The following is a 56,118-nucleotide window of genomic DNA, read 5'->3' on the forward strand; positions in this document are numbered from 1 at the left end:
GTCCGCCGCTGTCGAGGTCGTAGAGGCGGTCGTAGAAACCGCCGTCCGCATACGACGAGAAGTCCTCGAACGCGTATTCCTCGCCGTCGACCGGCTCGCCGTCGATCGGGCCCTCGTCGATGAGCCCGAAGGCCAGCAGTCCGAAGGCCCCGACCAGCCCGCCGAACAGGCACCCGAGCAGGGACAGCACCACCGGCGCGCCGAGGCCGACCCAGGTCAGGATGCGGGCGACGTTGCTGCCCCGGCGCAGCCACACCACGGTCAGCCCCAGCCACAGGACGAGCACCAGCGCCGGCAGCCCGGAGATGAGCGTCCAGCCGAGGTTGGTGTCGCGCTCGGACGCCACCTCGGACGGGTCTACGCCCGCGCCCCGGGCGGCCTGATCGATCAGCCCGTCGTAGTGGACCGCGTCGGCGATCGACACCCCGATGACGAGCAGCAGCAGCCCGACCAGAGCCACCTGGAACCACACGGCGACCGAGACCACGGAGGGGGCTTTGGCGGGGGCCGCCGATGTCACGGACGCACCGTACGGTCCCGTCCCCGTCCGCGGCAGCCCCGATCGGCCACATTTTGATCAAGCCTCAGCTGCTCCGCGATTCCATCTGCTCGACCGCGGCGACCACGGTGCCGGCCGGGATGGCGAAGCCGACGCCGATGCTGCCCGTCTCGGATTGGCCGGCGGTGGCGATCGCCACGTTGATGCCGACCACGTGGCCCGAGAGGTCGACCAGTGCGCCCCCGGAGTTGCCCTGGTTGATCGGGGCGTCGGTCTGCAGGAGGCCGGTCAGCTGCTCGCTGCCGCCGCCGGTGGCCGACTCGGTGGCGGTGCTGATGCTGCGGTCCAGGGCCGAGACGATGCCCGAGGTCACTGTGTTCTCCAGGCCGAGCGGCGCGCCGAAGGCCAGCACGGTGTCGCCCACGGCGACGCTGTCGTCGGTGCCGAACGTGACCGGGGTCAGGCCGGACAGCCCGGACGCCTGCACGAGGGCCAGGTCGTGGCTGGTGTCGGTGGCGACCACCCGGGCCGGCACAGTCCGGCCGGTGGACAGGCGGACGCTGACCGTGCCGCCGCCCTCGATCACGTGGTTGTTGGTCAGGATGAGCCCGTCGGCGCGGATCACCACGCCGGAGCCGAGCGACGACGACTGGGTGGTGTCGACCATCACTGTGACGACGCTGGGCTGCACCTGCTTGACGATCGTGGCCAGGTCGGCGTCCTCGGTGATGCCGGCGGCGCTGCTCACCGGGGTGGCGGTCGTCGCGGTGCCCGGGTGGTCGATCAGGTAGCGCTCGGCGACCACACCGCCCGCCGTGCCGCCGGCGCCGATCAACGCGAGCACGGCGGCCCCACCGGCCAGGCGGCGCGGCCAGCGGCGGTTGCCGGGTGCGGGGGACGACGGTACGAACGGGGGCGCGGGCGGAGGCGGCGGCGTCACGTCGTCGTGGTCGGAGTGGGTGGGCCGGGTCATCAGGTCGGTCATGGCGACGCCTCGCTTCGTTTGGCTGATGAGCCAACAGTGACCCTGGACCTTGTCGGAAACCGGTGAGGCGTCTGTGGGTTCCCTGTATGCCCTGGGTCACCCGGTGGGCGGGGTTGATCGCGCTGGCCAGAACCCCGCTCACCGGTCCTGGGGCGGTGTGGGCATCAGCCGAAAGTCGCACGGGTTCACGGCGTTCCCAGACGCCGGCCCGATGTCACGCACAGGCTGCCGCCGGATGCTGGAGTCAGTCCCACAAGCGGCAGGAGGCACGAGATGTCAGCACGAGGAATGCTCACGCTGGTCGGTTCCGCGGTCGGCGGCATGATCGGCTGGAACGCTCCCCCGCCCCCGGACCCGGCCTGCGTGCGCGAGTTGCTGGCGGGGATCGGCCGGCCCGCCGGCGAGTCCGACGACGAGCTCACCGCGGCGGTGCGGGCCTTCCAGTCCGACACCGGCCTGCAGACCGACGGCGTGGCCGGGCCCCGCACGGTCCATCTGCTGAGCCGGTACGGGATGGACCGGCGCGCGTGGCGCCACGACCTCGCGGCCTGACTGTCCGTCGGGCCGTGCCGGGCCGTGCCTAGAGTTCAAGCATGACGTCGGGTGACCTGATCACGTACTACGACGATGCCACCGGTGAGCGGTTCGGGCTGACCTCGGGCGAGCTCGGCAGCTGGACGGCGGCTACGGCCGCGCTGCTCACCGAGGGGTGCGGGCTCGGCCCGGGGAGCACTGCCGCGGTGCTGCTGCGGCCGCACTGGCAGACGGCGGCCGTGCTGCTCGGTGCCTGGTCGACCGGGCTCGAGCTGTCGATCCGGAGCTGGGCCACGGCCGGTCTGTCACCCGCGGGTGATCCGCTGGACGTCACCTTTGTGGAACACCGCCGCGTCGGCCACTGGCTCGACGAGGTTCCGGTCGGCCGCCATCAGTTCGTGCTCGGTCTGGCCCCGCACGGCGCCGCGACCGGTGACGTGCCCGAGGGCTATCACGACTACACGTCGGCGCTGCGTCCCTACCTCGGCACCCATCCGCCGCACCACAGGGTCGACGAGCTTCGCCCGGCGGTTGTCGACGGCACGACCTATCAGGAGTACGCCCGGACGGCGGCCGGGGTCGCCGAGCAGCGCGGCATCGGGCCCGGCGACCGCGTGCTGGTCGACGCCGCCCAGCAGGAACAGCCCCTGATCTGGCTGCTGGCTCCGCTCTCGGTCGGCGCCTCCATCGTTCTCTGCGCCAACCTGGACGAGCGGCGCCTGGACGAGCGCATCGCCGAGGAGCACGTCACCGCGGTGCTCCGCTGACACAGTGCCGGTTCCGACGGCCCTGGCCGTTGAGCTCGTCCACTGGGGACGATCGCCTCATGGAGATCGATGCATTCTCCGGTAACCTGCGGCGCATGGAGGTCTTCGATCAACTCGCCGAGCAGTACCAGGGCGAACACAGTCATAATCCCTTTCAGGCCGCGCTGATCGAAGAGATCGCCGCGCTGCTTCCGTCCGGCACCTCGGTGCTCGACCTGGGGTGCGGGACGGGAGTGCCGACCGCCCAGGTGCTGACCGAATCGGATCACCGGGTGGTGGGCGTCGACATCTCCGAGGGGATGCTGCGCCTGGCCCGGGAACAGGTGCCGGCGGCCGAGTTCGTGCACGCCGACTTCAAGGAGCTGGCCGACGACTTCGGCTCGTTCGAGGCGGTGACCGCGTTCTTCTCGCTGCTGATGCTGAGCAAGGCCGAGATCGAGCGCACTCTCGACAAGGCCTTCGGGTGGTTGAAGCCGGACGGCTACCTCGCCCTCGGCATGGTCAACTTCGACGGCGACAGTCTGCCGTTCGACTTCATGGGCGTGCCGGTGACCGTGTCCGGCTATCTCGAGTCCGACCTGGCCGCCGTCCTCAAGGCGCACGGCTTCACCGTCGTCAGCATCGAGACGGTCGCCTTCACCCCGGCCGACGGCCCCGAGGAGAGCCAGATCTTCGCCCTGGCCCGCAAGCCCGCCTGACAGTCCTCCGGCTGCCGCTGCCCAAGCGGCGGCCGGAGGCTCTGGTCAGTCGTCGAAAGTGACCGTCACCTTGGGCGAGACCGGGGTTGCCTGGCAGGTCAGGACAAAACCGGCGTCCACCTCGGCCGTTTCCAGGGCGAAGTTGCGCCGCATCGTCACCTCGCCCTCGACCACCCGGGCCCGGCACGTGCCACAGACTCCGCCCTTGCAGGCGAACGGCAGATCGGGCCGTGAGCGCTGGGCACCGTCGAGCACGGTGTCACCCTCGGCGACAGTCACGGTTGTCGACCGGCCGTCCAGCAGCACGGTCACCTCGCTGCCCTCGAGGAAAAGACCGGTTTCCCGTACGGGTTCCGGCGGCACCTCGTCGACCCAGAACAGCTCGCGGTGGATCCGCCCCGGCTCGACCCCGGCCTCCCCCAGCACCTCGGTGGCGTCGACGACCATCCCGTACGGCCCGCACAGCCACCAGTGATCGACCGCCGGCACGTCGAGCAGCCGCGGCAGCAGCGCGCGCAGCTTGTCGCCGTCGAGCCGCCCGCTGAGCAGGTCGACCTCGCGGGCCTCGCGCGACAGCAGGTGCACCAGCTCCAACCGGGACGGGTGCCGGTCCTTGAGATCGGCCAGTTCCTCGGCGAACATCACCGTGTCGGCTCGCCGGTTGCCATAGAGGACGGCGACCTGAGCCTTCGGGTTGCGCAGCAGCGACGTCGCGATCGACAGCACCGGCGTGATGCCCGACCCCGCCGCGATCATCACGTGCCGCCCGCCCGCTTCGAGGTCGGGCGTGAACGTCCCGGACGGCGGTGCGACCTCGACCGCGTCACCCACCCGCAGCTCGCGCACCAGCCAGCCGGAGACCACCCCACCCGGCACCTCGCGCACCCCGATCCGCGGCCGCGCCCCGACCGGGGCGCAGATCGAATACGACCGGCGCTCGTCCCGCTCGTCGCCCGGGCGGCGCACGGTCAGCGACTGCCCGGGGCGGAAGGCGTACGACTCGGCCAGGTCGTCGGGGACCTCGAAGGTCACCGCGACCGCGTCGGGACAGAGCCGCTCGACGTCGGCCACCCGCAGGGCGTGGAAATCCCGCACGTCAGATCTCCTTCACGTGCTCGAAGGGCTCCCGGCAGGCCGGGCACCGCCGCAGCTCGCGGCAGGCGGTCGCGCCGAACGCAGCCAGCCGCTCGGTCGACTCCGCACCGCACCGGGGACAGGCGACGTGCTCCTCGCGCACGCCGAGCACCAGCGGGACCGGCCCGGCGGCCCGCGCGGGGGCCGGCCCGGGCGGTGCTATGCCGGCCGCGGCCAGCTTGGCCCGGCCGGAGGCGGAGATCCAGTCGGTGGTCCAGGCCGGGGCGAGCGACGTCCGCACCCGGGCCCGCCCGTAGCCGGCGTCGTGCAGCGCCCGCACCAGGTCGGCGCTGATCGCCTCCATGGCCGGGCAGCCCGAGTAGGTCGGCGTGATCGTCACCTCGACGCCGTCGTCGGTCTCCCGCACCTCGCGAAGGATGCCCAGCTCGGCCAGCGTGAGCATCGGCAGCTCGGGGTCGGTGACCGTCGCCGCGACGTCGGCCGCGCTCACCACACACCGCCGGGCGTCGCGCGGGCCAGCTCCTGCATCTCGGCCAAGATGGCGGCCAGCTCGTCGCCGTGCTCGCCGTCGCGGCCGGTGCGGCCGACGGTCACCGGTGCCGGCTGGTCGAGTGTCGCCACGTGCAGCACCTCGGTCAGGACGGCGTCGAACTCGGATCGCAATGACGCCGGCTCGACGGCCACCCCGGCGGTGGCCAAGCGCAGCTCGACGTCGTGCGGTGCGAAGAACTCGCCGGTCAGCGGCCACACCGCGTCGATCGCGTCCTGCATGCGCCGGTGCGACAGATCGGTGCCGTCGCCCAGGCGGACCGTCCAGCCCGCCGCGTACTCCCGGTGGTAGGTGACCTCCTTGACGCCCTTGGCCCCGATCGCCGCCAGGACGGGGTCACGACTGGTGGCCAGCCGGTCGAGCAGGGCCAGCCGCCAGGTCGAGAAGACGAGCAGCCGGGCGATCAGATGACCGAAGTCCGGGTCCTCGCGCTCGACCAGCCGCACGTGCCGGAAGTCGGGGGCGTCGCGCAGGTAGGCCAGGTCGTCCTCGCCGCGGCCGGCCCCCTCCGCCTCGCCGGCCCGGGTCAGCAGCAGCCGGGCCTGGCCGAGCAGGTCGAGGCCGATGTTGGCGATCGCCATCTCGTCCTCGAGCTCGGGCGCGCGGGTCACCCACTGCTGCAGGCGGTGCGACAGGATCAGCGCGTCGTCGCCGAGCATCAGGCAGTAGGCCGCCAGGTCGGCGCCGTCCACGCCGTCGGGCAGTGCGGTGGGCACCCCGGCCAGCGGGTCGGCGAAACCCGTCCCGTACGCCCAGCGGGCATCGTCGTCGTGATCGGTGAGGGCCTGGTAGGCGTCGTCGAAGGACATCGCGGCCTCAGATGTGCGGAACCGAGTCGGGAATGGCGTAGTGGGTCGGGTGCCGGTAGACCTTGTCGCCGCTGGGCGCGAAGAAGGCGTCCTTGTCGTCCGGGCCCGAGGCCACCACGTCGTCGGAGCGCACCACCCAGATGCTGACCCCCTCGTTGCGCCGCGTGTAGAGGTCACGCGCGTGGTGCAGCGCCATCTCGTGGTCGGCCGCCCGCAGGGACCCGACGTGCACGTGGTTGAGGCCGCGCTTGGCCCGCACGAACACCTCGAACAGCGGCCACTCGTGCTTGACCTCGCCGCTCATGCCGGCACCTCCTGTCGCTCGCGGGCGGTCGCCTCGCGTCGTTTGGCCGCGTGGGCCGCCGCGGCCTCGCGGACCCAGGCGCCGTCCTCGTCGGCCCGGCGCCGGTTCGCGAGGCGCTCCGCGTTCATCGGCCCGTCGCCGGAGATCACCCGCTTGAGCTCGGACCAGTCGATCTCGCCGAAGTCGTGGTGCTCCCGCTCGGCGTTCCAGCGCAGGTCGGGGTCGGGCAGGGTGACGCCCAGCGCCTCGGCCTGGGGCACGCTCATGTCGACGAAGCGCTGCCGGAGCTCGTCGTTGGTGTGGCGCTTGATCTTCCAGGCCATCGACTGCGCCGTGTTGGGCGACTCGGCGTCGGGCGGGCCGAACATCATCAGCGACGGCCACCACCAGCGGTCGACCGCGTCCTGCACCATCGCGCGCTGCGCCTCGGTGCCGCGCATCATCGTCATCAGCAGCTCGTAGCCCTGCCGCTGATGGAACGACTCCTCCTTGCAGATGCGGATCATCGCCCTCGCGTACGGCCCGAACGAGCTGCGGCACAGCGGCACCTGATTGCAGATCGCGGCGCCGTCGACGAGCCAGCCGATGACGCCGACGTCGGCGAAGGTCAGCGTCGGGTAATTGAAGATCGAGGAGTATTTCTGACGGCCCTCGATCAACCGGCGGGTCAGGTCGCCCCGGTCGGCGCCGAGCGTCTCGGCCGCGGAGTAGAGGTAAAGGCCGTGGCCGGCCTCGTCCTGCACCTTGGCCAGCAGGATCGCCTTGCGCCGCAGCGACGGGGCCCGGGTGATCCAGGCGCCCTCGGGCTGCATGCCGATGATCTCGGAGTGCGCGTGCTGGGCGATCTGCCGGATCATCGTCTTGCGATAGCCGTCGGGCATCCAGTCCCGCGGCTCGATGCGCTGATCTTTGTCGATCGTCGCGGTGAACGCCTGCTCGTTCATGACGCCTCCCAGCTGAAGAAGCCCTGTCCGGTCTTGCGGCCCAGCTCGCCACGGGCCACCTTGTCGCGCAGCAGCCGGGGCGGGGCGAACCGCTCCCCCAGCTCACGGTGCAGGTGCTCGGCGATCGCGAGCCGCACGTCGAGCCCGACCAGGTCGGTCGAGCGCAGCGGGCCCATCGGATGCCGATAGCCCAGCTCCATGGCCCGGTCGATGGCCGCCGCGTCGGTGACACCCTCCTCGAGCATGCGGATCGCCTCGAGGCCGAGCAGCACGCCGAGCCGGCTGGTGGCGAACCCGGGCGAATCGCGGACGACGACCTCGCTCTTGCCCAGCCCGGCCACCCAGGCCCGGGCCGATTCCCGGGCCGCGTCGGTGGTCTGCGGGCCGGTCACGATCTCGACCAGTCTGCTGGCCGGCACCGGGTTGAAGAAGTGCAGGCCGACGAACCGCTCCGGCCGCCGGAGCCCGTCGGCCATCCCGGTGATCGACAGCGAGCTGGTGTTGCTGGCCAGCACGGCGTTGTCGCCGACGGCCCGCTCGGCCGCGGCCAGCACCTGGATCTTGAGGGCCGCGTCCTCGGGCACGGCCTCGACGACCAGATCGGTGTCGGCGCCCAGCCCGGCCGCGTCGTCGACGAGCACGAGCCGTTCGAGCACCAGATCGGCCGACTCGGCGAGCACACCCTTCTCGGTGGCGCGGAGCAGCCCCATGGCCACCCGGTCGCGGGCGGCCGCGGCGGCCGCCGGGTCACGCTCGACGAGACAGACGACCGAGCCGGCCACCGCGAAGACCTGAGCGATGCCGGCCCCCATCCGCCCGCCACCGATGACGGCGACCAGCTTGGGCACGGCCGGAGCAGGCGCGGTCATGACCGGCTCCCGCCGAGGAAGGCGTCCATCCGCACGCGTTTCTCCTCGGACTCGAAGAGGATCGCCTGGGCCAGGTCGTCGGTGAGCGGGTGTCCGTGGCCATCGGCGACCAGCTTGGTCAGACGCAGGGCGAGGGCGCCCGACCGGGTCATCCGGTCGAGCAGCGAGTGCGCCCGCTGGAGAAGATCCTCGGCCGGCACGACCTCGGCGACCAGGCCGAACCGCAGCGCGTCGCCGGCGTCGAGCCGGCGCCCGGCCAGCAGCACCTGCTTGGCCACCGAGGCGCCGACCAGCTCGCGCAGGCGCCAGCAGGCACCGGCCGCGGCCAGGATGCCGAGGCCGGGCTCCGGGTTGCCGAACACGGCCGCCGGGGAGGCGAGGCGCACGTCGCACGCATAGGCCAGCTCGGCGCCGCCACCCAGCGCGTAACCGTCGACGGCGGCCACCGTGGGCAGTGGCAGCCGGGCCAGACGGTCGAACAACCGGCTGTTGATGCCCTGCAACGCCTGCTCGCGTCCCCGTTCGCGCAGTTCCCCGATGTCGGCTCCGGCGGCGAACGTGCCGCCGTCGCCGGTGATCAGCAGCAGCCGCGGCTCGCGCTCCACGGCCGCGCACACGTCGTGCAGCTCCCCGACCATGGCGGCGTTGATCGCGTTGCGGGCCTCCGGCCGCCGCAACGTCACCACCACCCGGTCGTCGAGCTCCTCGACGTGCAGAGTGCTCATGGGCGCTCCACCAGCATCGCGACGCCCTGGCCGACGCCGACGCACAGGGTGGCGAGGCCACGGCGGGCGTTCTCGCGTTCCATGCGACCGAGCAGGGTGACGGTGAGGCGCGCGCCGGAGCAGCCCAGCGGGTGGCCCAGCGCGATCGCCCCGCCGTCGGCGTTGACGCGCTGCTCGTCGAGCTTGAGCCGGCGGATCACGGCCAGCGACTGCACCGCGAACGCCTCGTTGAGCTCGATCGCGTCGAGGTCACCGGCGTTCCAGCCGGCCCGGGCCAGTGCCTTCTCGGTGGCGGGCACCGGGCCCAGGCCCATGATCTGGGGCGGGACACCGGCGCTGGCCGCCGTGACGATCCGGGCGCGCGGTGTCAGTCCGTAGCGCTCGACCGCCTCCTTGCTGGCCACGACCAGCGCGGCCGCACCGTCGCTGAGCGGCGACGAGGAGCCGGCCGTGACCACGCCGCCCGACCGGAAGACGGTCTTGAGCTGGCCCAGCTTCTCCATCGTGGACCCGCGGCGCGGGATCTCGTCGGTGCTCACGTCGCCGACCGGCACGATCTCACCCTGGAAGCGGCCCGCGTCGATCGCCGCGATCGCCCGCTCGTGGCTGCGCAACGCGAACGCGTCGCTCTCGGCGCGGGTGATGCCGTCGAGCGCCGCCACCTCCTCGGCCGTCTCACCCATGCTGAGCGTGACGCGTCGATCGTCGGGGCCGGTGCCGGCCGTCTTGTCGTGCGCCTTGAACTGGGGGTTGGTGAAACGCCAGCCCAGCGACGTGTCGACGACCTCGCCGGGCCGGGCCCACGGGGTGCCGGGTTTCTGCATCACCCAGGGCGCCCGGGTCATCGACTCGACACCGCCGGCCACGATCAGGTCGGCCTCACCGGCGCGGATCTGGTTGGCCGCCGAGACGACCGCCGTGAGACCGCTGGCGCACAGCCGGTTGACCGTGTAGCCCGGGACGGTGTCGGGCAGGCCGGCGAGCAGCACGGCCATGCGGGCGACGTTGCGGTTGTCCTCGCCGGCCTGGTTGGCCGCGCCGAGGATCACCTCGTCGATCGCCTCGCCGGGCACGCCGGCCCGGCCGACCGCCTCGCGGACGACGAGCCCGGCGAGGTCGTCGGGACGGATGCCGGCGAGCGCGCCGCCGTATTTGCCCTGCGGGGTGCGGACGCCGCCGACGAGGTAGGCCTCGGCCATGGTGATGCTCCTCCGGTGCTCAGACGTGGTGACGGGACTGGAGGGTGAAGAACCGGCCGGTGACGAAGTAGTCGTCGGTCAGCGAGGCCGTGGCGGCCGGGTTGGCCCCGGAGCCGTGCAGGTCGCTGAACGCGGCGGTCTGGTTGACGAACACCCCACCGGTCAGATTTTCGGCAAGATGCACGCCCGCGTCGAGCGCGGCCTCCCGCGCAGCGGAAAGGACGTCGGGATTTGTGGAGTGGACCAGCGCGGTCAGCGCCCCGTGGGCCCGGACCGTCTCGACCAGGATGCGCAGGCTGTGCTCGGTCGACTCGGTGGCGATGACGAACGAGACCGGGCCGAACCACTCGCGGGTGTATGCCTTCTCGTCGGCGGCGTCGAGCCGGACGACGACCGGGGTGCGGATCGTGGCCCCCGGGTTGTGCTCGTCGGTGACCTCAGCCGTCGGGTGGATGACGCTCGCCGCGTTGTCGGCCTCGGTCAGCCGGGCCAGGACGCTGTCGTTGGCGATCGCGCCGAGCGTGCCCGCGGCGCGGGCCGGGTCACCCAGCAGCTTGTCGAGTGCGGCGGCGAGGTCGGCGCCGAACTCGTCGGCGGACCGGTGGCCGGCGTCGGTCTCGATGCCGTCCCGCGGGATCAGCAGGTTTTGCGGCGTGGTGCACATCTGGCCGCTGTAGAGCGAGAGCGAGAAGGACAGGTTGCGCAGCAGGCCCTTGTAGTCGTCGGTGGAGTCGATGACGACCGTGTTGAGCCCGGCCTTCTCGGTGTAGACGACGGCCTGACGCGCGTTCGCCTCCAGCCAGTTGCCGAACTCGCTGGAACCGGTGAAGTCGACGATCCGGACGTCGGGGTGCGTGGCCAGGGTGGCGGCGATGCCGTCGCCCGGCTCCTCGACGGCCAGCGTCACCAGGTCGGGGCTCTGGCCGGCCTCGGCGAGCACCTCGCGGCAGATCTGCACGGTGATGGCCAGCGGCAGCACGGCGCCCGGGTGCGGCTTGACGATCACCGGGTTGCCGGTGACCAGGCTGGCGAAGAGGCCGGGATAGCTGTTCCACGTGGGGAAGGTGTTGCAGCCGATCACGAGGCCGACCCCGCGGCCGACAACCGTGCTCGTCTTGGCCAGGCGCAGCGGGTCACCGCCGCGCTGGGGCTTGCTCCACTCGGTGGTGGCCGGGATGCGGGTGGTGGCGGCCAGCGCGTAGGCCACGGCCTCGAGCGCCCGATCCTGCGCGTGCGGGCCGCCGGCCTGGAACGCCATGACGAAGGCCTGGCCGGTGGTGTGCTGCACGGCGTGGGCCAGCTCGAAGGAGCGGGCGTTGATGCGCTTGATGATCTCGACGGCGACACCGGCCCGGCCCTGCGGACCGACGGCGCGCCAGGCCGGGGTGGCGGCCCGGGCGGCGGCGACCAGGGCCAGCGGGTCGGCCCGGGGATAGCTGACGCCCAGCTCGAGGCCCCAGGGCGAGCGCTCGGTGGAGACGGTGGCCTGGGCGCCGGGCACCTCGATCGGGAACGGCCGGCCGAGCAGGGCCCGGAACGCGCGCTCACCGTCGAGGGCGGCCTGCTCGCCATAGACCGACTTGCTCGGTGACTCGGGGAAGGCCGACCAGTAGTCACGGGCGGTCGTCGCCCGGACAGCCTGGTCGAGCAGCTCGGCATGCGTCTCGTAGAACCCGGCGGGGGTCGTCATCCTGCGCTCCCTTGCGCTCGCGTGCCATCATTATCTACCGTCCGGTCGGTCGGTAATCAAGCCCGGGAGAGAGAAATGGCACCGACACCCGCGAAGGAACCTCGTCGGCGTGGACGTCCCGGTCACGACCAGGATGCCGTGCTCGCCGCCGCCGTGCGCCTGTTCAACGAGCGCGGCTACGACTACACCAGCATGTTCGACATCGCCGTCTCCCTGGGCATCACGAAATCCAGCGTCTATCACCACATCAGCGGCAAGGAGCAGCTTTTGCAGATGGCGATGGACCGCGCACTCGACGGCCTGTTCGAGGCGGCCGACGAGGTCCGGGCCCTGGACGTCCCGGCCCTGGAGAGGCTGGAGCAGTTGATCCGGCGCAGCGTGATCGTGCTGTCCGACCGGTTCGAGTACGTGACCGTCCTGCTCCGCGTGCGCGGCAACACCGAGGTCGAGCAGCACGCGCTCGATCGGCGGCGCGAGTTCGACCTGGTGGTCACTGAGCTGGTCAAACAGGCCCAGGCCGAGGGCGGCGTACGCCCCGACATCGACCCGCCGACAGCCGCCCGCCTGCTGCTCGGCATGGTCAACTCACTCACCGAGTGGTATCGCCCGCGCCCCGGCGGCGCGGAGTCGATCGCCGACGCGGTCACCACCCTGGCCTTCGAGGGCTTGCGGGCCTGACCCCCGCCTTCACCGGATCTCCGCACCACCGACACGACCGGGGCACACGAGGTTGCGGGTGAGCACCGATTGGTTAGCGTGATCGCCGATGAAGCGAAGCCTGGCCGCCGGCGCGGTCGCCCTCCTCCTGGCCGGCTCGGTGAGTGCGTGCACCACCGACGAGACACCGGAGGCAGCTCCCGCATCGCCGTCCGGGGCGTCCGCTCCGACCGTGACGGTGCCATCGGCCGTACCGTCCTCGGTGCCACCCTCGTCGGCTCCTCCGCCCGACTGCGTCACCGCCGCTCTCGACGACCTCGACCTGCCGGAACGCGTGGGCCAGCTGCTCATGATCGGCGCCGCGGTGAACGCGCCCAGCGGCCTCGGCGACACCGTGCGCCGCTACCGGCTGGGCGGGGTCTTCCTGCGTGGCCGCAGCACCCACCGCGCCGCCGAGCTGAAATCGGACATCGCCGCGCTGCAGAAGAGCGCCGCCGTGCCGATGCTGGTCGCCGTCGATCAGGAGGGCGGCAGCGTGCAGACCCTCAAGGGTCCCGACTTCCCGCGGCTCCCGTCGGCCTTCCGGCTGGGGGCCGGGCCGGCCACGACGCTGCGCGCCACCACCCGCGACAGCGCCCGGCGCCTGACCGGCATCGGCGTGAACCTCAACCTCGCCCCGGTGGCCGACACCGTGCCCACCAGCATCGGCACGGCCAACCCGCCGATCGGTGCCTTCCGCCGCGAGTTCGGCAGCGATCCCGTACGCGTCGCCGCCGCCATCCGGACCGTCGTGCCCACCTCGCAGGACGCCGGCGTCCTGACCACCCTGAAGCACTTCCCCGGCCTGGGCCGCGTCCGCGTCAACACCGACGTCTCGACCGGCGCCACCGACAATGTCGCCACGGTCAACGACCCGTATCTGACCCCGTTCAAAGCCGGCATCGAGGCGGGCTCGGCCGCCGTGATGATCTCGTCCGCCCGCTACCCCAGAATCGACCCCGACGCGGTCGCCGCCTTCTCGAAGCCGATCATCACCGGCCTGCTCCGCGAGCGGATCGGCTTCGACGGCCTGGTGATCTCCGACGACCTGGGCGCCGCCCGGGCGGTCACCGCCGTCTCCCCCGCACAGAGAGCCGTACGTTTCGTCGCGGCCGGCGGCGACATGGTCCTCACCATCGTCGCCTCGGACGCCGCCCCCATGGCCACCGCCCTCATCGACAAGGCCGAAAGCGATCAGTCCTTCCGTGCCCGGGTCGACGACGCCACCCGCCACGTCCTGCAGGCCAAGCAGAAGGCGGGAATCCTCCGCTGCCGCTGACCCGCAGGTCGGCCGGGCGACGACGACTGCGAGGGCTGTCGTCGCTCCGGCCGGCGCTGTGGTCACTGCGCCTTGCGCAGGCGGAAGGTCAGGCCGATCGACTCGTCGGTGAACTCGCGGGCGCCGGGCCAGGTCGCCGCGCCGGGCTCGTAGGTCGTGGCCAGCACCTCGTCGGCGACCAAGGTGGCGTGCTCGGTCATCGCCTGAGCCGTCTCGCCCTCGGCCGACCAGTGCAGCTCGATGCGATCGGAGACCTCCAGACCGCTGGCCTTACGGGCCTCCTGGATCTGGCGGACGGCGTCGCGGGCCACGCCGGCCCGGCGCAGCTCGGGGGTGAGCGTCAGGTCGAGCGCCACCGTCGCGCCCGAGTCGGAGGCCACCGCCCAGCCCGCACGCGGGGTCTCGGTGATGACGACCTCGTCGGGGGTCAGGGTGATCGGCTCGCCGTCGACCTCGACCGTCGCCGTGCCCGAGGAGCGCAACGAGTCCTTGAGCACGGCGGCGTCGGTGGCGGCGATCGCCTGGGCCACGGCCTGCACCTTCTTGCCGAAGCGCCGGCCCAGCGTGCGGAAATTGGCCTTCGCCGTGGTGTCGACGAAGGAGCCGGCGACCGGGGTGACCTCGCCGACGTTGAGCTCGGCGGCGATCTCGGCGAGCAGGTCGGCCGGCAGGTCGTCGAAGCCGGCCGCCGAGGCCAGGGCGCGGGACAGCGGCTGGCGCACCTTCTGACCGGACTCGGCGCGCGCCGCCCGGCCCAGCTCGACCAGCCGGCGGACCAGCGCCATCTGCTTCGACAGAGCCGGGTCGATCAGCGCCGGGTCCGGCTCGGGGAACGCCGCCAGGTGCACCGACTCGGCCGCGCGCGGGTCGACCGCGGCCACCAGGTCGCTCCAGACGCGCTCGGTCACGAACGGCGTGAGCGGGGCCATCAGCAGCGTCACCGTGCGCAGGGCCTCGTGCAGGGTGGCGAGGGCGGCCGGGTCACCCCGCCAGAAGCGGCGGCGGCTGCGACGCACATACCAGTTGGAGAGGTCGTCGACGAACGCGGCGAGCAGCCGGCCCGCCTCCTGCGTGTCGAACTCCGCGTAGGCCGCGTCGACCTGGCCGACCAGGGCGTTCACCTCGGAGAGCACCCAGCGGTCGAGCAGCGGGCGATCGGCCGGCGCCGGGTCGGCGGCCGACGGCGTCCACCCGGCGGCGCGACCGTAGAGGGCCTGGAAGGCGACCGTGTTCCAGTAGGTCAGCAAGGTCTTGCGCACGACCTCCTGCAAGGTGGTGGGGCCGACCCGGCGCGCCGACCACGGCGAGCCGACACAGGCCATGAACCAGCGGACCGCGTCGGCGCCGTGCGTGTCCATCAGCGGGATCGGCTCGAGGATGTTGCCGAGGTGCTTGGACATCTTGCGGCCGTCCTCGGCCAGGATGTGGCCGAGGCAGACGACGGCCTCGTAGGACGAGCGGTCGAACACCAGCGTACTGATCGCCATCAGCGTGTAGAACCAGCCGCGGGTCTGGTCGATCGCCTCGGAGATGAACTGCGCGGGGAACCGCTTCTCGAAGAGCTCCTTGTTCTTGTACGGGTAGCCGAACTGCGCGAACGGCATGGAACCCGAGTCGTACCAGGCGTCGATGACCTCGGGGACCCGGGTCGCCGGCTGGGCGCACTGCGGGCAGTCGAAGGTCACCTCGTCGATGTAGGGCCGGTGCGGGTCGAGCCCGGACAGGTCGCGCCCCGTCCGGTCGCTGAGCTCGGCCAGCGAGCCGATGCAGGTCAGGTGGCCCTCGGCGCAGCGCCAGATGGGCAGCGGCGTGCCCCAGTAACGGTTGCGGGAGAGCGCCCAGTCGACGTTGTTGGTCAGCCAGTCGCCGTATCGGCCGTGCTTGACCGTCTCGGGCTGCCACATCGTCTTCTCGTTCTCCTGCAACATCCTTTCCCGGACGGCGGTGGTCCGCACATACCAGGACGGCTGCGCGTAGTAGATCAGCGCGGTGTGACAGCGCCAGCAGTGCGGGTACTGGTGCTCGTAGGGGTCGAGGCGGAACAGCAGGCCGGTGCGCCGCAGCTCCTCGACGAGCGGCTCGTTCGCCGTACGGAAGAAGAGGCCACCCACCAGGGCGAGCTCGGACTCGAAGGTGCCGTCGCGGCGGACCGGGTTGACCATCGGCAGGCCGTAGGCGCGGCAGCTGGCGAGGTCGTCGGCACCGAACGCGGGTGACTGGTGCACCAGACCGGTGCCGCTCTCGGTCGTGACGTAGCCGGCCAGGATCACGAAGTGCGCGCCGGGCACCTCGACCAGCTCGAACGGCGGCCGGTAGGTCCAGCGCTCCATCTGCTTGCCGGTGAACGACTCGCCGGTCGGGTGCCACTCGTCGCCGAGGACCTGCGTCATCAGCGGCTCGGCCAGCACCAGCCGCTCCTGACCGTCGGTGGCCACCACGTAGGTCACGTCGGGGTTGACCGCGACAGCCGTGTTGGAGACGAGAGTCCACGGCGTGGTCGTCCAGACCAGCAGCGAAGCCTGACCGGCGAGCGGGCCCGAGGTGAGCGGGAAGCGGACGTAGACCGCCGGGTCGACATCGGTCTCGTAGCCCTGGGCGAGCTCGTGGTCGGAGAGCGTGGTCTGGTCGCGCGGGCACCACGGGGCGACCCGGAAGTCCTCGACCAGCAGACCCTTGTCGAAGATCTGCTGGAGCGACCACCAGACCGACTCGATGTAGTCGGGATCCATCGTGCGGTAGGCGTCGGCCGTGTCGACCCAGTAGCCCATGCGCTCGGTGAGCTCGGCGAACGCGTCGGTGTGCCGGGTGACCGAGGCGCGGCAGCGATCGTTGAAGGCGGCCACCCCGTACGCCTCGATGTCCTGCTTGCCGCTGAAGCCGAGCTCCTTCTCGACGGCGAGCTCGACCGGCAGTCCGTGGCAGTCCCAGCCGGCCTTGCGGGCGACGTGGAAGCCCTTCATGGTGCGGTAGCGCGGGAAGACGTCCTTGAAGACGCGGGCCTCGATGTGGTGGGCACCGGGCATGCCGTTGGCCGTGGGCGGGCCCTCGTAGAAGACCCACTCGGGGCGGCCGGCGGACTGCTCGAGGCTGCGCGCGAAGATGTGCTTCTCCTGCCAGAACCGCAGGACGTCGTGGTCGAGCGCGGGCAGGTCGACCTGCGCGGGCACCTGGCTGTACACCGTTGTTCCTCCGTCGGACGTGTCCGTCATCAACAGAGGGACGAGGTCGTGACAACCCCGCGGTACCACCCTCTTTGGCCGCTATCTCCACGACCCACTCGAAGGGTGCAGCCGGTTCTACTCAGCCCGGGATGCGGGCCTTTCCTCCGACAGCTCCGGGGTGATCTTCTGGTCGCGCACGCCCCCGGGCTTCCACCGTCCCCGGGTCTCTCGTGGCTGCGTGCGACCGTACTCGTCCCCATCAGCGCCTCGCGCTGACGATGCTACCGGCCCCCGGCCGGCGGCAGCCATCAGGTTTCGGGTCTCATCGGCGGTGTCCTCCTTTCGCGTCGTTCCTCACCGCGAACTCTGCTCGGGGGGGTACGACATTTTCCGGCGGCGCCGTGCTGCCCCGGACGACCAGCCGGGGGACGAGCACGATCTCGCTCGTGACCGTGCGGCCGCCGTCGAGGCGGGAGACGGCGGCCTGCACGGCCTCGCGCGCCTGGGCCGGCGCGTCCTGGTTGACCGAGGTCAGGTCGATGTGGGCCAGATGGGCCAGCGTGCTGTCGTCATAGCCGACCACGGAGACCTGGCCGGGGACGTCGACCCCGGCTCGGACGAAGGCGTCCATCAGGCCCACGGCGAGGCGGTCGTTCGAGGTCACGACCGCGGTGGGCCGGTCGCGCCCGGCGGCCAGCCGGCGACCCACCCGCACGCCGCCCTCCTCCGTGTGGTCGCCGGCGAGCACGTGCGCGACCAGCCCGGCCCGGCGCATCGCCCGTCGATAGCCGCGGCGCCGGGCGGCCGCCACCACACCCTGCCCGCCGTCGATGAAAGCGATCCGCGTATGTCCGAGACCGATCAGATGGTCGAGCGCGGCGTCGACACCGACGTCGTCGGCCGGGCGCACCACGTCGACACCGACGCCGCGCGCCATGCGGCCGACCACCACGCAGGGCACCTGGGCCGCCAACCGGCCGAGCTCGCCGTCGGACGCGTCGGGACCGAGCAGGATCAGGGCCTCGCACCGGAAGTCGAGCAGGGTCTCGATGGCGCGCGGCTCGTCGCGGTGACGCGTGAGAGTGGAGAGCACCACCTCGTAACCCGCCTGGTCGGCCTCGACGTGGATCTCCTCGGCCAGCTCGGCGTGGAACGGGTTGCGCACGTCGAGCAGGACGCCGAGCAGATGACGGCGGCGGCGGGCCAGCAGGCTGGCCGCACGGTCGGCGCGATAGCCCAGCTCGGCCGCGGCGGCCAGCACGCGCTCCCGGGTCTCGGCGCTGGGGCCGGGCGCTCCGCGCAGCACGAGCGAGACCGAGGCCGGCGAGACGCCGACCCGGGCGGCCACATCGGACAGTCGCGGTCGCTGATCCACTCATTCACTCCCCGTGCACACCTTGACACCCAGCGAGATCAACATCGATAGTACAGGAGTTCTTAAAGCGCTTTAAAGGAGGCCGCACATGCCCGCTGCAGCACCCGTCGGAGTGGCAGTGATCGGCGCCGGCATGGTCGGCCGCGCGCACGCCAACGCCTACCGCCAGGCCGCCACCGTCTTCGGCCTCGACCAGCCCGCTCCCCGCCTGGTCGCCATCGCCGATCTGCACGAGCCGTTCGCCGCCGATGCCGCCGCGCGCTACGGCTACGCCCGGGCCGAGACCGATTGGCGCGCGGTCGTCGAGGCGCCCGACGTCGACGCGGTCAGCGTGGCCGTCGCCAACAGCCTGCACCGCGAGGTGGTCGAGGCCGCCCTGGCCGCCGGCAAGCACGTGCTGTGCGAGAAACCGCTCGCGCCGAGCGTCGCCGACGGCGAGGCGATGGCGGCGGCCGCCGCCGCGCCGGGCCAGGTCGGCGCGGTCGGCTTCACCTTCCGTCGCTCCCCCGCGCTCAATGCCATCCGCGAGCAGGTCGAGGGCGCTCTCGGCCCGGTGCGTCATTTCGTCGGCAACTACTGGTGCGACTACGGTTTCGACCCCCGGCGCCCGATGAGCTGGCGCTACCAGGGCGGGCCCGGCTCCGGCGTGCTGGCCGACATCGGCAGCCACCTGACCGACCTGGCCGAGTTCTTCTGCGGCCCGACCAGCGGTGTCCAGGGCACGACGATGGCCACGCTGGTGGCCGAGCGACCCCGGCCCCTGGGCATCGCGGTCGGCCACGCCGGTGGCGTGCGGGTCAGCGACGAGCTCGTCCCGGTCGAGAACGAGGACGTCTGCACGTTCACGACCAGCTACGCGACCGGCGCCGTGGGCACGTTCTCGCTGTCCCGGGTCGCCTTCGGGCACGCCAACACGCTGCGCGTCGACCTGTTCTGCGAGCGCGGCACCGCGTCGTTCGACATGACCCGGCCGGCCGAGTTCAGCATCATCGACGGCGGTCCCGAGGTGCCCGTCAACGGTGCTCGCACCGTCTTCATCGGACCGTGGCACCCGTATGTCGCTCGTGGCCTGCCGATGGACTTCCCCACGGTCGGCCACGGGCAGAACGACTTCTTCGTCTACCAGGCTCGCGCGTTCCTCGACCAGATCGCCGGCGTCAAGGGCCTCCCGCCGTGTCCCGACCTGGCCCACGGCCTGCACAACCTGCACGTCCTCGAGGCGGTCGTGGCCGCCACCGGCAAACCCATCACCCTCTGAGGAGACTCCTGCCATGCGCCTCGGTGCCTACACGGCCTGCCTGCACGACCGCTCCCTCGACGAAACCCTCAAGATCCTCGGTGAGCTGGGCCTGACCAGTGCCGAGATCAACACCGGTGGCTTCATCGCCGCGCCGCACATCCCCATCGACGACCTGCTCGCGAGCGCCGGCGCCCGCGAGGAATACCTGGGCCGCTTCGCCCAGGCCGGCATCACACTGACCGGCCTCAACTGCAACGGCAACCCGCTCAACCCCGACCCGCTGGTCGGGCCGCGACACGCCGACGACCTGCGGCGCAGCATCGAGCTGGCCGCGCTGCTCGGCGTCCGCCGGGTGGTCACCATGTCGGGGCTGCCCGGCAGCCACGCCGGCTCCTCGGTGGCCAACTGGGTGGTGAACCCGTGGGACAGCCAGTTCCTCGACGTCCTCGACTACCAGTGGCAGGAGGTGGCCGTCCCGTTCTGGCGTGACATCCAGGCCCGCGCGGCCGACGCCGACGTCAAGGTGTGCATCGAGATGCACCCGCAGAACCTGGTGTTCAACCCGCCCACGCTGCTGCGCCTCATCGAGCAGACCAACGCCACCCACGTCGGCGCCGAGATGGACCCGAGCCACCTGTTCTGGCAGGGCATCGACCCGGTGGCCGCCATCCGCTACCTGGGCGACCGGGTCTTTCACGCCGCCGCCAAGGACACCCGCATCAACGACGAGAACAATCGCCTCTTCGGCGTCCTCGACGACCGCTTCGCCCGCACCCCCGCCAACCGGAACCCGCTCAACCTCGGTGGCAACAACACGCTCAACCAGTGGCCCGACAAGCCGTCCTGGCAGTTCGTAGCCGTGGGCCGCGGCCACGGCGACGACTTCTGGATGCCGTTCCTGCAGGCGCTCCACGAGATCGACCCCGACATGGCCGTCAACATCGAGCACGAGGACACCGAGCTCGACCAGATCGAGGGCCTGCGCCTGGCCGCCGACAACCTGATCGCCGCGGCCCGCAAAGCAGGTGTCTGACGGACATGCCTCACCCGTCGAGGGCGGCGTCAGCAGGGCGAGAGCGTGGTCGATCTGTTCCGGGGTCATCGCCGGCGGCCGGCCGAGGCGCCGGCCGCGGGCCTTGGCCGCGGCGACGCCGTCGCGGGCGTTCTCGATGACCAGCTCGCGGATGAACTCGGCCAGCGTGGCGAAGACGTGGAAGACGAGCCGGCCGCCCGGGGTGGTGGTGTCAAGGGCTTCGGGCAAGCTCTTGAAGCCGATGCCGCGCCGGCGTAGCTCGACGGTCAGGGTGATCAGGTCTTGCAGGGGAGCGGGCGAGCCGGTCGAGGCTCGCATTCGATTCCCGGACAAGATCAAGGATCGCCGTTACCTGTGTTCTGGGTCTGCGCTCGTTGAGCGCAACGCGGCATCTACCGCGGTTTGCAGGGAGGGCACCACCGGTACGCCGATATCAGTGAAGTGCTCGCGGGCGTGCAGTGCGTCCTCGCCGGCGTGATAGATGACGCATCGCACCCCGCATGTGCGGGCCGCGTGGGCGTCGTCCACGCTGTCTCCGACCAGAAGCACCTGCTGCGTTTCCAGGTCCAGGTGCCGAAGATGGCGTGCCAGGTGCGGTGCTTTGTGTGCCAGATCGGCCCCCATGCTGCCGTCAATGCGCGTGAAGTACGTCGCTATGCCGGCGGCGGTCACCAGCGGCACCAGTTCCGAGTGCGGATACATCGACAGAAGCGACTGTGTTGCGCCTGTGGCCGCCCATCGCCGCAACGCCGCGGAGGCATCGGCCGTGAGGCTCACTGCCTGCTGATGCCGGGCGTATGCCTCACGGAAGCACCCGTCGAGGCGCTGCTGCTCCTGGAGGCCGAGGGCCCGGCCGACGAGCCGTTCGTAGAACAACGGGATCGGTTGGCAGTGATGCCGCTGATAGTCGGCGCGGGTGATGGGCGGGAACCCACAGGCATGCAGCGCGTCAATGGTCGCTGCGATGAGAGCACCACTGTCATCCAGGATCGTGCCGTTCCAGTCCCACACGATGTGCTGCATCTGTCGGCCCACGACACGGATGGCACCGGCTTCAGCGGTGGTCATCGGGACTCTCCCACGATCTGGCTGGCCGCCGCGGCCGCGCGGCACGTGAACACCTCGAGATAGTTGTCGATCTCGGCCAGCACGGCGGCCTTGCCCGGATCGTCGAGGAATGAGTACCGCACGGCCTGGCGTGCCAGCTCGGCGACACCGTGCTCCTTCAGATCGAGCAGGTCTGCGGCCACCTGGTACTCCCGATTCAGGGTGGTGGAGAACATGGGCGGGTCGTCGGAGTTGATGGTGACCGGCACACCCGCGGCCACCAACTGCGGCAGTGGATGCTCGGCCAGTGACGGTACCGAGCGGGTGCAGGCGTTGGATGTCGGGCACACCTCCAAGACGATGTCGTTCTCGCGGAGGTGCGCCATCAACTCGGGATCGCGGGCGGCGGCGATGCCGTGGCCGATGCGTTCCGCGCCGAGGTGGCGTACGGCGTCCCAGACGGTCTGCGGGCCGGTTGACTCACCGGCGTGCGGGACGCTGTGCAACCCGGCCGCACGGGCGGCGGCGAAGTGGCCGGCGTACCGGGTGCGGGGAATTCCCGCCTCCGGGCCGCCCAACCCGAAGCTGACCAGCCCGTCCGGGCGCTGCTTGAGCGCCACCTCCAGGGTGACGTCGGCGCCGGTCATCGTGGGCTCGCCCGGGATGTCGAAGCACCAGCGCAGCTGGATACCGTGGTCGCGCGCGGCCCGCCGCCGGGCATCCTCCACCGCCTCGCAGTACGCCTCTGCCGGAATGCCCCGCACGATCGACGAGTACGGGGTCAGCGTCACCTCGGCGTACCGCACCGACTGGGCGGCAAGGACAGCGCCGATGTCGTAGGTGAGCGCGGACACGTCCTCGGCGTCACGGATCAGATCCACCACCGACAGGTACACCTCGACGAAGTGCGCGAAGTCAGTGAACGTGAAGTACTCGGCCAGCAACGCCGGATCGGGCGGCACGGACGTGGTCCCGGCATGCCGCTCGGCCAGGCGAGCCACGGTCTGCGGCGTTGCCGACCCGACGTGGTGGACGTGCAGTTCCACCTTGGGTAGCCCGGTAATGAAGTCAGTCAGGTCCATTGCCATGTGCACGACCCCCAGCGCGAGTTGTCCGCTGGGAAGGCGACCTCCCCAGAGGGGAGGCGCCCTTGGACCGTGGAACGGACCGAGCGTGGCGGATGATCATCCGTCGCAGCGCCTCTCGACCCGCATCGGCACGCTAACAAGCCCGAACGGCGGTCGACAACCCCATGCGAGACAGGTCGGCACGTCCCGGGGAGCGCCGGGCGAAAGGGTTGACGGCCGGCTCGGTAAGTCGTAGCTTACGGTTCGTGGCCACTTACCAAGAGCCTGACGGGTGGGAGATCCTGGGGGACCCGAGCCGGCGCGCGATCGTGGAATGCCTGGCGGTCGGGCCGCGCGCGGTGGGCGAGCTGGCCGACGAGTTGCCGATCAGCCGGCCGGCGGTGTCCCAGCACCTGCGGCTGCTCAAGGACGCGGGGCTGGTCGAGGACGAGGCGGCGGGCACCCGGCGGGTCTATCGGCTCAATCCGGCGGGCGTGGCCGCGCTTCGGGATCAGCTCGACATGTTCTGGCGGCGGACCCTGCAGGGCTTTCAAGAGATCGTCGGGGAAGAGGACGAGGAGAAGTCATGACGGAGGCAACGGACCAGGTGGTGCTGCGGCAGATCGTCGTGCCGGCGGCGCAGGCCAAGGCGTTCGAGGTGTTCACCGGGCGCTTCAACGAGATCAAACCACGCGACCACACCCTGCTGAGCTCGCCGATCGCCGAGACGGTGTTCGAGCGCCGGGTGGGCGGGCGCATCTACGACCGCGGGGAGGACGGTTCGGAGTTCTCGTGGGCGCGGGTGCTGGTCTACGAGCCGCCGGAGCGGGTGGTCTTCACCTGGGACATCGGCGTCCAGTGGACACTCGAGCAGGACCTGGCGAATGCGAGCGAGGTCGAGGTCCGCTTCATCGCCGAGACCCCCGACCGCACCCGGGTCGAGCTCGAACACCGCCACCTCGACCGGCACGGGCCGGGCTGGGAGTCGCTGAACGACGCTCTGGGCAACGACCAGGGCTGGCCGTTGTACCTGAGCCGCTTCGCCGCCCTGTTCCCGGCCGCAGGTTGAGGAAAGGCAACCGCACGGCGGCAGGATCACTGCGTGGCTGAGCGCATCATTCTGATCAACGGGTTGCCCGGGTCGGGCAAGACGACTCTGGCGACCGCGCTGGCGGCCGAGCTGGCGGTGCCGCTCATCGCGAAGGACGCGCTCAAGGAGGCGCTGGCGGCGGCCGTGCCGCAGGTTCCGGCCGCCGCCCTCGGACCTACGGCGTCCGAGCTCATGTGGACGTTGGCGGCCGCCGTCCCGGGCGGCGTCGTTCTGGAGTCGTGGTGGTTCCGGCCGCGCGATCTGGCCTACGTCCGGGACGGTCTGAGCCGGGCCGGCGCCCGCCAGATCGTCGAGGTGTGGTGCGACGTGCCGGGCGAGGTCGCGCGCGAACGGTTCGCCCGGCGCACGAGGCCGGCCTGGTATGAGGACGACCGGCACCTGATCGAGTCGTGGCCGCGCTGGCTCGCCGAGGCCGCGCCGCTCGGTGTCGGCCGGGAGATTCGGGTCCGCACCGACGCCGCCGTCGACATCCGCGGCCTGGCGGGGACGATGACCCGGCCGCACGAGCCAGGGCGCACGGCAGCGGACGCGCCGGACAAGACGTAATGCGGCGGCCCGGACGAACCGACGAGAGGGGCGGCCGGCGAGAGGCCCCCGGCGCAAGTTCGCCGGGGGCCTCGTCGCTACCGGCCGGAGTGCTTCTCGACGTACTGGTTGATCTGGCTCAGGTTGAAGCGCGCGCTCTCCTCGGCCCGCTCCTCCCAGGCGAAGACGCAGACCGTGGCGATGCCGTCGAAACCGACCTCGGTCAGCGTCGCGAAGAAGAGGTCCCAGTCGACCTCGCCCTGGCCCATGTCGAGATGTTGGTGGACGCGGGCCGTGCTGCCCGGTGGGTTGACGATGTAGCGCAGGCCCGATGACGCCCGGAAGTCGAACGAGTCGGCTATGTGCAGCTGAGTCAGCAGGGGGCCGGCGTAGCGGATGATCTCGGCCAGGTTGCCGCCCTGGTGGAACGTGTGGGGACAGCAGTAGAGGAACGAGACCAGCTCGCTGTTGATGCCGCGGATCAGGTTGACCGCCCCGATGCCGTCCTCGAGGAAGTCGTCGGGGTGCGGTTCGAGGACCAGGCGTACGCCCTCGCGTTCGAAGATGGGCAGCAGCTCCTCCATCGAACGCCAGAACTGGGCCTCGCTCTCGGCCGCCAGCGAGGGGCGGCCGTTGAACTCGGAGTTCATGACGGTCACCCCGAGGTCGACGGTGATCTCGATGGCCCGTTTCCAGTAGCGGACTGCCGCCTGCCGCTCGTCCTCGTCGGGTCCGGACCAGCGGTAGAGCGGCAGCACCGACGCGACCGAGACCTCGGCGGCGGCGAGCTCCTTGCGGAACGCCGCCACCCCGGCCTTGTCCACCCGCGGATGCAGGAAGAACGGCAGGAAGTCGTCGCGCGGCGAGAGCTCGATGTGGTGGTAGCCCAGCTCGGCCACCGTCCGCGGCAACTCGAGCAACGGCACCCGGCGCAGCATGTACGGGTCGAGGGCGATCTTCATGCCGCCTCACCCCGATCGGCGAGCCCACCGATGCGGCGCGGGGGAACAGGAGTCTGGCTCATGCGGCCACCTCCGACCCGTACAGCTTGGGACGTTCGGTCAGGACGACCGGCACCCGCTCGCCGGTGCGCAGGGCGGCCACACCCGCGTCGGAGACCACGGCGGCCGCGTAGCCGTCCCAGGCCGACGGGCCGACCGGGTGGCCACCGGTACGCAGCGCGTCGATCCATTCCTGGAACTCCACGTCGTACGCCGCCAGGAACCGCTCGCGCCAGTCGGCCGGCACCGGGTCGGCCGACAACCCGGCCCGCCGCACGTGCACCGGGCTCAGCGAGCCCAGCGACGCCGTGCCCTCCTCCCCCACTATTTCGCCCCGGATGTCGTAGCCGTACCGGATGTTGACCGACGTCTCCACGTCGACCAGCACCCCGGACGAGAGCTCGAACAGCAGCATCAGCGGATCCTGCAGTTCCCCGCCGAGGCTGCTGCGGCGCGGCGTCAGCACCCGGACCGCGGTGATCTCGTCGTCGAACATCCAGCGGACCATGTCGATCTCGTGCACCGCGGTGTCGGTGATCGCCATTTCCTTCTCGTAGAAACCGGGCACGCTGGCGTTGCGGTGGGCGCAGTGCATCATGAGCGGCGCCCCGATCTGACCCGTGGCCAGGACCGATTTCAACGCCCGGTACGACGCGTCGTAGCGCCGCATGTAGCCCACCTGCACCAGCCGGCTGCCGTGGGCCGCCTCCGCCTCGAGGATGCGCAGGCACGCCTCCTGCGTGGTGGCCAGCGGCTTCTCGCAGAAGACCGGCTTGCCCGCCGCGATCGCCGCCAGCACGTACTGCTCGTGGGTCGGCCCCCACGAGCAGACCACGACCGCGTCGACCGACGGGTCGGCGATCAGCGCCTCGCCCGACTCGAAGGCGGGCGCGCCGACCCGGGCCCCGACCGAGGCGGCGACCGCCGTGTCCACGTCGGCCACGGCCGTCACCCGCACCCCGGCCAGCACCGACGTCATGCGCCGGATGTGGTCCTGGCCGATCATGCCGGTGCCGATGACTCCGACCTGCAGCATCCGCATCACCGCTTCAGTTCGTGGGACAACTCGGTGAGCTCGTCGCCGCCGGCCATCTGCCGGGTCAGCTCGTCGAGGCTGACCTGGCTGCGGGTCTTGTCGAGCGTGGTCGCGCCCAGCTTGAGGATCACGAAGTGGTCGCCGACCAGGTAGGCGTGGTGCGGGTTGTGCGTGATGAAGACGACGCCCAGTCCGGCGTCGCGGGCCGCGGCCACGTATTTGAGCACGACACCGGACTGCTTGACCCCGAGAGCCGCGGTGGGCTCGTCGAGGATCAGCACGCGCGCGCCGAAATACACCGCGCGGGCGATCGCCACGCACTGGCGCTGGCCGCCGGACAGCGTACCGATGGGCTGGTCGATGTCCTTGACCACGATGCCCATCTTGCGCAGCTCGGCGTCGGCGATCTCCTTCATCTTCTTGATCTTGAGCCCGGCCAGCGGGTACTTGCCCGCGGTCAGCTCGGAGCCGAGGAAGAAGTTGCGCCAGACCTCCATCAGCGACACCACGGCCAGGTCCTGATAGACGGTCGCGATGCCGTGGGCCAGCGCCTCACGCGGTGACGCGAAGGAGACGTCCTTGCCGTCGACCCGCAGGCTGCCGTCGTTGTGCGGGTGCAGACCCGACATGATCTTGATCAGGGTGGACTTGCCGGCGCCGTTGTCGCCGAGCACGCAGGTCACCTCGCCCGCGTTGACCCGCAGGTTGATGCCTCGCAGTGCGCGGATCGCCCCGTACGACTTGCCGACCTCATCCATCTCGATGAGCGGCTCGCCGCGGTTGAGCTCCCGGTCGGCGTGCGAGGCCAGGGTGTCAGTCATTGCCTAACCAACCTTCCTGGTCGTGGACATCTTCTTGACGTAGAGGTTGACCAGCACCGCGAGCAGGAGCATGACGCCGAGGAAGGCCTTGAACCAGTTGGGGTCCCAGCCCGCATAGATGATGCCCAGGCTGGTCATGCCGAAGATGAACGCGCCGATCGCGACGCCGACCGCGTTGCCGAAGCCACCGGTGAGCAGCGTGCCGCCCACCACCGCGGCGATGATGTAGAGGAACTCGTTGCCGACGCCGCCGCCGGCCTGCAGCGTGTTGAACCGGAAGAGCTGGTGCATGCCGACGAACCAGCCCAGGAACGACACCGCCATGAACAGGCCGATTTTCGTCCGGACCACCGGCACCCCGACGGCCCGGGCGCTGTCCGGGTTGCCACCCACCGCGAAGATCCAGTTGCCGACCTTGGTCCTCTGCAGGGTCCAGGCGGCCAGCGCGACGAAGAGGATCCACCAGAGCACCGACGTCCACACGGTGACCGACCCGATCTTGAAGCTGGACGCGAAGATCTTGCCGAGCGAGTCGAACCCGTCGATGTTGCTGACGTCGGTCGACGACACGGTCCCGGTGACCAGCTTGGTGACGCCCAGGTTGGCCCCCTGCAGCACGAAGAACGTGCCCAGCGTGATCAGAAAGCTCGGGATGCCGGTCCGCATCACCAGGTATCCGTTGAGGAACCCGATGGCCAGGCAGAAGACCAGCGACAGGATCGCACCGATCCACAGGTTGACCCCGAAATACCAGCAGAACATCGAGGCCGACAGACCCGCGGTGTAGACGATGACGCCGGCCGACAGGTCGAACTCGCCACCGATCATCAGCAGCCCGACGCCGACCGCGACGATGCCGATCACCGAGGCCTGATAGAGCACGGTGAAGAACGACTCGGCCGAGCGGAACGACGGCGCGAGGGACAGGAAGAAGATGAAGATGATGATCGCCGCGACCAGGGCGCCGATCTCGGGCCGAGCCATCAGACGGCTGGCCAGCCCGGCCCGGACCCGGCCGGACGGTTCGGATGAAGGAGCGGGCGCCGGCGCCGCCTCGACTGTCTGACTCATGACGACACCCCCGTCAGCGTGTGTTGTTCTTGGTGAACGGAATGATCTTGTCGATGTTCTCGCTGTCGACGAAGGACGGCCCGGTCAGCACCGGCTTGCCACCGCCGATGTCGTTGCCGTTCTTGATGTTCAGATACAGCGAGGTGACCGCCATGTAGCCCTGGACGTAGGGCTGCTGGTCGATCGAGAACACGATGTTGCCGTTCTTGATCTCCGTCGCGGCCTGCTCGTTGAGGTCGAAGGTGACCAGCTTGGCCTCGCTGCCGGCCTGCTCCTTGGCCTTGATCGCGTCGAGCGCCTGCGGCGCGCCGAGGGTGACGATGGCGTCGATCGACTTGTCCTGCGCCAGCTTGGCCTGCAGGGTCGACGTCACGGCGGCGTCGTCGGCCCCGTTGACCTGGATGTTCTCGGTGCCGGGGACGGAGGTCTTGACACCCGCGCACCGCGCCTCGAGGGCGACCGAGCCGGTCTGCTGGATCACGCAGAGCGGGTGCTTGGCGCCTTGATCGGCGAGCCGCTTGCCGGCGGTGGTCCCGGCCAGGGTCTCGTCGGAGCCGAAATACATCAGCGCGCCCAGCTTCTGATACTGGTCGAGGCCGGAGTTGAAGCCGACCACGGGGATGCCCGCGTCGGTCGCGGCCTTGACCGAGCCGGCCAGCGCGTCCGGGGTGACCAGCGTGGTGGCGATGCCGCTGACCTTCGAGTCGACCGCGTTCTGGATCAGGACGGCCTGCTTGGGCGCCTCGGGGTCGTTCGAGTACTTGAGGGTGACCCCGGTGTCCTTGGCAGCCTGGTTGGCGCCGTTCTTGACCTTGTCCCAGAACGTGTCGCCCGGTGTCTCGTGGGTGATGAAGGCGATCGTGTATCCCGAGCTCCCGGCCGCGTTGCCGCCGCCCGAGGCCGTGTCGTCGGTTTTCTCCCGGCCACCACTGCTGCACGCGGCGGCGGCAAGCACCACCGCCGCGCCCGCGGCAAATATCCGGAAGGTTCGTGTCCGAGCGGTCATATCGTCTCTCCTATGGCTGGACGGGGATCAGCGGCGGCCCGGGAGTGGAGGCCGACGGAGTTCAGGTAGGTGCGGGTGCGCTGCGCGATCGGCAGCGGCACGTCGAACTCGACCGGGTACATGTCCTGCTCGACGACGACGAACAGCTCCGCGTCGAGCTCGCTCAGGGCGTCGAGCACGGCGGGCACGTCCGGCTCACCGGCCGGGGGCTCGACGCTCGCGCCCTGGGCCACGGCCTTGCCGAAGGCGAGGTCCTCCTTGACCGCGCGCTCGGCGATCACCGGGTCCATCTGCTTGATGTGCACGTAGCCGATGCGGTCGGGGTAGGCCCGGATGATGCCCGGCACGTCGGCCTTGCGGTAGGCCAGGTGCCCGGTGTCGAGGCAGAGCGAGACATACCGCGGGTCGGTGTCCTGCAGGAAGCGCTCGGTCTGGGCCTGCGTCTCCACCTGGTAGTCCGCGTGCGGGTGGAATCGCATGTGGACACCGTATTCCTCGAGCAGTACGCGGCCCAGCGTGTTGCTGTTGCGAACCAGGGCGCGCCAGGCGTCCGGTTCGAGCTCGGCCGGTTCGAGGTAGGCGTTGGTCACGTCGTCGCGGTAGCCGGGGACGGGCACGAACACGACGTTCTTCCCGCCGACCGCGGCCGTCAGCTCGGCCACCTTGCGGGTCTCGGCGAGCACCGTGTCGAAGTCCTTGTGTGGCCCGCCCGCGCCGGCCACGGTGCCGCCGGCCACGCTGAGGTTGCGCGCGGCCAGCTCGTCGGCGAGCTGGGCGGGGTCGGTGGGCAGATAGCCGTACGGTCCGAGTTCGAGCCAGGAATAGCCGGACGCGACCATCTCGTCGAGGAAGCGGTTCCACGGCGTCTGCCGGGGGTCGGACGCGAACCAGACGCCCCACGAGTCGGGGCAGCTGCCCAATTGCAGGTGACGAATCTCCATGAACGGGGGCCCTTTCCTAGTTTGCCGTCGGGAAGTGCAGGGACGCGTCGGACGCGTGGGAGACGTGCGGCCATCGCTGGGTGACGACCTTGGCGCGGGTGTAGAACGAGACGCCCTCGGGACCGTGCACGTGCTTGTCGCCGAACAGCGAGTCTTTCCAGCCGCCGAAGGAGTAGTAGGCCATCGGCACCGGAATGGGCACGTTGATGCCGATCATCCCGACCTTGACCCCCCGCTGGAATCGACGTGCCGCCTCGCCACTGCTGGTGAAGATCGCGGTCCCGTTCCCGTACGGGTTGCTGTTGATCAGTTCGATGGCGGCGTCGACCGTGTCGGTCCGCACCACCGACAGCACCGGCCCGAAGATCTCCTCGCGGTAGACGTCCATCGACGGCTCCACCTGATCGAGCACGGTCGGCCCGACGAAGAAACCGTCCTCGAACCCGGGCACCGACAGCCCGCGCCCGTCCACCGTGACCTTGGCCCCCTGCCGCTCGCCGCTGTCGATCAGGGATTCGATGCGCTGCTTGGCCGCCGCCGTGACGACCGGTCCCATCTCGCTCGCGGCGTCGCGGCCGTTGCCCACCACCACCTCGCCCGCCTTGCGGTTGACCAGGTCGACCAGCGCGTCACCGGCACCCCCGACGGCCACCGCGGCCGAGATAGCCATGCACCGCTCGCCGGCCGACCCGAACGCGGCCGCGGTCAGGTGCCCGGCCGTGTATTCGAGGTCGGCGTCGGGCAGGATGATCGCGTGGTTCTTGGCCCCGCCGAGCGCCTGCACCCGTTTGCCGTGGGCGTTGCCCTGCTCGTAGATGTAGCGGGCGATCGGCGTCGACCCGACGAAGGACACCGCGGCCACGTCCGGGTGGCGCAGCAGCGCGTCGACGGCCGTCTTGCCACCGTGCACGACGTTGAAGACGCCGTCGGGCAGACCGGCCTGCTGGAACAGCTCGGCGATGTAGTTGGAGGCCGACGGGTCACGCTCGCTCGGCTTGAGCACGAACGTGTTGCCGCAGGCGATGGCCACCGGGTACATCCACATCGGCACCATGGCCGGGAAGTTGAACGGCGTGATGCCGGCGCACACCCCGAGCGGCTCGCGGAAGCTGAACACGTCCACGCCGGTCGACGCCTGGTCGCTGTATTCGCCCTTGAGCAGTTGCGGGATGCCGCACGCGAACTCGATCACCTCGAGGCCGCGCTGCACCTCACCGGCCGCGTCCGAGAGCACCTTGCCGTGCTCGTCCGAGACCAGCTCGGCGATCTGCTTGACCCGCGCGTTGACCAGCTCGCGGAAGTTGAACATGACCTTGGTGCGCTTGCTGAGCGAGGCCTGGCTCCAGCTCTCGAAAGCCACCCGGGCCGCGCTCACCGCCGCGTCGACGTCGGCCTCGGCAGCCAGCACGACATCGTGCTGCTGCCGTCCGGTGGCCGGGTTGAAGACCGGCCCGGTGCGCGTGGAGCGGCCCGGGGTGAATTCCCCGCCGATCCAGTGCTCGATGGTTGCCATGACAGTCCTTACAGGTAGGGGCGTTGGTCGCGCTTGGCGGCCTCGTAGGCGGTGCGGGCCTCGCGGGTGCTCTCCAGCGACGAGACCTCGGGCACCGGCACGTCCCACCACGAGTCGGAGGACGGCACCGGGGCGAGCGGGTCGGTCTCGATGTGCACGACGGTGAGGCGGTCGGCCTCCCGCGCGCGTTTGAGTCCGTCGGCCAGATCGGCGATCGTGCGGCAGCGGATGACGTGCGCGCCCAGGCTCTCGGCGTTCGCGGCCAGGTCGACCGGCAGGTGCGCGCCCTCGTAGTCGCCGTTGCCACTGCGGTAGCGGTAACTCGTGCCGAACCGCTGCGAGCCGAGCGACTCCGACAGCGCGCCGATCGACGCGAAGCCGTGGTTCTGCACCAGGACGATGATCAGTTTGATGCCCTCGGCCACGGCGGTGACGATCTCCTGCGACATCATCAGGTAGGAGCCGTCGCCGACCATCGCGAAGACCTCGCGGCCGGGGTCGGCCAGCTTGATGCCGAGCGCGCCGGCGATCTCGAAGCCCATGCAGGAGAAGCCGTACTCCACGTGGTACTGCTTCGGATCCCCCGCGCGCCACAGCATCTGCAGGTCACCGGGCAGGCTTCCGGCCGCCTGCACGACCACGTCGCGTGCTCCGCACGCTTCGTTGACCACCCCGATGACCTCGGTCTGGGCGGGCAGGGGTCCATGTCCGAGGTGGTACGCGTGGTCGACCGTGGCCTGCCACCGGTCGACCTCCGCCGCGTGGTCGTTCTCGAACGTCGTGCCGCCGAGGGCCTCGAGCAGCGCCGGCAGGCCGGCCCGGGCGTCGGCCACGATCGGGTAGGCCGACTCCTTGGCGGCGTCGAACGCGGCCACGTTGAGGTTGACGAACTTGACGTCCGGGTTCTGGAACGCCGTACGGGAAGCAGTGGTGAAGTCGCTGTAGCGCGTACCGACGCCGATGATCACGTCGGCCTCCCGGGCCAGGCGGTTGGCCACCGGGGTGCCGGTCGAGCCGACGCCACCCACCGAGTTGGGGTGATCCCAGCTCAGCGCTCCCTTGCCGGCCTGGGTATCGGCCACCGGGATGCCGGTCTCGCGGGCGAACCGGTCGAGCTCGGCCGACGCCTCGGAGTAGACGGCTCCGCCACCGGCGATGATCAGCGGACGGCGCGCCGCCTTGATCACCTCGGCCGCGCGGCGGACGAAGGCCTCCTCGGCCGGCGGGCGCGCGACGTGCCAGACCCGCTTGGCGAAGAGCGCCTCGGGAAACTCGTACGCCTCGGCCTGAAGGTCTTGCGGGAGGCAGATCGTCACCGCGCCGGTCTCGGCCGGATCGGTCAGCACCCGCATCGCGCCCAGCAGCGCCGACGGCAACTGCTCGGGCCGCCACACCCGGTCGAAGAAGCGCGACAGCGGCCGGAAGGCGTCGTTGACCGACACGTCGTAGCCGCCCGGGTCCTCCAGCTCCTGCAGCACGGGCGACGAGGCGCGGGTGGCGAAGATGTCGGACGGCAGCAGCAGCACGGGCAGCCGGTTGATCGTGGCCAGGGCGGCGCCGGTGAGCATATTGGTCGAGCCCGGCCCGATCGAGGCGGTGCAGGCATAGGTCGACAGCCGGTTGCTCATCTTCGCGAAACCGGCCGCGGTGTGCACCATGGCCTGCTCGTTGCGGGCCAGCCGGTAGGGCAGATCGGCCTCCCCGGTGCGCTGCGCCTGCAGCAGGGCCTGGCCCAGCCCGGCGACGTTGCCGTGCCCGAAGATGCCCAGGCAGCCCGCGACCGCCCGGCGCTCGACGCCGTCCCGCTCGGTCCACTGGTTGGCCAGGAACCGCACGACGGCCTGGCCCACGGTGAGTCTCACGAACGCGTCCTCTCGTTGCGGGAAGTCAGCGGCAGGCGCGGGTCGACCGGAACGCCGTCCCAGGAGGCGCGCACCCAGCCGTGTGCCGGGTCGTCGCGGACGAGCCACTCGCGCTCGCCCGGGCCGGCCATCACGTTGAGGTAGTAGAGGTCGTAGCCGGGCGCGGCCATCGACGGGCCGTGCCAGCCGTACGGGATGAGCACGACGTCGCCGCTGCGGACCTCGGCGCAGACCTCGATGGGCCGGTCGGCGTGCCCGTACACCCGCTGGTAGGCGCTGCCCGCGGTGCCCGCCGGCGACGCCGCGACCTCGAAGTAGTAGATCTCCTCGAGGGACGACTCCCCCTCGGACACCTCGTCGTGCTTGTGCGGCGGATAGGACGACCAGTTGCCGCCCGGGGTGAGCACCTCGCAGGCGATCAGCCGGTCGGCCTCGAAGCGCTCGGGCGTGCAGAAGTTGTTGACCTGCCGGCTGGCCTGCCCGGCGCCACGCAGCTCGACGGCCACGTCCTCGGCCGCGCCGTAGCGGAACGGCAGCCGCCGGGTCGCCCGGGCCGCGGGCAGCGCGAACCGCCCGCCGTTGGGCGCCCGCACGGTGACCGTGGAGTCGCGCGGCAGATAGGCGAAGTCGGTCACCCGGGTGAAGACCGACCGCCGGCCGGTCAGCGTGATCCGCTCGTCGTCGCAGGTCACGTCGCAGCCACCGGAGAGCGGCAGCACCAGCATCTCGTCCTCGCCGGTGTCGAACCGGACCCGCGCCCCGACCGGGAGCTCGACGATGCGCAGCCCGCTGTAGCTCCAGCCGGCGTTCTCGGGCGTCACCACCACCTCGAACGGCTTCTCGGCGGTGCTGCCGGCCGGCATGATCGGATTGACTCGCGTGCTCACAGCAGGCTCACCGCCCGGTCCACCGCATCGGTCACCGAACCCGTGGCCGGATAGAGCAGGGAGCGCCCGATCACCAGGCCCTGCACGGTCGGCAGGTCCAGGGCCTTACGCCATTCCCCGTACGCCGCCTCGCCCTCACCGCCGAGGATGAGCGCCGGCAGCGTGGTCGACGCCATGACCTTCTCCATGTCGCGCACCACCGGCACCTTGAGCCAGGTGTAGGCCGAGGTCGTGCCGAGGCCGGCCGCCACCGTCATCGCGCGGATCATGGCCTCGGCGGTCAGCTCGTTGCGCACCCGGCCGTCGACCCGGTGCGAGATGAACGGCTCGACCATCGCCATCCGCCGCCGCGCGGCCAGCTCGCCGATCGCGCGGCCGCAGGATTGCAGCGTGGACACCGTGCCGGCGTCGTCGGGGTCGATGCGCAGCAGCATCTTGCCGCCCTCGAAACCGGCCGCGGCGATGCTCTCCGCGTCGTACGCCGTGAACCGGTCGTCGATCTCGAACGACGTCCCGGCCAGGCCACCGCGGTTCATCGAGCCGATCACGACCTTGTCGTCCAGTGCGCCCAGCAGCAGCAGGTCCTCCAGGATGTCGGGGGTGCCGAGCACCCCGTTGACGCCGGGACGGGCCAGGGCCGCGCGGATGCGCGTCAGCAGGTCGGCGCGGTTGGCCATGGCCAGTGGGTCGTCGCCGGCCCGCAGGGCACCGCGGGCCGGGTGGTCGGCCGCGATGATCATCAGCTTGCCGTGCGGGCCGAACAGCGAAGCCGGGCGCCGGCGGGCGGACGCGGCGGCGGCGATCGCGGCCGGGCGCCGGGTGCGGATGTCGAGAAGGTCGTCCAGATCAGGCATGCTTGGCCTCCTCGAGCTTGTCGCGGACTTCGGCTTCGGTCGGCATCGCGTCGGCACAGGAGAGCCGCCCGGCGACGATGGCGCCGGCCGCGTTGGCGAAACGCATCGTCGTCTCGAGCTCCCACCCGGCCAGCAGGCCGTGGCAGAGGGCGCCGCCGAAGGCGTCCCCGGCGCCCAGGCCGTTGACCACCTCGACCGGCACCGGGGGCACCTCCACCTGGCTGCCGCCGCGGGAGGCCAGAACACCGGCCGGGCCCTGCTTGACCACCGCCAGCTCGATCCCGGCGTCGTGCAGCGCCGCAGCGGCCTCCTTGGGGTGGCGCTGATCGACTGCGGTGTCCGCCTCGTCGAGATTGCCCACGGCCACCGTCGCGTAGGGCAGCGCGTGGGCATACCAGTGCCGGGCCTCCTCGCGGGACTGCCAGAACATCGGGCGGTAGTCGAGGTCGAAGACGGTGATGCCGGCTTTGTCGCGATGCTTGAGGGCGTTGAGCGTGGCCGTGCGGGACGGCTCCTGCGACAGGCCGGTGCCGGTGATCCAGAAGATGTCGGCCGCGCGGATCGCGTCGTAGTCCAGCTCGGACGGCTGGATCTCCAGGTCGGGCGCCTTGGGGAAGCGATAGAAGTAGAGCGGGAAATCGTCCGGCGGGAAGATCTCGCAGAACGTCACCGGGGTCGGCAGGCTCGGGACCGGGGTGACGAAGCGGTCGTCCACGCCGAAGCCGCGGAGCGCGTCGTGCAGGAACTCGCCGAACGGATCGTCGCCGGTCCGGGTGATCACCGCCGACCGCCGGCCGTAGCGGGCCGCGGCCACGGCCACATTGGTCGCGCTGCCCCCGAGGAACTTGGCGAAGGTGCGCACCTCCCGCAGCGAGACGCCGACCTGCTGGGGGTACAGGTCGACGCCTATGCGTCCCATTGTCAGTACCTCGTCGCCGGGCATGCGGAAGCCTCCGGGATTGAGTGATCCAGCAGGTGGGGGCACGCGTCGGCGTACCGGTGCCGTGCTCGTTACGGCGCGGTGAAATCAAGGCGACTGCCGCCGGTAGTCGCTCGGCGACACTAGGTTTGCTGCCTCTGATGTAATAACTTGGAGCGGCGTACGTCAATACTTTGTCATGACAAACTCGGGGAGTGAGGTATAGCGGTGACGTCCGAACTGCAGGGTCGCATCCGTCCGGTCGAGGTGGACAGGACCAGCCCGGTGCCGCTGTATTTCCAGGTCGCCACGCGATTGCAGGAGCTGATCGAGAAGGGTGAGATCGGGGTCGGCGCCCGCATCGAGAACGAGGTCGACCTGGCCGAGCGGCTCGGCGTCTCGCGCCCGACGACCCGGCGCGCCATCCAATATCTGGTCGAGCGGGGCATGCTGGTGCGCAAGCGCGGCGTCGGCACCCAGGTGGTGCACCCCAAGGTCCGCCGCCCGGTCGAGCTGTCCAGCCTCTACGACGACCTGGTGGCCGGCGACCGCGCCCCGCGCACCGAGGTGCTGCGCCTGGAGGTGATGCCTGCCCCCGACGCGATCGCCAACGCGCTGGAGGTGGCCCCCGGCACGCCGGTCACGTGGATCGAGCGGCTGCGGTACGCCGGCGGTGAGCCGCTGGCCCTGATGCACAACGCCATCCCGATCGACGTCCTGCCGCTGACCCGCGACGACCTGGCCGCCCACGGCCTCTACGAGCTGTTGCGCCGCAACGGCCTCACCCCGCGGATAGCGACCCAGGTGATCGGCGCCCGCTCGGCCACCCCGGCCGAGGCCAAGACCCTGGCCGAGAAACGCGGCGCCTCGCTGCTCACCATGACCCGCACCGCCTGGGACGGCGGCGGCCGCGCCCTCGAATACGGCAGCCACGTCTATCGGGCCAGCCGCTACAGCTTCGAACTCAACCTCAGCGCGGGCTGACGTATCGACCGTCAGGAGAAAAGGAACGAGTCACTCTGCGCGAGGTGACGGGTTCGGGGCGTGACTGGCCGTGCGTGAGAGAACGGGCGTCCGCTGGTTGCCCTTATCGGGATCGATGCGGACGATCAGGGACGCCCCGAGGCCCCTGAACCCGTTCGGAAGGATTCCACGTCACGTGCAGTCATTCCCCTCATTGACCGGCAGTGTTCCCGGCGAGTCGGCCACGGCCGACCTCAGCGGGCGCTGTGTCGGCAACTCGTACGTCCTGGTCTGCCCGGTCGGGCACGGCGCGACCGGAACGGTCTGGCGCGGCATCGACCGGAGCACCGGCGCCGACGTGGCGGTCAAACTGCTGCACGAAGGCCTGTTGCGTCAGCCCAAACTGGTCATCCGCTTCGTGCAGGAGCGCACGATCCTGATGATGATGCGGCACGAGAACATCGTCGGCGTGCGCGACCTGTTCAGCGTGGGTGGATCGCTCGCCCTGGTCATGGACTACGTCGCCGGCGGCAGCCTGCGGAACTTCCTGCGGGCCGAGGGCACCCTCGCCCCCGCGGACGCCGCCGACCTGCTGGCCCAGGTGGCCGCCGCCCTGGCCCAGGCGCACGAGCTGGGCGTGGTGCACCGCGACGTGAAGCCCGACAACATCCTGCTGCAGGAGAACGCGGGCCGGATCGAGGTGCGGCTGACCGACTTCGGCATCGCCCGGGTGCTCGACACCGCCGGGCTGACCACGCCGCAGGCCATCGTCGGCACCCCGCACTACATGGCTCCCGAGGCGATCCAGGGCGAGGCGGTGTTCGCGTCCGATGTGTACTCGGCCGGCATCGTCCTGTTCGAACTGCTGACCGGCCGGCCCCCGTACGCCGGGGAACCGCTGGCCGTGCTCCGCGGGCACCTCGACGAGACCCCGCAGCGACCGGACGGCCTGCCCGCAGCGGCGTGGGAGCTGATCACCTGGTGCCTGGCCAAGGACCCGGATCAGCGCCCGACCACCGCCGAGCTGGGTGTCGCGTTGCGGGAGCTGTCCCGCGAGACCGCCGGGATCCCGGCTCTGCCCGCGCCCGGAGCGGAAACGGTCGTCACCGAACAGATCAGCCTGCACGCGGTCTCCCACCCCTCGGTCCGCCCGGTGTCGTCGCGCAAGCGCCCGCGCAACGGGCCGCGGTCGTGGATGTGGCGTCGCCCGTGGGCCATGGTGGCGCTGCTCGCCGGCACCGTGGCCCTGTCGGGGGTGGGCGGCTTCAACGCGTGGCAGCTGATCGACTCGGGCGACCGGCCGGCCGCCGCCGCGGCCGCACCCCCGGCATCCACCTCACCGGAGGCGCTGGGTGTGCCCGGGCCCAGCGGCGCCGCCCAGCCCGATCAGCCCGTCGCACCGCTGCCCCCGCCGAGCGGCTCGCTCTCGCTCGACGCCGGTGGTTCCCTGGCCGCGCTACCGGCCGGATCGAGCGGCCGGCCGACCAGCCGACCGGCCGACCGGCCCAGCAGCCCGGCCGCCGCCAAGCCCGGTGTGACCCGGCCGCCCGTGCGCCGAGCGCCGATCGGCGTGGGTGCCTCGGCCGGTCCGGGCAACGCGCGGGTCGAGGCCCACTTCGGCCCGTGGCGGTGCGGCGACGAGTACGACTGGGATCTCGGCCATCCGGTGCTGGCCCGCCCCTGCCATGCCGTGGGCAGCCGGGTCCGGGTGGCCGGCCAGATCGAGGCGATGCCCGGCATCCAGACCGACGTCGCGCTCACCGTGCGGGACGCCGAGAGCGACGAGGTGCTGGCCGGCCCGTACACCTGCAAGGGCTTGATGTTCACGGACTTCGCGCTGAAGCACAGCTGCGGGCCGATCGACCTGGAACCGCCGCACGGGCGCCGGCTCGTGCTGGTGCAGACCTGGGAGTACACCCAGCGCCCGCTGCTGCCGGGCGGCAAGGCGCGCGGGCCCGAATTCACCTGGTGAACAGCGGGGGCGCGACCGGACGGTGGCCGCGCCCCTGCTGTTCGAAACTAGGCGGCGCGCCACATCCGGAAGAAGGGCGTGCCGTCGGGGAGCAGCATCTCGAACGGGTCCATGTCGACGTAGCCCGAGCGACGGTAGAGGCGCACGTTGTTCTCGTTCGTGGCCTCCAGATACGCCGGGACGCCGGCCGTGTCGAGGTCGCTGTGCGTCTGGGTCATCAGCTGGCCGCCGAGACCGTGGTGCTGGTGGTCGGGGTGCACGGCCAGGAACGCCAGGTGCCAGTGGCCGTCGTGCGGGTGGTGCTTCTCGAAGAGCTGGTCGAGCGCGAGGAACCGCTCGATGTAGTCGCCGGCCAGCGCCCGCAGCCGCTCGTCGTAGCCCTCCGGGTCGGGCGACTCCTTGGTGTAGTCGAACCACACCGCGGTGGCGGCCAGGCCACCGCCGTCGGGCAGGTCGATGACGTCGACCCGGCCGTACTTCTGCGCGTGCTCGGTCAGCAGCGTGAAGAAGTCGGCCATCACCTTGAGACGGTCCTCCAGCGGCGGAACGAGGTAGGCATTCGCGTCGAGGTGGAAGAACGAGTGGCTGATCAGGTGCCCGACGGCCGGGATCTCCTCGTCACGGGCGGAGCGGATCTCGGGGAACGTCACTGGTTGTCCTTGTCGTCGGTGGAGGCCAGGGCGGCGGAGAACCCACCCACGGAGGAGGCGCTGCGGGCGCCGAGACCGATGCCCGCGTACACCTGGGGGTTGCTGCTCCGCAGGATCAGGGCCCAGGCGATGCCGGCCACCAGCAGGACGGCGAAGGCCAGTGGCACGACCCAGGTCGGCTTGCTGCCCTCCTCGACGCCGAAGAGCGTGGCGATGTTGCTCAGCGCCAGGTACGACATGACCACGAGCGCGAGCGAGCCGAGCACGGGGGCGCCGAGGCGGTGCCAGAAGTCCTCACCGGCGGGGTTGCGCACGAAGTAGTTGATGACCGCGAACGAGGTCAGGGTGATCAGGAGCAGAACGCCGATGCCGCCGCCGCTGCCGCCCCAGAAGAACAGGTTGACCAGCGGGTCCCAGCCGGCGACGGCGTAGATCACGATGACCGTGAGGCCGAGCGCGCTCTGGATCAGCGAGCCGTTCTTGGGGGCGCCGGTGCCGGGCACCGTACGGCCGAACGCGCGGGGCAGCACACCCTCGCGGCCGAGCGAGAACATGTACCGGGCGATGATGTTGTGGAACGAGATCATCGCGGCGATCAGCGAGGTCAGGAACAGCGCGTACCCGAGGTCGACGGCCCGGCCGCCGAGCTGGTCGGAGGCGACGTTGAAGAACAGGTCAGGCCCCTCGGTGCCGGCCCGGCCGATGACGTCGTCACCCGCGGCCGAGATCATCGCCCAGGCCGCGAAGCCGTAGAGCACGGCGATCAGGGAGATGGCGATGTAGGTGGCCCGCGGCACCGTCCGGCGCGGGTCGCGCGACTCCTCGCTGAAGACCACCGACTGCTCGAAGCCGACGAAGCCGGTGATCGCCATGGCCAGCAGCGCGCCCGAGCCGGCGCCGGCCAGGCTGCTCACGTCGATCGGGGCCGACGACGCCTGGAAGTTCGGCGAGAACAGGTCGGCGATGCTGAACACGACGACGACGATGATCTCGGCGACCAGGAGGGTGGCCAGCACCTTGCCGTTGACGGCGACGTCGCGCACGCCGAGCACCGCGGTCAGCGCCCAGACCACCAGGGCCAGCACCCACCACTGGATGTCGAGCCCGAACCACTTGTCGAACAGCGGCGACGCGATGGCGCCGAAGCCGCCGTAGGCCGCGATCTGGAACATGTTGTAGGCCAGCAGCGCCACCCAGGAGGCGCCGACGCCGACCGGGCGGCCGAGGCCCTGCGAGATGTACGCGTAGAAGGCGCCCGCGTTGGCGATGTGCCGGGCCATGGCGACATACCCGACAGCGAAGATCGCCAGGACGACGGCGACCGCCACGAAGGCGATCGAGATGCTGGTGAGCTCGGTGACCGCGATGCCGGTCGGTACGACGCCGGCGACGACGGTCAGCGGCGCCGCGGCGGACATGACGAAGAAGACCACCGCGGCCACGCCGAGACGGTCACGAGCCAGAGCCGTTGACAGCTGACTCTGGGGGGGTTTTGTTGCGGTCGAGGACACGCGTTTCTCCATGAGGGGGTTGAGAAGGGGGGTTGGAGAGAAAGGGGTCAGGCGCGCCGGGCCATGACGGCGTCGCCCACCGCGGCCTCGGCCTGGCCCACCAGCTCCAGCAGCATGGCCGGGAGCCGGCGCTTGAGCTGGTCGAACAGCTGCCCGCGGCCGCGGGCCTCGAGGGTGAAGAAGACGTGCTGGTCGAGACCGGTGGCGAGGATCAGCCCGGCCAGGACCAGGTCGGGGATGTCGAGGAGCTCGCCGCGGCCGATGAACGTCCGGATCCGGGTGGCGGGCCAGCCGGCGATCATCGAGTCGGACGGGACGAACGAGACCTTGGCGCCGAACAGGCCGCGCTTCTCCTGCCGCTGCACGAGTGCGGAGCGGGCGAGGCGGCGCTCGACCAGGTCGGTGGCGACTCCGGTGGCCAGGAACGAGATCCAGTCGCGGACGGCGCGGTGGTGTCCCTCGCGCAGCAGCTGGTCGAGCACGGCGGTGGCGGCGGGGTCGCCGGTCGGGCGGTCGTCGATGATCTGAATCTTGCCGTCCACCACGTCGACGCGGCGCCAGAGCACCAGTTCGCCGATGAGAGCGGACGCCATGCCCAGCCCCAGCGTTGCCGGGGAGAGCAGGCACTTGCCCTTGACCGTGTCATGGGCGGTGAGAAACAGATCGTCGGCGAGGGGTAACTGTGCCGATGCGGTCACGGCACATCTCCTCTCCACTTCGATGTCACGTGGGGTTACCTCGGCTTTCCCCGCCCGGCGATTACCGATAGTGATGCACGCGGCATAGAGCGAACGTCACGGTGTGCGTCCCCCAGAACGACATCGCGTAGCATGCCAGCGTGGTCAACTCAGCGCAATGTCCTCATCAGACCAGATTTTCGTTCGATGTGGAACGATCTCCGATGCATTCTGCATCTAGCCTCTGACCTGCGGCTTTGGAAGGTTTCCGCGGGGCGCGTAAAGCAGAGTTAACGTTTTAATACACGTCTATCTATGCATTTGGCGTACGCCGATCGAGAATCACCAATGGCCGTGCACGCCCATGACGGAGAGTGTCCTGCCCATCGCGCTTATACACAGGGTGACCGTGGCGGAAGGCAAATCGGGTGGGCGCCGAGAAAAAGCCCTGGGCGGGCCCGCCGCCGGTAAAGTTCCTGGTAGGCGGGCCACCGTTCAGGAAGCTCCCAGGGGAACCGGGGACGATTGATCGGTTGCCGCCCCGCTTATCGCCCGGAGGTTCCATACCCATGCTTGAGGTCACCGCGCTCGGCTGGACGCTGACCATCGGGGTCATCGTCGCCCTGCTCGCCCTCGACCTGGCCGTCGGTGTGTTCCGGCCGCACGCCGTCGGCTTCCGCGAAGCGGCTGTCTGGTCGATCTTCTACATCGCCGTCGCAGTCGCGTTCGGTGTCGTCTTCGGACAGGTCGCCGGATGGGACTTCGGCGCTCAGTATTTCGCCGGCTACATCGTCGAGAAGAGCCTGTCGGTCGACAACCTGTTCGTGTTCGTGATCATCATGGCCACGTTCGCCGTGCCGGAGAAATACCAGCAGGAGGTGCTGACCTTCGGCATCATCATCGCGCTGGTCCTGCGGGTCATCTTCATCGCGCTCGGCGCGACGCTGCTGAGCCTGTTCTCGTTCATGTTCCTGATCTTCGGCCTGATCCTGATCTTCACGGCGGTCCAGCTGTTCCGGCATCGCGACGTCGATCCCGACGTCGAGGACAACGCGCTGGTGAAGTTCAGCCGGCGGATCCTACCGGTGACCGACGACTACATCGGCGGCAAGATGATCACCAAGGTGGACGGCCGCCGGGTGGTCACGCCGATGTTCATCGTGCTGATCGCGATCGGCAGCTCCGACCTGCTGTTCGCCCTCGACTCGATCCCCGCCGTCTTCGGCGTCACCGACGAGGCGTTCATCGTCTTCGTGGCCAACGCGTTCGCCCTGCTCGGTCTGCGCGCCTTGTTCTTCCTGGTCAAGGGGCTGCTCGATCGTCTGGTCTATCTGTCCGCGGGCCTGTCGGTCATCCTGGCCTTCATCGGCGTCAAGCTGGTGCTGCACTGGCTGCACGTCGACATCAACACCTCGGTGCCCGAGATCCCGACGCCGCTCTCGCTGGTCGTCATCATCGGGGTCCTGATCGTCACGACGATCGCGAGCCTGATGAAATCGAAGAAGGACCCGGACACCAAGGCCCATGCCGGCAGCCTGCGAGGGCGGCCGGAGGAGCGGCAGAAGCACTGAGCACACGAAAAGCCGGCCGGGTTCGTCCCGGCCGGCTTTTCTGCGCTGAGGGGTCAGCCCAGGTATCCGCCCATCCCGGCGGTCTGGCGGCTGCTGGTCTGCAGGCGCACGGTGTCCTGGCGGTACAGGATGTCGCGGATGGTCTCGGTCTCCTCGTTGCTGTGACGGGAGAGAAGCTGGTCGAGCTCGGCGCGCTCGGCGGTGGTGCGGAACGACGCCAGCTCGTCGGCGAGCCGGCGGTGAGCGACGCGCATGGTGCGGCGGTTGGCCAGCGCCGTGCGGGCGTCGCGGAGCTTGGTCGTGAACTGCATGGCCGTCTCCTTACGGATTGTGATGGCGATAGGCCTCGTCGCCTTCCCTTACAACCATCCACGGGCCTCGCTTCATCCCCAAATCAAGCAGGTAAAAGACGGAAGACGAAAGTGATGGCGGCCACTGGAAATCTGTCGCCGGGGTCACTCTCAGTGGTGAAGTGGCTGGTCAGGCACTCCGGGTGACTTCGGACACGACGGTCGCCAGACGGGACGACAACTGGGTGCGGGAGCGCACCCCGATCTTGCGGTAGATCCGGGTCAGGGTGGCCTCGACCGTCTTGACGCTCAGATAGAGCCGGCCGGCGATCTCGCGGTTGCTGGCACCGTCGCGGACGAGCGCCGCGATCCGCAGCTCGGTCGAGGTCAGGCCGAGGTCGAACGGCGTCGTCCCGGCGGCCGACGTGCCGGCCAGGGCCCGCTCGGTCTGCTCGGCCCACGGCTTGGCGTCGGCGGCCAGAAAGATGGCCAGCGCGGCGCCGATGGCGAGCCGGGCCGCCGCATATCGTCGGCGGCGCCGCTCGGCGCTGCCCTGCACCAGCAACGCGTGCGCCTGCTCGATCGGCTGGTGCAGCTGCTCGAAGTGCTGGGCGGCGGACGCCGAGAGCCGGACGGCCGAGTCGGCCTGCCCGCTCTCCGAGAGCACCACCGCCGCCGCCCGGTCGAGATAGCCGAGCAGGCCCGGGTTGGCACCGAGCCGCTCGGCCGCGGCCCGCGCCACGGCGAGCGTCGCGGCCGCCTCGGCGTGCTCGCCCAGCGCGGCCAGTCCCCCGGCCAGGTCGCCGTGCCAGCGCACGATCATCGGGTCGCCCCCGCCGGCGCCGGCCTCCAGGCCGCGCAGCCGGCGCAGCGCCGCCACCCCCTCACGGGCGCGGCCCGCCCGCAGCTCGGCCTGGCCCAGCGCGTGCAGGTTGCGCCGCAGATAGAGGGTGTCACCCTCCTGCTCGGAGGCCCGCACGCCGCGACGGGCGAACCCGGCTGCCGCGGGCAGGCTGCCGCCGGCCAGCTCGGCGATGGCCGCGGTGTAGGCGGTCGGCCCGGGGCTGAGCCCGGCCCGTTGCGCGGCCCGCACGGCCTGGTGCGCGTAGTCGAGCGCCTCGCGGCAGCGACCGGCCCGGGTGGCCACCTCGGACAGGCTGCGCAGCACGCAGACGCGGGCCTCGCCGATCCGGTCGGGGCCGGCCACGGCCAGCAGGCTGAGCAGCGCGGCCCGGGCCTCGTCGAGCCGGTCGTCCATCATGGCGAAACGCGCCGCCACATAGCGCGGGCCGTAGTGCAGCCAGTCGGGCGCGGGCGTGGCCGGCAGCACGAGCGCCTCGGTCAGCGTGTCGGACCAGCCGGGGTCGCCGCGCAGCCGCTCGATCTGAGCCAGCACGCTGAGCGCCATCGCCTCGGTGGTCGGGTCGCCGGCCCGGCGGGCGGCCAGCGCGGTGCGCGCCGCCTCGTCGGCTGCGCGGTCCGGATCACCGGTGATCAGCGACGCCCAGGTGACCCGGAGCAGCACCGGGGCGAGCAGGGCCGGGTCGTCACCGGCCTCGTCGAGCGCGGCCGCGAACATCTCCCCCATCTCGGCCAGCCCCTGCCCGGCCAGGTCGATCAGCACCAGCCGGGCCCGCACCCGGTGCCCGGCCGGCGCGTCGGCCGCCAGCACCGCCTCGGCGGCGCGTCCGGCCAGCACGGCCGCGCCGGCGCTGAGGCCGCTGCGGGCGGCGGCGACGAGCCAGTCCAGCCGGTGGGCGGTGCAGGTGTGCGGGCAGCGGTCGGCGGCCAGCAGGAACAGCTCGGCGGCGGTGCGAGCGGCCCCCCGGGTCGCGCAGCGCTGAGCGGCGGCGGCCAGCGACCGGGCGACCGCGGCGTCCGGCACGGAGCTGCGCAGGGCGCGATGGCGCAGCGCCTCGATCTCGTCGACCGCGCCGGCGGCCAGGGCGGTGTGTGCCTCGGTGCGGTCGCCGGCCGGCGCGTCCTCGGCGATCACGGTGGCGAGCAGCGGCGGGGTGAAGCGAATCTGCTCGCCGTCGACCGCCACGGCACCGGCCGCGGCGGCCAGGCGCAGATCCCGGACGGCATCCTCCCGGCCCGCCCGCAGCAGCACGGTGACCGTGGGCTCGGCGGCCAGCGCGGCCACGAGCAGGGTGTGCACGGTCTCGGCGGGCAGCGCGGTGAGCCGGTCGCGCAACAGCTCCCGGACCGATTCGGGCAGCGGCGACGGGCGCCAGGACGGGCCCGGCGGCAGGGCGGCGCCCAGGGCCAGCGCCAGGAACGGGTTGCCGGCGCTGGCCTCGTGCATCCGGCTGGCCCGGCGGCAGGGCAGGCCCCGCTCCTCGAGCAGCTCGGTGAGGTCGTCGGCGGTCAGCGGGGGGACCTTGAACTCGACCGCGGGCGCGGGGCAGAGCCGTACGGCGCGGCGGCGGCCGGCCGGGTCGGGGTGCCGTTGCGCGGCGATCACCCGGACCCGCGGGCCGGGCCGGCGGCGCATGGCGAACGCGATCAGCTCGGCCGACTCCGCGTCGAGCCACTGACAGTCGTCGAGCACGATCAGCACCGGCCGCACCCGGGCACAGTGCGCGAGCAGCAGCGGCAGGACGAGGCGGCGGGCCAGCGCGGCGGCTCCGGCGCGCGGGGCCAGCCCCTGCCGCAGGGCGGCCAGCGCGGTCCGCTGGGCGCGGGGCAGGGCGGAGCGGGCCGCCGGTGGCAGCTGCCCCATCAGGTCGGCGAGACCCGCGTACGGGATCAAGCGCTCGCTGCGCACCGGCCGCAACCAGACGACGAGCTCGCCGCGCGCGGCCGCGGCCGAAGCCGCCGCCTCGAGAAGCGCCGTCTTGCCGATGCCGGCCGGCCCGTGCAGGGCGACACCGCCGCCCATGACGAGGCGGCTCTCGATCGTCGCAAGGAGCTCATCGCGCCCGTGCATGCTGCCACCCCTAGGTCCGAATCGGCCTCAGCCTAGGAAGTGACAGACGCACACATCAATAGATTCACATATGCCAACAGTTACCTATCACCGCGGGGATGCCCCCGCCTAATCGTCGTCGTCCCCGCCGTCGTCGTCATCGTCGTCACCGTCGCCGCCCGGGCAGCCCGAAAGGGTCAGCACCGTGGCCGCGCCGCCCGCCAGCAGGAGGGCCCGCCCGAAGAACGCGCGCCGGTTCAGGCCCGGCTCGCCGGTTACGGAGTCGTCTCGTTCACGAGTCGCTTCGTCCATGCCCGCATTGTGTCAGCGCGGCGACGTATCGGGGAGACCATCGCGGTCCCCTTCGCCACCGACCTACCCGAAAGTGACCCGGGCCGGACAGCGTCGATCGGGTAGCCGCCGTCCCGCACCGGCTACTTCGTGGCGGTCACCGACGTCGCCGAGACCGTGCCGTCGGAGGCCGTGCTGCCCTGGACGGTGACGGACTGGCCGGCTTTCACGTCGGCGAGCTTGCTCTTCGACGCCGTCGACACCGCCGTCCGGCCGTCGGTCTTCACGGTCACGACCGAGCCGTCCGGCTTCTCGACGTAGATCGTGGTGCCGTTGACAAGCTTGACCTTCCCCGTGGTGACCCCGGCGGCGGCAGCGGTGGTTTGAGTGCTGCCTTGCGCTTGGCCGCCGCCTTGTGCCTGACCGCCGGCGAAGTTCGGCAGGCCAGCGGCGGCGCCGTATCCCGCCCGGTTCTGACCGCCGCCGGCCCGTGCCGCGGGCGCTTCGGCCGCGCCCCACTGCTTCTGCGCCTGAAGGCCGCCGGCGAAACCGCCGACCAGGAGCACGATCGCGCCGAGCACCACCGTGCCCCGGTTCCACCAGCGGCGCGGGGCGGCCTTGGCCAGCTCGGTGGCCAGGGCGTCGTCCTCCGGGGAGAGCACGACGGTGTCATCGCTGATCGAAGTCACAACGGGTCCTCACTCGTAGCGCAGCGCGTCGATGGGCCGCAGGCGGGCGGCGCGGGCGGCGGGCAGGCCGCCGAAGAACAGTCCGATCGCGAGGGAGACGCCCAGCGCCAGACCGACCGAACTGGGCACGATCACCGGCCGGACGCCGACGATCTCGAAGCTGCTGCCGACCAGCGCGGCCACCACCCCCAGAGCGCCGCCGATCACGCTGAGCAAGGTGGCCTCGATCAGGAACTGGGTCAGGATGACCCGGCGGGGCGCGCCGAGCGCCTTGCGGATGCCGATCTCCCGGGTCCGCTCGGTGACCGTCACCAGCATGATGTTGGTGATCCCGATGCCGCCGACGAGCAGGCTGATCGCGGCCACCGCGCCGAGCAGCGTGGTGAACGTGCCGGCCGTCTGGGTCTGGGTCTCGAGCAGCTGCGCCGCGTTCTGGATCCGATAGGCGGCCGGGTCGAGCGACAGGTCCAGGATCGTCGACACCTCGGACTGCACGGCGTCGACCTGGTCGGGCGCCGCCGCCTCGACCAGGATCGAGGTGAGCGCGCCATAACCGGTCAGGACCTGGCGTACGGCGGTCAGCGGCGCCACGGCGGTGTCGTCGGCGTCCTGGAATCCGGTCGAGCTCTTCTCGCTGAGCACGCCGACCACGGTGAACAACGCGCCGCCCACGGTGACCTGCCGGCCCACCGGGTCCAGGCCGGGGAAAAGCTCCTCGGCCACGGTCGGCCCGATCACCACCACCCGGCGGCCCTGCGCCTCGTCGTCGGCGGTGAACGCCGAGCCCTCGCCGACCGGTGTGTTCGAGGCCTGGAACCAGCCGGGCGTGGTGCCCACGAACGAGCCGACCTCGTGGTCCGCGCCCTCGTAGGTGACCGTCGCCGACGAGCTGACCACGGGTGACACCGATCGCACGCCGGGGGCCAGCACCGGGTCGGTCAGGGCGGCGGCCAATTCCGTGGTCAGCGAGGCCCCGCCCCGGCCGGCACTCATCACCGTGATCGTGTTGGTGCCCAGCGCCTCGATCCGGTCGCTGATCGCCCGGGCCGAGCCGTTGCCCACCGCGACCAGCAGGATCACCGCCGCCACCCCGATCAGGATGCCGAGCATGGTCAGCGACGAGCGCAGCTTGTTGGCCGACAACCCCCGCAACGCGAACCGCACCACCTCGGCGAAGCTCACCGCACACCCACCGGCGCCTGGCGGACATCGTGGACGATCCGGCCGTCGACCAGCCGGATCAGGCGCTTGGCCCGGGCGCCGACCTCGGGTTCGTGGGTGATGACGACGATCGTCCGGCCGGCCGCGTTGAGCTGGTCGAAGACGTCCAGCACGTCGGCCGTCGAGCGGGTGTCCAGGTTGCCGGTCGGCTCGTCGGCCAGCAGCAGCGCCGGCTCGGTGACCAGCGCCCGGGCTACGGCGACCCGTTGCTGCTGGCCGCCGGAGAGCTGGTTCGGCTCGTGGCCGGCCCGCTCCGCGAGCCCGACCACGTCGAGTGCGGCCAGGGCCCGGCGCCGTCGTTCCCGGGGCCTGATCCCGGCGTACGCGAGAGGGAGCTCGACGTTGGCCGCGGCGCTCGTCCGCGGGATGAGGTTGAACGCCTGGAAGACGAAGCCGATGAGCCGGTTGCGGGCCAGGGCCAGTTGCCGGTCGGCCAGCTCGCTGACGTCCACGCCGTCGAGCAGATAGGTGCCCGAGGTCGGCACGTCGAGCGCGCCCAGGATGTTCATCAGCGTCGACTTGCCCGACCCGGACGAGCCCATGATCGCCACGTAGTCGCCGCGCCCGACCGTCATCGACACCCCGCGCAAGGCGTGCACGGTGGCTTCGCCCTGGCCGTACCGCTTGCGCAGATCCCGTACGTCGAGAACCGGTCGCGTCATCGCGGGCCCCCGCCGCCGCCGCCGAAGTTGCCCCCGCCACCGGCCGGGAACCCGCCGGTGCCGCCGGCCGGGAAGCCGCCGCGGGTCCCGGTGGACGTCGTGGTCGTCGCTTTGAGCACCACCCGCTCGCCGGCGTCGACACCCGAGGTGATCTGGGTGACGGTGTCGCCCACGAGGCCGATCTCGACCGGGCGGACCTGCTCGGCGGCGCCGTCGAGGACCGTCACCGTGTGCCGGTTGCCGGCCGTGGTGACCGCGGCCGAGCTGACCATGAGCGCGTTCTCGACGCTGCCGGTGGTCACCGCGACGCTGACCGTCTGGCCGGCCTTGACGCCGGTCGGCACCTTGTCGAGCGAGAGCGAGACGCCGTACGTGACGACGTTGCCGGACGTCGTGGCCGAGGGGTCGATCGCGCTCACCCGGCCCGGGGCCGACGTGCCGTCGAGCGCGTTCCAGGTGATGGTGGCGGTCTGCTTCTCCTTGAGTTTGGTCGCGTCGGCCTCGGCGAAGGCCGCCGTGACCTGCATCCTGGTGAGGTCCTGGATCTCGATGAACCCGCTCGACGTGTCCTCCTGCTGGGCGGATTGGCCGCCGGCGGATTGGGCGGCTCCGGACTGAGCGGCTCCGGACTGGGCGGCTCCGCTCGAGCTGCCGAGCGTGCCGTTGACCGCGGTGACCGTGCCGGCCATCGGCGCCTCGAGGACGGTGCCGGCCACCGCCGCCTCGGCCTGCTCGACCGCCAGCTCGGCCTGGGTGACCTCGTTCTCGGCGGTCGACGTGTCCGAGCCGGCGTCCTCCGCGCGGTCCACCGAGTCCCGCGCGGCGTCCAGGTCGGCGTTCGCGGCGTCCAGCGAGCGCTGCGCCGGGGCGGGGTCGACCTTCGCCAGCACCTGCCCCTTGGTGACCTTCTGACCGACCCGTACGGAAAGGGCCGTGACCGTGCCGCCGGTGACAAAATCGGCCGTGGCCGTGCGGGCGCTCTCGACCGACCCGTCCGCGGTCACGGTCTGGGTGACCGTGCCCTGCTGGACGGCGACCGTCCGGGTCGAGGCGGCCGCGGCCGGGGTGTCGTCCCCGGCCAAGGTCCGGTAGGCCCAGAACCCCCCGGCCAGCAGGACGACGCCGAGGGCGGTGTTGACCGCCACCGCGGGACGTCGCAGGGTGAGGCGCGCAGGCATGCCGGACACTGTGGCGGCCCGGCCTCGGAGGAGCTTCGGGGCTACCTGGGAGCCACCTCGGAGCCGGCCGTCGGGAGGACGACCCGGAAGGTGGCGCCGCCGGCCCCGGACGGATCCAGCTCGATCCAGCCGCCGTGGCCCTGCACGAACGCCGCGGCGATCGACAGTCCCAGCCCCGAGCCGCCGCCCTTGCCCCGGAAACGGCTGGCGTCGGCGCGGTAGAGGCGCTCGAAGACCCGCGGGGCATGCTCGGCGGCGATGCCCGGGCCGTCGTCGGCCACTTCCAGTACGGCGATGTCGCCGCCGGTGACGGAAACGGGCCCCGAGACCACGCCGCCCGGAGCCGGCGGCCGGGCGGCAAGGGTGCCGACCCGTACGGTGACCTGGGCGTCCTTCGGCGTGTGCTGAAGCGCGTTGGCGACCAGGTTGGTGGCGATCTGGCGCAGTGCGTGCTCGTCGCCGAGGACGGTGGCCGGGTCGAACGTGTCGTCGTCGTCGCGCAGGCCGGCCAGCCGGACCACGCGCTCCGGGGCGCGGGCGTGCGCGTCGCGGATCGTGTCGGCCGCCACCTCGAGCAGGTCGACCGGCCGGCGGGCCAGCGGACGCTGCTGGTCGAGCCGGGCCAGCATCAGCATGTCCTCGACGAGCAGGTTCATCCGGCCGGCCTCCGACTCGATGCGGTCCAGCGCCGCGCCGGGCGGAACGCCACCGCGCCGGTAGAGCTCGGCGAAGCCGCGGATCGAGGTGAGCGGGGTGCGCAGCTCGTGCGAGGCGTCGGCCAGGAACTGGCGCATGCGGCTTTCGGAGGCGGTGCGGGCGCCGACCTCGGCCTCGATCCGGCCGAGCATCGAGTTGAGGGCCAGACCGAGGCGGCCGGGCTCGGTGTGCGGATCGGTGTCGGCCACCCGGCCGCTCAGGTTGCCCGCCGAGATGTCCGTGGCCAGGCGCTCCATGTCGGTCAAGGGCCGCAACCCCAGCCGTACGACGAAAGCCGCACCCAGACCGAGCAGGCCCAGCACCAGCAGGCTCACCGCGAAATCGATCAGCAGCAGGCGGTCGGTGGTCTGCTCGACCTCGGCCAGCGACACCCCGGCCACCGCGAAGTCACCGGTGTCGGCGTTGCGCACGGCCATCATCCGCCACTCGGCGCTGCCGTCGCTGGCCTCGACCGTGTAGGGCTGACCGTCCTCGGCCAGGGTGGCGATCTCGTTCGGGACCGGGATGGGCGGACGGCTCAGGCCGGCCGACGAGCTGAACCGGTCGTCGAGCGTGCCGTCGGCGGTGCACCGGTAGACGACCTGGTCGGGGCCGAACTTCTTGAGCGGGGTCGTCTCGTCGAGGCGGGCGTAGCGACGGGCCTGCAGGCTGGGCCCCTCATACTCCTGGGGTGGCGGCTTGAACAGCACCCGGCTCATGCCCCGGAGCTGGTCGTCGATCCGGTCGTCCATGTAGGAGCGGATCAGCACCAGACCGGCGACGTTCGCGGTGATCAGGGCGAGCGCGGTGAGCACGCCGACCACGAGGACCAGGCGGGCGCGCAGGGTCCAGTGGGTCCAGCGCCGGACTTGGGGTGGCGTCATGTCAGTCGTCGCTGCGGGGCAGCCGCAACGCGTAGCCGACGCCGCGGACGGTGTGGATGAGCGGCGGCTCCACCTTGTCGATCTTGCGCCGCAGGTAGTAGACGTACGACTCGACGATGCGCCCGTCGCCGCCGAAGTCGTACTTCCAGACCCGGTCCAGGATCTGCGCCTTGCTGACCACCCGGCCCGCGTTGATCAGCAGGTACTTGAGCAGGTTGAACTCGGTGGGCGAGAGGTCGACGACCCGGCCCGCGCGGCGCACCTCGTGAGCGTCCTCGTCCATCTCCAGATCGGCGTAGCGCAGCACGGCACCGGCCGGGGCGGCGTCGAGCTCGGGCCGGGTGCGGCGCAGGATGGCGCGGATCCGCAGCACGACCTCCTCGAGGCTGAACGGCTTGGTGACATAGTCGTCCGCGCCCGCCGACAGCCCGGAGATGCGATCCTCCAGGGCGTCACGCGCGGAGAGGAAGAGCACCGGTACCCGCGACCCGGCGGCGCGCAGCCGCTTGGCGACGTCGAAGCCGTCCAGGTCGGGCAGCATCACGTCGAGGACGATCAGGTCGGGGTCGAACTCCTCGGCCGCGAGCAGCGCGCGATGGCCGGTCCCGGCGACGCGGACGTCGAACTCGACGAGGCGCAAGGTGGCGCTGAGCAGCGCGCAGATGTTGGGCTCGTCGTCGACGACCAGCACTCGGGCCGTACGCGTCGCGGGGCGGGTGTCTGTCAGCACGTCGAAGAACTATCAACGCTGCCTAGGAATTGCCTATGAACTTGTGAGGAGTCTGCTGTATTGCCGTTTCCCCTCCCGGACTCACCAGGATCGGGCCACCTGGTCGCCCTCGGCCAGGCCTTGGGTGATCTCGGTGAACTGGTCGCCGCGCAGGCCGATTCCCACGGTGACGGTCGTGCCGTCCTTCCGTACGACGCCCCGCGTGCCGGCGACGTCGTGGACGGCGGTGCTGGGCACCCGGAGGGTGTCGGGCGCGGCGCCGGTGGTCACGCGGACCGGGGCACTCTGGCCGACCAGCAGATGCTCCGGTTTCTCGTCCGGCTTATCGTCCGGTTTCTCGTCCGGTTTCTCGTCCGGCTTCTCGTCGAAGGAGAGCAGGACGCCGTAACGGACCATGGTGCCGTCGCTGGTGCCGACCGGGTCGACCTGGACGACGGTGGCCCGGAATTCCTGACCGGCCCGGTCGGCCAGGGTGACGACGGCCTTCTGCCGCACGGCGAGGCGGTCGGCGTCGGCCTCGGGGAAGTCGGCGCTGATCTGCATGGCATAGATGTCGGCCAGCGTTATGAAGCTGTTACCAGCGGTGACCTGGGTGCCGATCTTGCCGCTGACGCTGAGGACGCGGCCGGCTATGGGCGCGGTGATGGTCGTACCGGTCAGGGCGTCCTCGGCGTTCTCGAGTGCGGTCCGCGCCTGGATGACCCGCTGCTCGGCGCTGAGGATCGCATCGGGCCCGCTGCCGCTTTGCTGGCCGCTGCCCTGTTGGCCGCCGCTTTGCTGGCCGCTACCTTGCTGGCCGCCGCTTGGCTGGCCGCTACCTTGCTGGCCGCCGGTTTGCTGGCCGCCGGTTTGCTGGCCGCCGCCGCTCGATCCGTCGGATCCGCAGACCTCATCGCCGCCCGCGTTCCCGCCTCCTTGGTCGGCGCCGCCTCCGGGGCGGCCGAGTGAGGTGGTCGGGGCCGGCTTTCCCGGCGCGGTGGTCCTGGTCGGCGCGGTGGTGGTCGCGGGCGTCGTCCTAGCCGGTGTCGTCTTTGCCGGCGTCTTCACCGGCGGGGTCGTCTTCACCGGTGGGGTCGTGGGCGGCTTCGGCGAGGCGCTGGGTGAGGTCGTCGGGGTCGGCGTACGCGTTGCGGCAACTCCGTAGGCAGCGGCGACATCAGAACCACAGCCGTTGTCCGTACCGGCGGCGGCGTCCTCCTTGGCCTGGGTGAGCGCATCCTCCGCGTCCTCCAGCGAGTCCTGAGCGTCGTCAACCGCTTCGGCGGCGTCAGCGTCATCAACCTTGGCCAGCACCTGACCCGCCGTGACGGTGGTGCCGGCCCGCACCGCGACGCTCTCCACCGTCCCCGCCACCGCGAACGACAGGCTGCGGGTCTGAGCCGGCTGAACCGTCCCGGTGGTAGCCACCTCGGTAGTGACCGCACCCCGATCCACGGCCACCGTCTCGACCGCCGCTGTCTCCTCGGTGGCGTCCGCCGTCATGGCCCGCACGACCCCGAAGCCCACCAGCGCCAGCACCACGACAGCCACCGCACCCCACAGCCGGCGCCGCCGCCCACCCAGTGCTTCACCCATGGCCCGGAAGTGTCCCGGCCCCTGCTGGCCACCGCCTCCATCCCACCTCGGAGTTCGCTCGGAGCGGCGGGCACAGCCTGCGCACAGCGGCTCCGAGGTAACTCCGAGGCGGCGGTGACGTGCTGACGAGGTGCGGCGGCTTGGGTGTGGACGACCAACCACGGCCAAGGGAAGAGGGCACCGTGCGCAGAGCCGGGACGAAGACGTATCGCCGCGCGGCGGGACTGATCGTGACGTCCGCGGCCGTGGTGGCCACCGCGGCCTGCGGCGGTGGTTCAGCGGGCTCGGACGGGTCCGGCAGCGCCGACGGTGGCCGGAACACCGCGTTCGCCGCGTACACGGACTGTCTGCGACAGAACGGCGTGACCGTCACCATGCCCTCGGGCGGACCACGAACCCGGCCCTCGGGTGATGCCGGCTGGCCGTCCGGCATGCCGCGCCCTGAGGGCAGCGCCGGTGTGCCCCGGCCGTCGGGCAGTGCGGGCTTCCGCAACGGAGGCGGCTTCCCGGGCGGAGGCGGCATGGTCGGCAAACCGGACGGTGTGGACGAAGCGACCTGGCAGAAGGCGCAGGAGGCGTGCTCCTCCCTGCGCCCGTCGGGCCGCCCCGGCGGTGGCAACGCCAACCGAGGCGACGGCCGCAACGCCGCGTACGAGAACTGTCTCAAGGAAAACGGCGTGACCGACCCGGCCAAACTGGACCCCACCGAAGCCACGGCCAAGGCGATCGAGACCTGCAAAGTGCTGCAGCCAACCGCAAGCCCCTCCCCCACCGCCTGACGAGAACCCCACCCGCCCTGCAAACCGACCCTCGACTCAGCGCTGCCTGCACCGAACTCCGCGCCGGCGTTGCCGTAACCCCCGTGACGGCGACGCCGGCGCGGCCCGCGGATCCGATCAGATACCACCGTGCCGTCCGAGGAGCGTGCCCCCCGCTTCCCGGACGGCACGGCTTCCTCCCCGCCGCCGTTGTAGGTTGAGCCAACCCACCAGCGGCGGGCAACCCTTAGCAAGCGCCCGGCGCTGAATGTCGAGCACAACCCAGCAGCGGCAGGCGACGAGTCAGCAACGTCGGGCACCATTCGTTGAGCCACCCCCGCAGCGACAGGCGCCGAGTCAGTAGCGCCGGGTTTGTTCGTTGAGGCGGGCCCAGCGGCCGGCACGTTCGCGGCGGCGGCAGGCGACCAGGTGGCCGGCGAGGATCGCGGGCTGGCCGCCGCGCACGCAGGCGTCGGCGCCAGCGGTCAGCACTCCGGCGACCATCTCGGCCGGTGCGCCTTCGTCGACCAGGGCGACGATCATCGTGCGGGACGGGAGGGCCTGGCGGGCGGTGGCGACATCACGGACCGTGGCCGCGGCGACCAGCACGATCTCGTCGGGTTTCAGGTCGTCGAGGTCGGCGGCCCGGCGCAATGACCAGCCGGGCGGCAGGTGGTGCGGGAGGCCGGCCACCCGGCTGGGATGGCCGAGGTAGGCCACCACCGGCAGCGGGCCGGGGGCGGCGGGCAGACTCGCCGGGTTGATCGGAAGGTCGG

The 56,118-nt window shown here is 71.2% G+C and carries 54 protein-coding genes, 1 pseudogene and 1 riboswitch (2 of these 56 cut by a window edge); of the genes and pseudogenes, 14 read left to right on the forward strand and 41 right to left on the reverse strand.

The genetic code is table 11. The features are described from left to right. On the reverse strand, positions 1-520 hold the 5' portion of the coding sequence (locus NAG42_RS38630; RefSeq protein WP_250037533.1) for a hypothetical protein. It extends 464 nt beyond the left edge of the window; only the first 520 of its 984 coding nucleotides appear in the window; the start codon lies at positions 518-520; its stop codon lies off the left edge, out of view. Between the two features lie 64 nt (positions 521-584). Next, positions 585-1,484, reverse strand: a complete 900-nt coding sequence (locus NAG42_RS38635) for a S1C family serine protease (RefSeq protein WP_250037326.1) — start codon at positions 1,482-1,484, stop codon at positions 585-587. Between the two features lie 273 nt (positions 1,485-1,757). On the opposite strand from NAG42_RS38635, the gene NAG42_RS38640 reads away from it, so the two are divergent. From NAG42_RS38640 to NAG42_RS38650, 3 genes are read left to right on the forward strand one after another with little or no spacing between them, the layout of a single operon-like run. After that, positions 1,758-2,036: a peptidoglycan-binding protein gene (locus tag NAG42_RS38640; protein WP_250037328.1), complete on the forward strand. Its 279-nt coding sequence runs from the start codon at positions 1,758-1,760 to the stop codon at positions 2,034-2,036. Between the two features lie 41 nt (positions 2,037-2,077). After that, positions 2,078-2,785, forward strand: coding sequence for a TIGR03089 family protein (locus NAG42_RS38645; RefSeq protein ID WP_250037329.1), 708 nt, complete (start codon positions 2,078-2,080; stop codon positions 2,783-2,785). Positions 2,786-2,844: 59 nt separating this feature from the next. Continuing rightward, positions 2,845-3,483, forward strand: coding sequence for a class I SAM-dependent DNA methyltransferase (locus NAG42_RS38650; protein ID WP_250037331.1), 639 nt, complete (start codon positions 2,845-2,847; stop codon positions 3,481-3,483). Positions 3,484-3,528: 45 nt separating this feature from the next. Here the strand turns inward: NAG42_RS38650 and paaE are convergent, their stop codons facing one another. Genes paaE through paaN form a run of 9 tightly spaced genes read right to left on the reverse strand, consistent with a single transcriptional unit; the run spans position 3,529 to position 11,668 of the window. After that, on the reverse strand, positions 3,529-4,578 hold the full coding sequence (gene paaE, locus NAG42_RS38655; RefSeq protein WP_250037333.1) for a 1,2-phenylacetyl-CoA epoxidase subunit PaaE: 1,050 nt from the start codon (positions 4,576-4,578) through the stop codon (positions 3,529-3,531). A 1-nt stretch (position 4,579) separates the two neighbouring features. Further along, positions 4,580-5,071: a 1,2-phenylacetyl-CoA epoxidase subunit PaaD gene (paaD, locus tag NAG42_RS38660; RefSeq protein ID WP_438872506.1), complete on the reverse strand. Its 492-nt coding sequence runs from the start codon at positions 5,069-5,071 to the stop codon at positions 4,580-4,582. After that, positions 5,065-5,937: a 1,2-phenylacetyl-CoA epoxidase subunit PaaC gene (paaC, locus tag NAG42_RS38665; protein ID WP_250037335.1), complete on the reverse strand. Its 873-nt coding sequence runs from the start codon at positions 5,935-5,937 to the stop codon at positions 5,065-5,067. Before paaC ends, paaD begins: the two co-directional genes overlap by 7 nt. A 7-nt stretch (positions 5,938-5,944) precedes the next feature. After that, entirely contained in the window at positions 5,945-6,241 is a 297-nt protein-coding gene (paaB, locus tag NAG42_RS38670; protein WP_250037340.1) for a 1,2-phenylacetyl-CoA epoxidase subunit PaaB, read from the reverse strand. Continuing rightward, complete coding sequence (gene paaA / locus NAG42_RS38675; protein ID WP_250037342.1) at positions 6,238-7,185, reverse strand: 1,2-phenylacetyl-CoA epoxidase subunit PaaA; 948 nt, start codon at positions 7,183-7,185, stop codon at positions 6,238-6,240. The genes paaB and paaA overlap by 4 nt, the downstream gene beginning before the upstream one ends. Next, positions 7,182-8,054, reverse strand: a complete 873-nt coding sequence (locus NAG42_RS38680; RefSeq protein WP_250037343.1) for a 3-hydroxyacyl-CoA dehydrogenase family protein — start codon at positions 8,052-8,054, stop codon at positions 7,182-7,184. The genes paaA and NAG42_RS38680 overlap by 4 nt, the downstream gene beginning before the upstream one ends. Further along, positions 8,051-8,779: an enoyl-CoA hydratase/isomerase family protein gene (locus tag NAG42_RS38685; protein ID WP_250037345.1), complete on the reverse strand. Its 729-nt coding sequence runs from the start codon at positions 8,777-8,779 to the stop codon at positions 8,051-8,053. The genes NAG42_RS38680 and NAG42_RS38685 overlap by 4 nt, the downstream gene beginning before the upstream one ends. After that, on the reverse strand, positions 8,776-9,978 hold the full coding sequence (locus NAG42_RS38690; RefSeq protein ID WP_250037347.1) for a thiolase family protein: 1,203 nt from the start codon (positions 9,976-9,978) through the stop codon (positions 8,776-8,778). Before NAG42_RS38690 ends, NAG42_RS38685 begins: the two co-directional genes overlap by 4 nt. Positions 9,979-9,997: 19 nt before the next feature. Then, positions 9,998-11,668: a phenylacetic acid degradation protein PaaN gene (gene paaN, locus NAG42_RS38695; RefSeq protein ID WP_250037349.1), complete on the reverse strand. Its 1,671-nt coding sequence runs from the start codon at positions 11,666-11,668 to the stop codon at positions 9,998-10,000. A gap of 75 nt (positions 11,669-11,743) precedes the next feature. Here paaN and NAG42_RS38700 point away from each other — a divergent pair, with 75 nt between their 5' ends. Together NAG42_RS38700 and NAG42_RS38705 are read left to right on the forward strand one after the other, a co-directional pair. After that, complete coding sequence (locus tag NAG42_RS38700; protein ID WP_250037351.1) at positions 11,744-12,346, forward strand: TetR/AcrR family transcriptional regulator; 603 nt, start codon at positions 11,744-11,746, stop codon at positions 12,344-12,346. A gap of 88 nt (positions 12,347-12,434) precedes the next feature. Beyond that, positions 12,435-13,643 carry a glycoside hydrolase family 3 N-terminal domain-containing protein gene (locus NAG42_RS38705; RefSeq protein ID WP_250037353.1) on the forward strand — a complete coding sequence of 403 codons (1,209 nt, stop codon included), beginning with the start codon at positions 12,435-12,437 and terminating at the stop codon, positions 13,641-13,643. A 62-nt stretch (positions 13,644-13,705) separates the two neighbouring features. Here NAG42_RS38705 and ileS read toward each other — a convergent pair whose 3' ends face one another. Together ileS and NAG42_RS38715 are read right to left on the reverse strand one after the other, a co-directional pair. Further along, positions 13,706-16,822: an isoleucine--tRNA ligase gene (gene ileS / locus NAG42_RS38710; RefSeq protein ID WP_250037354.1), complete on the reverse strand. Its 3,117-nt coding sequence runs from the start codon at positions 16,820-16,822 to the stop codon at positions 13,706-13,708. 304 nt (positions 16,823-17,126) lie between these two features. After that, positions 17,127-18,179: a LacI family DNA-binding transcriptional regulator gene (locus tag NAG42_RS38715; protein ID WP_250037356.1), complete on the reverse strand. Its 1,053-nt coding sequence runs from the start codon at positions 18,177-18,179 to the stop codon at positions 17,127-17,129. A gap of 88 nt (positions 18,180-18,267) precedes the next feature. Between NAG42_RS38715 and NAG42_RS38720 the strand changes: the two genes are divergently transcribed. Then, the gene (locus NAG42_RS38720) at positions 18,268-19,437 is read left to right on the forward strand and encodes a Gfo/Idh/MocA family protein (RefSeq protein WP_250037357.1); all 1,170 of its coding nucleotides are present in this window, start codon (positions 18,268-18,270) and stop codon (positions 19,435-19,437) included. Between the two features lie 13 nt (positions 19,438-19,450). After that, positions 19,451-20,452 (forward strand): sugar phosphate isomerase/epimerase family protein, encoded by a 1,002-nt coding sequence (locus NAG42_RS38725; protein WP_250037359.1) that lies wholly within the window; start codon positions 19,451-19,453, stop codon positions 20,450-20,452. A 150-nt stretch (positions 20,453-20,602) separates the two neighbouring features. Here the strand turns inward: NAG42_RS38725 and NAG42_RS38730 are convergent. From NAG42_RS38730 to NAG42_RS38740, 3 genes and pseudogenes are all read right to left on the reverse strand, one after another. Further along, positions 20,603-20,770: pseudogene (locus NAG42_RS38730) on the reverse strand (recombinase family protein); the annotation flags it as partial. 30 nt (positions 20,771-20,800) lie between these two features. Further along, on the reverse strand, positions 20,801-21,520 hold the full coding sequence (locus NAG42_RS38735) for an HAD family hydrolase (RefSeq protein ID WP_250037361.1): 720 nt from the start codon (positions 21,518-21,520) through the stop codon (positions 20,801-20,803). Then, positions 21,517-22,587: an adenosine deaminase gene (locus NAG42_RS38740; RefSeq protein ID WP_250037362.1), complete on the reverse strand. Its 1,071-nt coding sequence runs from the start codon at positions 22,585-22,587 to the stop codon at positions 21,517-21,519. The genes NAG42_RS38735 and NAG42_RS38740 overlap by 4 nt, the downstream gene beginning before the upstream one ends. Before the next feature lie 47 nt (positions 22,588-22,634). Beyond that, positions 22,635-22,710: riboswitch (S-adenosyl-L-homocysteine riboswitch) on the reverse strand. A gap of 122 nt (positions 22,711-22,832) precedes the next feature. Between NAG42_RS38740 and NAG42_RS38745 the strand changes: the two genes are divergently transcribed. The 3 genes from NAG42_RS38745 to NAG42_RS38755 are packed head-to-tail and all read left to right on the forward strand — an operon-like array spanning position 22,833 to position 24,223. Next, the gene (locus NAG42_RS38745) at positions 22,833-23,156 is read left to right on the forward strand and encodes an ArsR/SmtB family transcription factor (protein WP_250037364.1); all 324 of its coding nucleotides are present in this window, start codon (positions 22,833-22,835) and stop codon (positions 23,154-23,156) included. Further along, entirely contained in the window at positions 23,153-23,635 is a 483-nt protein-coding gene (locus NAG42_RS38750; RefSeq protein WP_250037366.1) for an SRPBCC family protein, read from the forward strand. The genes NAG42_RS38745 and NAG42_RS38750 overlap by 4 nt, the downstream gene beginning before the upstream one ends. Positions 23,636-23,668: 33 nt before the next feature. Continuing rightward, complete coding sequence (locus NAG42_RS38755) at positions 23,669-24,223, forward strand: AAA family ATPase (RefSeq protein ID WP_250037368.1); 555 nt, start codon at positions 23,669-23,671, stop codon at positions 24,221-24,223. A 77-nt stretch (positions 24,224-24,300) separates the two neighbouring features. Here the strand turns inward: NAG42_RS38755 and NAG42_RS38760 are convergent, their stop codons facing one another. The 11 genes from NAG42_RS38760 to iolC are packed head-to-tail and all read right to left on the reverse strand — an operon-like array spanning position 24,301 to position 36,113. Next, positions 24,301-25,164: a sugar phosphate isomerase/epimerase family protein gene (locus tag NAG42_RS38760; RefSeq protein ID WP_250037369.1), complete on the reverse strand. Its 864-nt coding sequence runs from the start codon at positions 25,162-25,164 to the stop codon at positions 24,301-24,303. 58 nt (positions 25,165-25,222) lie between these two features. Next, on the reverse strand, positions 25,223-26,239 hold the full coding sequence (locus NAG42_RS38765; RefSeq protein ID WP_250037371.1) for a Gfo/Idh/MocA family protein: 1,017 nt from the start codon (positions 26,237-26,239) through the stop codon (positions 25,223-25,225). A 5-nt stretch (positions 26,240-26,244) separates the two neighbouring features. After that, complete coding sequence (locus NAG42_RS38770) at positions 26,245-27,060, reverse strand: ATP-binding cassette domain-containing protein (RefSeq protein ID WP_250037373.1); 816 nt, start codon at positions 27,058-27,060, stop codon at positions 26,245-26,247. Between the two features lie 3 nt (positions 27,061-27,063). Continuing rightward, entirely contained in the window at positions 27,064-28,131 is a 1,068-nt protein-coding gene (locus NAG42_RS38775; protein WP_250037375.1) for an ABC transporter permease, read from the reverse strand. Between the two features lie 13 nt (positions 28,132-28,144). Beyond that, complete coding sequence (locus NAG42_RS38780; RefSeq protein ID WP_250037377.1) at positions 28,145-29,137, reverse strand: sugar ABC transporter substrate-binding protein; 993 nt, start codon at positions 29,135-29,137, stop codon at positions 28,145-28,147. After that, on the reverse strand, positions 29,134-30,078 hold the full coding sequence (locus NAG42_RS38785; protein WP_250037380.1) for a TIM barrel protein: 945 nt from the start codon (positions 30,076-30,078) through the stop codon (positions 29,134-29,136). Before NAG42_RS38785 ends, NAG42_RS38780 begins: the two co-directional genes overlap by 4 nt. Before the next feature lie 16 nt (positions 30,079-30,094). Next, positions 30,095-31,591 (reverse strand): CoA-acylating methylmalonate-semialdehyde dehydrogenase, encoded by a 1,497-nt coding sequence (locus tag NAG42_RS38790; protein WP_250037382.1) that lies wholly within the window; start codon positions 31,589-31,591, stop codon positions 30,095-30,097. 8 nt (positions 31,592-31,599) lie between these two features. Beyond that, positions 31,600-33,453, reverse strand: a complete 1,854-nt coding sequence (gene iolD, locus NAG42_RS38795; protein WP_250037384.1) for a 3D-(3,5/4)-trihydroxycyclohexane-1,2-dione acylhydrolase (decyclizing) — start codon at positions 33,451-33,453, stop codon at positions 31,600-31,602. Then, entirely contained in the window at positions 33,450-34,340 is an 891-nt protein-coding gene (gene iolB / locus NAG42_RS38800; RefSeq protein WP_250037386.1) for a 5-deoxy-glucuronate isomerase, read from the reverse strand. The genes iolD and iolB overlap by 4 nt, the downstream gene beginning before the upstream one ends. Continuing rightward, on the reverse strand, positions 34,337-35,194 hold the full coding sequence (locus NAG42_RS38805; protein WP_250037388.1) for a Cgl0159 family (beta/alpha)8-fold protein: 858 nt from the start codon (positions 35,192-35,194) through the stop codon (positions 34,337-34,339). Before NAG42_RS38805 ends, iolB begins: the two co-directional genes overlap by 4 nt. Next, on the reverse strand, positions 35,187-36,113 hold the full coding sequence (iolC, locus tag NAG42_RS38810) for a 5-dehydro-2-deoxygluconokinase (protein WP_250037389.1): 927 nt from the start codon (positions 36,111-36,113) through the stop codon (positions 35,187-35,189). Before iolC ends, NAG42_RS38805 begins: the two co-directional genes overlap by 8 nt. 228 nt (positions 36,114-36,341) lie before the next feature. Here iolC and NAG42_RS38815 point away from each other — a divergent pair, with 228 nt between their 5' ends. Beyond that, on the forward strand, positions 36,342-37,097 hold the full coding sequence (locus NAG42_RS38815; protein ID WP_250037391.1) for a GntR family transcriptional regulator: 756 nt from the start codon (positions 36,342-36,344) through the stop codon (positions 37,095-37,097). A gap of 175 nt (positions 37,098-37,272) precedes the next feature. Further along, positions 37,273-39,048 carry a serine/threonine-protein kinase gene (locus tag NAG42_RS38820; RefSeq protein WP_250037393.1) on the forward strand — a complete coding sequence of 592 codons (1,776 nt, stop codon included), beginning with the start codon at positions 37,273-37,275 and terminating at the stop codon, positions 39,046-39,048. A gap of 47 nt (positions 39,049-39,095) precedes the next feature. On the opposite strand, the gene NAG42_RS38825 is transcribed toward NAG42_RS38820, so the two are convergent. The 3 genes from NAG42_RS38825 to NAG42_RS38835 are packed head-to-tail and all read right to left on the reverse strand — an operon-like array spanning position 39,096 to position 41,907. Beyond that, complete coding sequence (locus tag NAG42_RS38825) at positions 39,096-39,698, reverse strand: GNAT family N-acetyltransferase (protein ID WP_250037395.1); 603 nt, start codon at positions 39,696-39,698, stop codon at positions 39,096-39,098. Next, positions 39,695-41,221 (reverse strand): APC family permease, encoded by a 1,527-nt coding sequence (locus NAG42_RS38830; RefSeq protein WP_250037397.1) that lies wholly within the window; start codon positions 41,219-41,221, stop codon positions 39,695-39,697. Before NAG42_RS38830 ends, NAG42_RS38825 begins: the two co-directional genes overlap by 4 nt. Before the next feature lie 35 nt (positions 41,222-41,256). After that, positions 41,257-41,907 (reverse strand): GOLPH3/VPS74 family protein, encoded by a 651-nt coding sequence (locus NAG42_RS38835; protein WP_250037399.1) that lies wholly within the window; start codon positions 41,905-41,907, stop codon positions 41,257-41,259. A 548-nt stretch (positions 41,908-42,455) separates the two neighbouring features. Between NAG42_RS38835 and NAG42_RS38840 the strand changes: the two genes are divergently transcribed. Next, complete coding sequence (locus NAG42_RS38840) at positions 42,456-43,457, forward strand: TerC family protein (RefSeq protein ID WP_250037401.1); 1,002 nt, start codon at positions 42,456-42,458, stop codon at positions 43,455-43,457. A 53-nt stretch (positions 43,458-43,510) separates the two neighbouring features. On the opposite strand, the gene NAG42_RS38845 is transcribed toward NAG42_RS38840, so the two are convergent. The 10 genes from NAG42_RS38845 to NAG42_RS38890 form a co-directional block, all read right to left on the reverse strand. Next, entirely contained in the window at positions 43,511-43,768 is a 258-nt protein-coding gene (locus NAG42_RS38845; protein WP_250037402.1) for a hypothetical protein, read from the reverse strand. Between the two features lie 169 nt (positions 43,769-43,937). After that, entirely contained in the window at positions 43,938-46,679 is a 2,742-nt protein-coding gene (locus tag NAG42_RS38850) for a helix-turn-helix transcriptional regulator (protein ID WP_250037404.1), read from the reverse strand. Positions 46,680-46,787: 108 nt separating this feature from the next. Next, positions 46,788-46,970, reverse strand: a complete 183-nt coding sequence (locus NAG42_RS38855) for a hypothetical protein (RefSeq protein WP_250037406.1) — start codon at positions 46,968-46,970, stop codon at positions 46,788-46,790. Between the two features lie 122 nt (positions 46,971-47,092). Beyond that, positions 47,093-47,638: a DUF5666 domain-containing protein gene (locus tag NAG42_RS38860; protein ID WP_250037407.1), complete on the reverse strand. Its 546-nt coding sequence runs from the start codon at positions 47,636-47,638 to the stop codon at positions 47,093-47,095. 9 nt (positions 47,639-47,647) lie between these two features. Continuing rightward, positions 47,648-48,820, reverse strand: coding sequence for an ABC transporter permease (locus NAG42_RS38865; protein ID WP_250037409.1), 1,173 nt, complete (start codon positions 48,818-48,820; stop codon positions 47,648-47,650). Then, positions 48,817-49,521, reverse strand: a complete 705-nt coding sequence (locus NAG42_RS38870) for an ABC transporter ATP-binding protein (protein ID WP_250037411.1) — start codon at positions 49,519-49,521, stop codon at positions 48,817-48,819. The genes NAG42_RS38865 and NAG42_RS38870 overlap by 4 nt, the downstream gene beginning before the upstream one ends. Then, a complete protein-coding gene (locus tag NAG42_RS38875) occupies positions 49,518-50,699 on the reverse strand; it encodes an efflux RND transporter periplasmic adaptor subunit (RefSeq protein ID WP_250037412.1) in 1,182 nt (393 codons plus the stop codon). The genes NAG42_RS38870 and NAG42_RS38875 overlap by 4 nt, the downstream gene beginning before the upstream one ends. A gap of 41 nt (positions 50,700-50,740) precedes the next feature. Then, entirely contained in the window at positions 50,741-52,279 is a 1,539-nt protein-coding gene (locus NAG42_RS38880) for a sensor histidine kinase (RefSeq protein WP_250037414.1), read from the reverse strand. 1 nt (position 52,280) lies between these two features. Next, positions 52,281-53,006, reverse strand: coding sequence for a response regulator transcription factor (locus NAG42_RS38885; RefSeq protein WP_250037527.1), 726 nt, complete (start codon positions 53,004-53,006; stop codon positions 52,281-52,283). An 84-nt stretch (positions 53,007-53,090) separates the two neighbouring features. Further along, positions 53,091-54,584: an efflux RND transporter periplasmic adaptor subunit gene (locus NAG42_RS38890; RefSeq protein ID WP_284046507.1), complete on the reverse strand. Its 1,494-nt coding sequence runs from the start codon at positions 54,582-54,584 to the stop codon at positions 53,091-53,093. 182 nt (positions 54,585-54,766) lie between these two features. Between NAG42_RS38890 and NAG42_RS38895 the strand changes: the two genes are divergently transcribed. Then, a complete protein-coding gene (locus NAG42_RS38895) occupies positions 54,767-55,363 on the forward strand; it encodes a hypothetical protein (protein WP_250037415.1) in 597 nt (198 codons plus the stop codon). A 336-nt stretch (positions 55,364-55,699) separates the two neighbouring features. On the opposite strand, the gene NAG42_RS38900 is transcribed toward NAG42_RS38895, so the two are convergent. After that, positions 55,700-56,118, reverse strand: partial view of a hypothetical protein gene (locus NAG42_RS38900; RefSeq protein ID WP_250037416.1) — the 3' portion only. 55 nt of this gene lie beyond the right edge of the window; 419 of the gene's 474 nt are visible here — the last part of the coding sequence; its start codon lies off the right edge, out of view; the stop codon is at positions 55,700-55,702.

It is taken from the genome of Paractinoplanes maris (assembly GCF_023544465.1).
GTDB classification, from domain to species: domain Bacteria; phylum Actinomycetota; class Actinomycetes; order Mycobacteriales; family Micromonosporaceae; genus Actinoplanes; species Actinoplanes maris.

Coding starts and splice junctions, on each gene's coding strand:
- NAG42_RS38840 (WP_250037401.1), top strand. CDS start 42,456: ATGCTTGAGGTCACCGCGCTCGGCTGGACGCTGACCATCGGGGTCATC.
- NAG42_RS38765 (WP_250037371.1), bottom strand. CDS start 26,239: ATGCTGCAGGTCGGAGTCATCGGCACCGGCATGATCGGCCAGGACCAC.
- NAG42_RS38875 (WP_250037412.1), bottom strand. CDS start 50,699: ATGCCTGCGCGCCTCACCCTGCGACGTCCCGCGGTGGCGGTCAACACC.
- paaC (WP_250037335.1), bottom strand. CDS start 5,937: ATGTCCTTCGACGACGCCTACCAGGCCCTCACCGATCACGACGACGAT.
- NAG42_RS38725 (WP_250037359.1), top strand. CDS start 19,451: ATGCGCCTCGGTGCCTACACGGCCTGCCTGCACGACCGCTCCCTCGAC.
- NAG42_RS38635 (WP_250037326.1), bottom strand. CDS start 1,484: ATGACCGACCTGATGACCCGGCCCACCCACTCCGACCACGACGACGTG.
- NAG42_RS38735 (WP_250037361.1), bottom strand. CDS start 21,520: ATGACCACCGCTGAAGCCGGTGCCATCCGTGTCGTGGGCCGACAGATG.
- paaB (WP_250037340.1), bottom strand. CDS start 6,241: ATGAGCGGCGAGGTCAAGCACGAGTGGCCGCTGTTCGAGGTGTTCGTG.
- NAG42_RS38785 (WP_250037380.1), bottom strand. CDS start 30,078: ATGGAGATTCGTCACCTGCAATTGGGCAGCTGCCCCGACTCGTGGGGC.
- NAG42_RS38750 (WP_250037366.1), top strand. CDS start 23,153: ATGACGGAGGCAACGGACCAGGTGGTGCTGCGGCAGATCGTCGTGCCG.
- NAG42_RS38720 (WP_250037357.1), top strand. CDS start 18,268: ATGCCCGCTGCAGCACCCGTCGGAGTGGCAGTGATCGGCGCCGGCATG.
- NAG42_RS38850 (WP_250037404.1), bottom strand. CDS start 46,679: ATGCACGGGCGCGATGAGCTCCTTGCGACGATCGAGAGCCGCCTCGTC.
- NAG42_RS38700 (WP_250037351.1), top strand. CDS start 11,744: ATGGCACCGACACCCGCGAAGGAACCTCGTCGGCGTGGACGTCCCGGT.
- NAG42_RS38890 (WP_284046507.1), bottom strand. CDS start 54,584: ATGGGTGAAGCACTGGGTGGGCGGCGGCGCCGGCTGTGGGGTGCGGTG.
- NAG42_RS38830 (WP_250037397.1), bottom strand. CDS start 41,221: ATGGAGAAACGCGTGTCCTCGACCGCAACAAAACCCCCCCAGAGTCAG.
- NAG42_RS38640 (WP_250037328.1), top strand. CDS start 1,758: ATGTCAGCACGAGGAATGCTCACGCTGGTCGGTTCCGCGGTCGGCGGC.
- NAG42_RS38870 (WP_250037411.1), bottom strand. CDS start 49,521: ATGACGCGACCGGTTCTCGACGTACGGGATCTGCGCAAGCGGTACGGC.
- NAG42_RS38790 (WP_250037382.1), bottom strand. CDS start 31,591: ATGGCAACCATCGAGCACTGGATCGGCGGGGAATTCACCCCGGGCCGC.
- NAG42_RS38685 (WP_250037345.1), bottom strand. CDS start 8,779: ATGAGCACTCTGCACGTCGAGGAGCTCGACGACCGGGTGGTGGTGACG.
- NAG42_RS38805 (WP_250037388.1), bottom strand. CDS start 35,194: ATGCCTGATCTGGACGACCTTCTCGACATCCGCACCCGGCGCCCGGCC.
- NAG42_RS38680 (WP_250037343.1), bottom strand. CDS start 8,054: ATGACCGCGCCTGCTCCGGCCGTGCCCAAGCTGGTCGCCGTCATCGGT.
- NAG42_RS38760 (WP_250037369.1), bottom strand. CDS start 25,164: ATGAAGATCGCCCTCGACCCGTACATGCTGCGCCGGGTGCCGTTGCTC.
- NAG42_RS38780 (WP_250037377.1), bottom strand. CDS start 29,137: ATGACCGCTCGGACACGAACCTTCCGGATATTTGCCGCGGGCGCGGCG.
- NAG42_RS38880 (WP_250037414.1), bottom strand. CDS start 52,279: ATGACGCCACCCCAAGTCCGGCGCTGGACCCACTGGACCCTGCGCGCC.
- NAG42_RS38845 (WP_250037402.1), bottom strand. CDS start 43,768: ATGCAGTTCACGACCAAGCTCCGCGACGCCCGCACGGCGCTGGCCAAC.
- NAG42_RS38770 (WP_250037373.1), bottom strand. CDS start 27,060: ATGACTGACACCCTGGCCTCGCACGCCGACCGGGAGCTCAACCGCGGC.
- NAG42_RS38855 (WP_250037406.1), bottom strand. CDS start 46,970: ATGGACGAAGCGACTCGTGAACGAGACGACTCCGTAACCGGCGAGCCG.
- NAG42_RS38690 (WP_250037347.1), bottom strand. CDS start 9,978: ATGGCCGAGGCCTACCTCGTCGGCGGCGTCCGCACCCCGCAGGGCAAA.
- NAG42_RS38650 (WP_250037331.1), top strand. CDS start 2,845: ATGGAGATCGATGCATTCTCCGGTAACCTGCGGCGCATGGAGGTCTTC.
- paaA (WP_250037342.1), bottom strand. CDS start 7,185: ATGAACGAGCAGGCGTTCACCGCGACGATCGACAAAGATCAGCGCATC.
- NAG42_RS38645 (WP_250037329.1), top strand. CDS start 2,078: ATGACGTCGGGTGACCTGATCACGTACTACGACGATGCCACCGGTGAG.
- iolC (WP_250037389.1), bottom strand. CDS start 36,113: ATGGGACGCATAGGCGTCGACCTGTACCCCCAGCAGGTCGGCGTCTCG.
- NAG42_RS38740 (WP_250037362.1), bottom strand. CDS start 22,587: ATGGCAATGGACCTGACTGACTTCATTACCGGGCTACCCAAGGTGGAA.
- NAG42_RS38705 (WP_250037353.1), top strand. CDS start 12,435: ATGAAGCGAAGCCTGGCCGCCGGCGCGGTCGCCCTCCTCCTGGCCGGC.
- paaN (WP_250037349.1), bottom strand. CDS start 11,668: ATGACGACCCCCGCCGGGTTCTACGAGACGCATGCCGAGCTGCTCGAC.
- NAG42_RS38775 (WP_250037375.1), bottom strand. CDS start 28,131: ATGAGTCAGACAGTCGAGGCGGCGCCGGCGCCCGCTCCTTCATCCGAA.